The sequence below is a fragment of the Nitrospirota bacterium genome, from assembly GCA_040757335.1.
In the GTDB taxonomy this organism is placed as follows: domain Bacteria; phylum Nitrospirota; class Nitrospiria; order 2-01-FULL-66-17; family 2-01-FULL-66-17; genus JBFLXB01.
Genome location: JBFLXB010000028.1, coordinates 1 through 50950, shown reverse-complemented (window position 1 = coordinate 50950; position 50950 = coordinate 1). Strand labels below are relative to the sequence as shown.

Genomic DNA, 50950 nt, shown 5'->3' with positions numbered 1-50950 from the left:
TCTTACGCGACCAATATCGAATTGGCTGGGCCGTCGCGTCTCGGTCTATTGCGCGGCCCGATCAGATCCGCGGGCACCCGCGGTTTCCCCGCGGTGATTCGTTCCTATGCGTGGTGACGTCCCGGCGGTCGGTTCAGCAAGTGCACGAGCGCCGGCTCTAAATCAGGATAGGCGAAGCGGTACCCCGAGCCCTCGAGCCGTTTCGGGAGCACGCGGGCGCCGCCGAGCAGCAGGGCGTCGGCCATCTCTCCGAACAGCAACCGGGCCGCGAACGCGGGGAGCGGCAAGATCGTGGGCCGCCCCAGGACTCTGCCGAGGGTGCGGGTGAACTCCGCGTTGGTCACGGCGTGCGGGGAGACGACGTTGACGGGTCCCGACAGCGATTCGTGTTCGATGGCATGGAGCATCACGGACGGCACGTCGTCAAGTGCGATCCAACTCATCACCTGTTTTCCGCTTCCGACCTTGCCGCCGAGGCCTATCTTGAACGGCGGGAGCATCTTGGCCAACGCGCCCCCACGCGGGCTCAACACGATGCCGAACCGCGTGTGCACCACGCGGATGCCGGCCGCAAAGGCGGGCGCGGCAGCCTGTTCCCAATCGCGAACCAGGTCCGCCAGAAATCCGGTGCCGCGTGCACTGGTTTCGTCCACTCGGTGGTCGGGCTCATGGTTGCCGTAGTACCCGATTCCCGATGCCGTGATCAGCACGCGAGGCTTGTGCGCCAGGGCGGCCAACGTGTCGCAAAGCAGGCGAGTGCCGCGAATGCGGCTCTCGCGGATCGCCTGCTTGCGCGTCGGGGTCCACCGACCAGCCGCGATGGCTTCTCCGGCCAGGTGCACCACGGCGTGGTGGCCTTCGAGTCCGCCGGGGTCGATGATCCCTGATGCCGGACTCCAGAGCGTTGTGCGATGCTGCGGGTCCTGAATCCCCGCGTTGCGCACCACGCGCGTTACGACGTGACCGTCCCGAGCGAAGCGCGTCAGCAACGCCGAGCCGATCAATCCGCTGGAACCGGTAAGGGCGATGCGCATGCTGACCTCACGAGCCCCCAACGCCCCTTCACCTAATCACAAAACGTCAGGCCCCGGCAAGATGAAACAATGAGCGACGCCGAGTACCCCGCGACAGCACACATTCGCCGCATCGATCAAGCACTCCTGGACCGCGTCACTGCCGAGGCGGCGCGCCATCCGCGTCTGCGGATGAACCACAATTTTCACCAACACGAGGAGCCGGTCCAACGCTTGCTCAACGCTGTTGAGCCCGGCAGCTACGTGCGGCCCCACCGCCACGTGGATCCTCCCAAGTGGGAAATGTTCGTCTGCCTGCGAGGCCGAGGGGCCGCGGTGGTCTTTGATGACGACGGCCGGATCGTGGACATTCATCGGCTGGATCCCGGCCGCGGCACCTATGGCGTGGAGATTGCCGCCGGCGTGTGGCACTCGATTATCAGCCTAGCACCGGGTTCGGTGTTTTTAGAAGTGAAGGAGGGCCCGTACAAGCCCAAACACACCGGGGTCTTTGCCCCGTGGTCGCCGGCGCCAGATGATCCGGGCGTCGCCGAGTTCCTGGCTGCGCTGGAACGTGCCGCGTCGGTGCAGTAAGCGGCGGCGTGTCAGGCGGCCGATTTGAGTGGCGGCCCCGCCCTGTTGACGAGAAATCGAACCGCCTCCTCCGGGGGGACGGGATTCCCCACCAAGAACCCCTGGATTTCATCGCAGCCTACGTTGGCGAGCCACGCGCGTTGGGCGTCGGTTTCCACCCCTTCGGCGACGACGCGGAGCTTGAGGCGATGGGCCATCGCCACGATGGCGCTCGTGATTTCGGCGTCATCCACGTTGGCGGGGAGACCACAGATGAACGATTGGTCGATTTTGAGATGGTCGATCGGGAACCGTTTGAGGTAGCTCAGGGAGGAATATCCGGTCCCAAAATCGTCGATCGCGATCGTGACCCCGAGCGCCTTCAGTCCGCGAAGTGCCTCCGCGCTCGCGTCCGCGTTGCGCATCAGGACGCTTTCGGTCAGTTCGAGTCCCAGAAGGCGGGCGGGTAAACCGGCTTCCTTCAGGACGGTCCGCACGTGTCCCACAAAGTCGTCGGATTGGAATTGGCGGCCCGACACGTTGACTGCAACAGGCACGGGTTCGTAACCTGATGCCTGCCAACCCGCCACTTGCGCGCAGGCGGTCCGGAGGACCCACGAGCCGATGGGAATGATGAGCCCCGACTCCTCGGCGATGGAGATGAACCGGGACGGGGGCACGGTCCCCAGGTCGCTGTCTTGCCATCTGATCAGGGCTTCCATGCCCACAACCATTCCCGTGGTCATGTCCCACCGCGGTTGGAAATGCAGGCGCAACGCGCCGTCGTCGAGGGCCTTGCGTAGCCGGCTTTCGATGGTCAGGCGCTCCAGCAGGGCGGCGTTCATCGAGGCGTTGTAGAATCGATAGTCGTTTCGGCCCTGGTCTTTGACAGTATACATCGCGGTGTCGGCGTTCTTCACCAAGGTGTCAGCGTCCTCCCCGTCGCCGGGAGACACGCTGATCCCGATGCTGGCGGTGATCAGGACGGTCTCCGAATCCAGTGAGAATGGCGTGGTCAAGGATTGCAGGATTCGCCGCGCGACCAGAGCCGAATCCTCGGGCTGCGTGACCTCGGTCAACACCACCGTGAACTCGTCGCCGCCGAGTCTGGAGATCATCGCCACGGGACCCTCCGCATCGCGACCCTCCGCATCGCGACGTCCGACGTTGTCGCTGCGACGGACGACCGTGGCGAGACGTTTGGACAGTTCTTGGAGAAGCCGATCCCCTTTGGAATGACCGAAGGTGTCGTTGATGCGCTTGAATTGGTCCAGGTCCAGGAACAGGACTGCGACGTGTCGCTTGTGTTGTGCGGCCACACGCAGCGCCAGGTCCAGACGATCGTGCATCAATCGGCGATTCGGGAGGCCAGTCACCTGGTCATAATAGGCCATGGTGTGGACCTGTTCGACCATTCGGGCGCTCGAAAGCCCGACTGAGATCTGATCGGCGACCCGTCGGGCTCGAGCAGTGTCCTCGATGGTCCGAGCCGTACGGTCACGGTACCCCAAGATCAATAGTCCGGCCGGATTCTCGCCGACGCGCAGCGGCAGGACGACGACGAACGCGACAAGAGCGGGCAGGGCATGCGCCAACCAGGCGAGTTCGTGGGAGGTAGGGTCTTGCTCGGCAGGGCTGCTGCTTACCAACGAATGCAAGGCGTCGTGAGGCAGACTCGTTCTGACGACCTGGATTCGGTTCGACGTTCTATCGGGCCTGGTGAACAAGAGGCCTCGGTTGATAGCCGCCTGGTCGATCAACATGGCCGCGACGAAGTCGGCGTTGGAGAGTTCGTGAATGCGTCGGATCGCGGTTTCGACCACGCCTCTGGCATCCAGAGCGGTTAGGATCGCTTGCTGAACGTCGCCGAGCGTCTCGATCGTGTTGAACTGACTTGCCAGTTCTTCGGCCATCGCGTTGAATGCTCGTGCCAGTTCCTCAAACTCGTCTCGACTGGACACCTCCACGCGGCCCTTGAAGTTGCGCCTGACCAGTCGGCGCATCCCCTCTCGGAGCTCGTCGATGGGCTGGAGGGTGCTGCGGATGTGACGGCTGCTAAGCAACAGGACGATCAGGATGGCGACCAGTGCCGTCGATGTCAGCGTCCGTCGGAACGTCGACACCTGCCCGACAAGCCCGATGCGAGACTCGGCCGCCACGACAACCCACTTGGGGGCGGCAAATTCCGCTTGAAGAAAGAGCGACCAGAAACTTGCCAGGTAGCCTGATCCGGGACCAGGCCACAGAAAATCGCCGGAGGCCGACGCCACCAATCGCTCCGAGACGCTTGTCGGAAGGGGCAACAGACTTGGGTCGCTGCAATGGAGCGGGTGGAGTGCGGTCGTGAAGACACAGCCATCGGTCCCTGCCGGGAGGGCGTCGCGGTCGAGCACGGCGAACAGGTAGTCTGGGCGGACCGATGCGGCCGCAATGAGACGGCGATGTGTCGGGGAGCCGGCTGCGCGCAACAGCCACACGCGGTTCATCTCTGTCTGAACGAACAGGACGGTCCGTCCGGATTCAAGGTCCGCCGTCTGCGCCGCGGTTGGAACGGGGAAGGCGCTCGGTGTAACGGATGGCCCGCGGACCAGAACAGGCGACTCGTTCTCCGGGATGACCAGGACCGCATCGAACCACTGATGGGTGTACTGGTCAAAGCGGGTACTGAGTCGGCGTGCCAGGTTTGTTGCCGAGACCGGACCGTCCGCACTGGCGGATCGGAGTTCTGCGGCCGCCAGCATGAGACGTTCGATGATCGCGAACCCGAAGGATCGGGTGGTTTGGCGCAAGTGATCGGCCGTCTCGTCGTTGAGGGCATCGGTGACCTGTCCCAGGATCAGAGCGCCCATGATGAGGATCGGCGCCAGTGCGCAGATTGCGAAGAACAGGAAGATCCGTCGAGCGACGATACTCTTGAAGAAGGACCGATCGATCTTCACCGCCGGCTCTCGCGGGTCAATAGTCGGCTGCCAAGCCGATGTATTGACCGTCGTTGGCCCGGATGATGTCGTCCTGACTCATCTTGGCTTTCAGCGGCGGCTTGCTGTCTCCGTCCGGGCCCATGCTGTAGAGGTCGTAGGTCGAATTGAGCGGAACCAGGAACTGGTCTTTTCGTGCCTGTCCGATCACGATGGGGGGAGCACCTTCGATCTTGAGGTATTGGTACGGGTTCCCCTAGGGATCGCGTTCAGTCCATGAAATTGCGGCCAGGGAATCTGGGTATTGGTCTGCGTCCTCATGGAACTGGAGCAGCTTGGCCTGAAGATCGTGGATGTGGGCGATGGCCTTTGCCCGGCGTGCTCGGTCCACGTGATCCCGAGCCGCCGGAACAGCGATCGCGGCGAGCACAAACACCAGCCCCGCCACCAGGACGAGTTCGAGCAGCGTCAGGCCCGCCTGGTTGGCTCGGGCTGCGGTGATGAGTCTTGCCGGGACTCCTTCACGTGGAGGTCTTCCGGCCGGGGACCGAGCGGAGGGCGGGGTCACGTTCGTTTGCGAAACCAGTGGGTTTGAAGCTGATTCTTAAACACCAGGGTCTCGTCGAACGGCGCGCGATACAACGTGACGGAGTATTCGCTTCCGTCTTCGCCCTCGTAGTAGACGGTAAAACTGGACTGGCCGGACTCACTGGTCCATTCCACGGACGACACGGGGTAAACGGCCTGGCCCTCCTCTCCCAGTCCGAATGTTACGAAATGGGGGCGGAACTCAAGGAAACGGCCCGAATATCGATGGTCCGGTGTCGTCCACACGCCCAGCAGAGCGTCGGGGACCGTGTCGCTACTCGACCGGCTGCAACCGGGTGCGGTCGCGAGAGCGAAGATGAGTGCGAACAGGACAGAGACCGACCGGCGATGGATCGGACGGGCTACAATTTTCCGCAATCGTCCATGCCTGTTCCCACCGTGCACGACGTCACTCCGACAGGATGGTGGCAATCGATGTATCGAGACGTGACTGAGCGTAGCCGATGGTCAGGCTGTGTCAACTTTTTTAGGGGCTGTTCGGCAATCCGATGTGTCGCGGCGTTGCGATGCGCGCGGGGGGCGCCGTCAGGGTGACGTGCGTGACGGTTGCTTAGAGACAGAACGATATAAGGACCAGACCATCCAGATTCGCCCGACCCAAACACCCAGCCGGCCGCGGCCCATCCATGTGAGCAGCGTGGTTCCTGCGGCCACCGTGACCCAATGTGCGCGCACCTCGCGCGCGAGCGTGAGCCCGGTGTCCGCCAGGAAGACGGCTGTCCGCCACCGCTGACCCAGCCGGCCGAGGGTGTCTCGTTGCGCCTCCGCTCGCGCCACCAGCGCGTCCCGCCGTTGCCGGATGGTTGCCAGCCGCTCAGTCATGATCGCGTCAGGCGTTCTCGGTCCTTGGTGAACTCCGCCAGCGTCGTGGCGAACAGGCGGGGCCGAGTCTTGAGTCGTTGGCGCAATGTCGCGGCCGAGAAGATTCCGAGGCCCAGATAGAGCAGGGCAAAGCCGCCGACCGCGTACACCCGGTAGGTGTCCCAAAACAGGACCACGATGAACAATGTCAACAGAAGAAACCCAAAGCCCAGGAAGAACAGGGCGAAGAAGCCGAACACGACCAGTTCCCGCAGGCGCTCGCGCTCTTCTTCGAATTCGGTGGCGACGATCTCCACCCGCGTCTGGAGAACGTCGAGCACCGTGGCGACGAACCGCCGCAGCGAGTCCAACAGCCCCGCCGCGTGATCGCGGCTGGTTGCGCTCGCGCTGTCGCCCGCCTTATCCACGCCGGGAACTTAACACGCCGATCAAGAACCCGACCGCCGCGGCCACCCCCACCGCGGGCCAGGGATGTTCCCGGACCAGCTTGTCGGTGGCCTCGTACGCGGCTTTCGCGTGTTCGGTCAGGCCTTCCTCCATCTCCGCGAGCTGCTTCTGGGTGGCTGCCACGCGATGTTCGAGTGCGGCCCTCGCCGCGTCGATTTGTTCGCCGGTGACACCCGCGGTCGCTTTGAGCAATGCTTCCGTGTCCGCGATCACGGCCTTAAAGTCTTGAACCAGCTTGTCTTGCGCGGAGTCCCGTCCGTCAGTGGGAACGTCCATCGGATCCTCCTCAGCCGAAACCGCCGCATTGTACTATGCGGCTTACCGCACGGAAAAGGGGCTCAGCAACCGAGGTCTGGATCTCCGGACTTAGGGCCGGTCCTACTTGGACTTCAAGAAGCGGAAGAATTCGGAGTCCGGGCTGAGCACCAGGGTGGTGTCTTTGTCGAGGGCTTTAGTGTAGGCTTCCATGGATCGCATGAACTCGAAGAAGTCGGGGTCTTGTCGGTAGGCCTGCGAGTAGGTCTTGAAGGCCTGCGCGTCGCCGCCGCCCATGAGCGCCTGCGCGGTCTTATAGGCTTCGGCGAGCAGGATCTCCCGTTCTTTTTCGGCTTCGGATCGGATCTTCTGGGCCTCTTCCGCCCCTTCGGACCGGTACCGCTTGGCTTCCCGTTCTCGTTCGGCTTGCATGCGGGTGAACACGGCCTTCTCGTTCTGTTCCGGGAGGTCCGCGCGTTTGATCCGCACGTCTTCCACCTCGATGCCGTAGGGAAGCGCTTTTTCATTCGCGCGCGCGGTCACGGTCTCCATGAGCACCGAGCGCGTCTGGGACACGATTTCGGAGAGCGTGTGCCGGCCCAACTCGACGCGAAGTTCGGAGTAGATGATGTCGTCCAGACGCGCCAGCGCCCCTTGTTGGGTCTGAAACGCCTCGTACACTTTGAGCGGATCTTTGATTCGCCATTTGGCGTAGTTGTCGATCAGCAAGGTCTTCTTGTCGGTGGTGATCACATCCTGCGAGACCGCGTCGTAGTCCAACAGCCGTTTGTCGAAATACACGACGTTTTGTACCAACGGTACCTTGAGCTTCAGCCCCGGTTCGGTGATGGTGCGCACCGGCTTGCCCAGTTGGATGACGATCGCGGTCTGGGTGACGTCCACCACGAAGAATGGGGAGGCGCCGAGCAGGATCAACAGCACGATGGCCACGCTTGCCCACAGCGCGATCGCCTGTTTCTTCACGGCGTGGTGCCTCCCCTTGATCCCGATGGTTTCGGTTCACGCGTGAGGGGGAGGTACGGCAGCGTGCGGTCGCCGACCTTCCCGTCAATAATCACCTTGTTCATCCCCGGCAACACAGCCTCCATCGTTTCCAGATAGATCCGCTTTCGAATGATCGGCTTCGCCTGTTGATACTCCTTGAGGGTCTTGTTGAACCGATCAGCTTCGCCCTCGGCGCGCCGTACTCGCGACTGCGCATAGGCTTGGGCTTGGTTGATGGTTTGCGCGGCCTCGCCCTTGGCCTTGGGAATGATGTCGTTGCGGTAGCCTTGCGCTTCGTTGATGAGTTTTTCCTTGTCTTCTTTGGCGCTGGCCACGTCCTTGAAGGCCGCCACCACCTGCTCCGGCGGATCCACGTCCTGCAGTTGAATCGCCGCCACGTGCACTCCGGCGTGATAGTCATCGAGGATCTGCTGCAACAACGCTTGCGTGCTTTCCTGAATTTCGGCCTTGCCCGTGGTCAGGGCCTCGTCGATGTGGCTCTGCCCGATGACCTGGCGGATCGCCGCCTCGGTCGCCTTCATGATCGTCTCGCCCATGTCGGCCACGTTGAAGAGAAACTCCTGCGCGTCTTTGATGCGAAACTGGACGATCAGTTCCACGCTCAGGATGTTCTCGTCGCCGGTGAGCATGAGGGCTTCGCGGGGCACGGTGGTGGTCCCGCCTTGGATGTTCGAGCGAAATCCCACTTCGATGCGATGCAGCTTCGTGACTTTCGGAATGAGCACGGATTCGATGAGCGGGATTTTGAAGTGGGGACCGGGGGGCGTGATCCGCACCACGCGGCCGAAGCGCTTGACCACGCCCTGCTCGTCGGGCGCGACAATGTAGAAACCTTGCCAGGCCAGCAACAAGGCGATGAGCAGGCCGATGATCGGGGTCCAGCCGCGAAACCCGGTGAACCGCCGCAGGCGCTGCCGGAACTCGGCCCACTGCCGCTCCAAGTCAGCCTTGCCGCCGCCCAAGTCCCTAGGCTCCCAGACCATGGTCCGTCACATCTCCCGATGATCGCGACGTGCGGGCTCGAACCTACCACGAGGCCTTTTTGCGAAGCAAGCGAAATCGGAGGAATCCCCGCCCCCGCTCCCTGGCTGTTCCGGATTCGCTTGACACGGCGCGAGCAAGAGATCGTTGAGCTCGTCACGCTCGGCCGGAACACCAGAGAGATCGCGAGCCAGTTGGGCATCTCAGGGGAAACCGTGAAAGTCCGTCTTCAACACGTTTACCGAAAGTATGGCGTGAAAAATCGTGTTGAGCTGATCCTGTCACTCGCCCCGAAACCGTCGAAGCACTAAGCTCGCCAAAGAGTCCCCTCGCTGCCTTGTTTATGAGGCATATCCGTGGAAAGCGGGATTACCTCGAACAGGGCATTGCGTGGGTCACCGCGTGTTGATTTTCCGCGATCCCGGTCCTATCATGGGCTTCCTATTGCGGCAAGGAGAAACGTATGGCGCTGATGCACGAGATCGACTACGAAATCTTCGGCGACGACATGCAGTACGTCGAGATCGAATTGGACCCGGAAGAGGCGGCCGTGGCCGAAGCCGGCGGCATGATGTACATGAACGACGGCATCGAGATGGAAACCGTGTTCGGTGACGGCTCGGGCGGCAAGCCGGGGCTGTTCGGCGCGTTGGTGGGAGCTGGCAAGCGCCTGCTCACCGGCGAGTCGTTGTTCATGACCGTGTTCGTGAACAAGGCGCGCGACAAACGCCGGGTGGCGTTCGCGGCGCCGTATCCCGGAAAGATCGTCCCGATGAAACTCGACGAACTGGGCGGTACGCTCATCTGCCAGAAGGATTCGTTTCTGTGCGCGGCCAAAGGGGTCTCGGTGGGCATCGCGTTTCAGAAGCGGTTGGGCGTTGGGTTGTTCGGCGGTGAAGGGTTCATCATGCAAAAGCTGGAGGGCGACGGCGTGGCGTTCGTGAACGCGGGTGGGACCATTGCCGAGCGGACCCTGAAGCCCGGCGAGATGCTCCGCGTGGACACCGGGTGCATCGTCGCGTTGCAGAGCTCCGTGGACTTCGACATCGAGTACGTGGGTAAAATTAAGTCCGCCTTGTTCGGGGGGGAGGGCCTGTTCTTTGCGACGTTGCGCGGTCCCGGCCGGGCGTGGTTGCAGTCCCTGCCGCTGTCCCGGCTCGCAAACCGTATCTACGCGGCCGCACCGCAACGGGGAGGCGCGCGCGAGGAGGGATCGCTGCTCCGCGGGTTGGGTGGACTACTGGACGGCGACAACTAAGAGCCCGACCGTGGACCTGAACGGGCTCGATTGGTCAGGGATTTGGACACGCTTGTAACGCCCGCGCTCTCCGTGAACCTTACCGGTCGCGGGTTATGCTTCGGGACGGGGCTCGTGCCCCAAGGCGAGCGCGTCGAGTTCGACTTGGCGGAGGACCGGCTTCGCCTGTGGCCGGACACGCAGCGCGAGCATTCGGTGCCGTATGTCGCGATTCGGGTCGAGCCCGGCGGGTTCGAGCGCCGCCAATTTCAGTTGACGTGGTCCGACAACGGGCCGTGGGCGTTGGTCCTGGACGACGACGCGCTCGCGCGACGCGTCCGCAACGCCCCGCCTCCCGGCCTGCAGGTGGAAATCGAGCGACTCGACGCGCAGCTTCGCCGCGGGCGGGTCGCAAGCGGGGTGGGCTGGGCCCTCATCGGCACGATTGTTCTGGCGCCCCTCTTCTTCTTGGCGCTGCTGTGGTGGCAGGCCGACCGCATCGTGGGGGCGGCGGTCGATCGGATTCCCATTGCCTGGGAGGAACAGCTCGGAGAGTCGGCGTTCGCGCAGCTTACAGCCGGCGCTAGCCTACTGAGCGAAGGGGCCGCGGTGGATGCGGTCAACGCGATCGGCGGCCGCTTGACCGCGGAGATCGACTCTCCCTACCGGTTCCAATGGCACGTCATTGACGACCCCCAGATCAACGCGTTTGCGGTGCCTGCGGGCCACGTGGTGGTGTTCACCGGTCTGCTCAACGCCGCGGACACGCCCGAGGAGGTGGCCGGCGTCCTCGCGCACGAGGTGCAGCACGTGGTGCTTCGCCACAGCCTCCAGGGGTTGGTTCGCTCACTCGGGTGGAGCGCGACCATCAAAATTCTCTTCGGCAGCTCGGGGCCGCTGTCCGGCGTGGGCCAACTTGCCGACCGGTTGGGCAGTCTCACGTTCAGTCGGGAGCAGGAGACCGCGGCCGACCTGCAAGGTCTCAAGCTGCTCCGGCGCGCGAAGATCGACCCCCAGGGCATGGTCACGTTCTTCGAAAAACTGGCCCGTGAGGAATCGGGCATGACATTGCTGTCCACGCACCCGATGAGCGCGGATCGCGCGGAGCGGTTGCGCGCGGAGATCGCGCAAGCTGGGTCATGGCCCACCGAGCCGTTGCCGGTGGCCTGGTCCGAGTTAAGGGCCGCGCGTCCGGCAGGAGACTCGCCAGGAGACTCGCCAGGGGACTCGCCAGGAGACTTGCGATGACGAGCTGTCGCGCGTGCGCCGCGCCGATCGCCGGAGCCGAGGGAGATCTGTGCGGCTCGTGCGGCGCCAAAGCCCTGTCGTGCCGTGTGTGTGGACACGAGTTTCGGTACGCCGACATCGTGGCGGATTTGCCCATCGTGCAGTGTCCGACCTGCGAGGGCCGCGCGATCGACGTGAGCGACTGATGGCCGACTGCCATGACGTGCGCGACGCGGCGCCGCTGCTGGTGGAGTTTCGGGACCGATTGCCCAAGGGCACGGCGCTGGACATCGCGATGGGATACGGCCGCCATGCGCTCTATCTTGCGGAAGCGGGTTGGCAGGTCCACGGGATCGAACGCGATCCCGACGCCGTTGCGGCGTGCCGCCGCGAGGCGGCTGAGCGTCGTCTGTCGTTGCGCGTGGAGCAGGCCGATCTGGACACGTATCGAATCCCGCCGGCCGCGTACGACCTGGTGGTGGTGTTCTATTTCCTGGACCGCGCGCTGATTCCGCAGATCCGCGAGGCGATCAAACCCGGCGGCGCGATCGTGTACGAGACGTTCACCGTCGAAAACCAACAGCGCTTCGGCCGTCCGAAGCGAACGGGCTTCTGCCTGCAACCGGGCGAGCTGCCGCGACTGTTCGAGGGATTCACCGTGCTGGCGTCGCGCGAAGGTTTGGTCGGCGGCCAGTTCGTGGCCCAACTGGTCGCGGTCAAGCCGGGAGGGAAGCGTGGCTAGCAGCCGGTCCGCCATGCTGCCGGTCGAGGCGGCGCTCAAGACCGTCCTCGGCGCAGCGGGCACGTTGGGAACCGAACGTGTGCCGGTCCTCGCCGCCTTGGGACGGGTTCTTGCCGAGGACATAGTCGCCACGCGGGATATCCCTCCGTGGAACAACTCATCGGTCGACGGCTACGCCGTGCGCGCAACCGACGTCGCGTCCGCGACCCGCGATCGGCCGGTGGCGCTCACCGTGATCGAGGAGATCCCCGCGGGGCTGATGCCGAACAAGACCGTCACGCCGGGCACGGCGGCGAGGATCATGACGGGCGCACCCATGCCGGAGGGCGCCGACGCGGTGGTGATGGTGGAAGATACGTCGCTCGACGGCGAACGGGTGCTGATTCGAGCGGCGGCCGAAGCCGGCGAGTCGGTGCGCGTGCGTGGTCAAGACGTCCGCGCGGGCGCGGTGGTCATCCCCAAGGGCCGGCGGGTTCGGCCCGCTGAGGTCGGCATGTTGGCGTCGCTGGGCCACACCGCGGTGACCGTCGGCCGTCAGCCCCGGGTCGGCGTGCTCGCGACCGGCGACGAACTCATCGACCTCGGGGAGTCCGAGCGACCGGACCGCATTTACAACGTGAACAGCTACGCGGTCGCGGCCCAAATCGTCGAGGCCGGCGGCGTTCCGGTGGTGATGGGTATTGCGAGGGACACGGCGGCCTCGTTGCGGGCGGCGCTGGCAGGGCTGGACGGTCTCGACGGGCTGATCGTCTGCGGCGGCGTGTCGGTGGGCAAGTTCGACTTCGTGAAGGACGTCTTGACCGAACTCGGTATGGTCATGGAGTTCTGGCGCGTGGCCATGAAGCCGGGGAGCCCGATGGCCTTCGGCTCGGTCGCGGGGATGCCGGTCTTCGGCTTGCCGGGAAACCCGGTGTCGTCGATGGTGACGTTCGAGGTGTTCGTCCGGCCCGCGCTCCTCCGAATGGGGGGCGCGACCGCGCTGGACCGGCCGAGCGTGGTGGCCGAACTCGCGGCAGGCATCGACAAAGCGCCCGGGAAAACCCATTTTGTCCGAGCGCGGTTGTGGCGCAACGGGACGCGCCTGTGCGCGGCGCCCACCGGCTCGCAGGATTCCGGCGTGCTCACGTCGATGGTCAAGGCCGAGGGATTGATCGTGCTCGCACACGACGCGGCTCGCGTCGAGGCGGGGACGATGGTTGATGTGCGCCTCCTCCAAGGAGAGAGGCAGCCCACGTCGTAAGGAGAGGATCATGGCATTCGAAGCGTTCATTCTGGTAAACGTCACGGGCGACCACACCAAGAGCGCCTACAAAACCCTCGGGCGCATCGAAGGCATCAAAGGGGTCTACATGGTGACCGGGGTCTACGACATGGTCGTCCATGTGGCGGCGCAAGACCTCAACCATCTCGGGGAAGTCATCCTGCCCAACATTCGGGCGATCGACGGCGTGACGCAGACCATGACGTGTCTGGTGTTGTCTCCGCCCGCTCCCCACCTCTGACCGTGTCGGGTGCTCCCGTCGCCCGGGGTGTGCTGACCGCGCTCGTCGGCCTGCTGACGGCCTGGGCCTGCGCTCGGATCGCTCCGGAAACGGATGCGGTCGGTTTCGTGGACGTGACGGCTCGCGCAGGCGTGCGGGCCGGACACGTGAACGGGGCGGACGGACGGGCGTGGTATCCCGAGACGTTCGGGGCGGGCGTGTGCGTGATCGACTTCGACGCGGACGACCGCCCGGACCTCCTGTTCATGAGCGGCCGACGGTGGGAGGACTCCGCCCCGGGGCCCGGCGTCGCCGTCTATCGCAACCGGGGCGACGGCCGGTTCGAGGACGTGACCGCGGCGTCCCGGATCAACACGTCTTCATACGGGATGGGCTGCGCCGCGGCCGACTATGACAACGACGGGCGCGAAGACGTGCTGCTGACCGGCCACGGAGGCGTGTCGTTGTTTCACAACGAGGGCGGGGGGCGGTTCGCCGAGGTGACGGATGTCGCGGGCGTCGGCGACACGGGTTGGAGCACCTGCGCCGTGTGGTTCGACGCGGATGCGGACGGGCGACTGGACCTGTTCGTCTGCCGGTACGTGGCGTGGTCCCAGGAAACCGATCAGGTCTGCCGACTCGAGGGGCGAGTCAAGGTGTTTTGCGGCCCGGATCCGTACCCGCCCGATTCGCCCCGGTTCTTTCGCAACGTGGGCAACGGTCGATTCGAAGACGCGACGTCGCGTGTGGGCCTTGCCAAGCCCGGCAAGGCGCTCGGCGCCGCCATGCTGGATGCGGACGGAGACGGGTGGGTCGATCTCTTCGTCGCGAACGACCAAATGCCCAATTTTTTATATCGCAACCGGGGGGACGGGACGTTCGAAGACTGGAGCGCGAAACTCGCGCCTTGGCCCGGCCGATTCGGGATGGCGCGGGCCGGGATGGGGATCGACGTGGACGACGCGCGCGGACGTACGGTCATCGGCAACTTCATCGGCGAGGGGTTCGCGCTCTACCAACGCGACGAGGACGGTCGCTTCCACGATCGCGTGCGTGAGACGGGGCTGCTCGGCCCCAGTCTGCCGTTCCTCACGTTCGGGCTGGTCTTCGTGGATGTGGATCTGGACGGACGGCTCGATGTCGTGGCGGCCAACGGCCACGTGGACGCCGAATTGGCCCGCGCGCTCGACGGCGGCGTGCCGCAAGCGGAGCGACCGCTGGTGTTTCGCGGGAAGGACGACGGCACGTACGTCGAGGTCGGCGAGGCGGTCGGTCTCAGCGCGCCGTTCGTGGGCCGCGGCCTCGCGGCGGCTGACCTTGATCGGGACGGCGATCCGGATCTGGCGTTTACCGAGAACAACGGTCCGGCTCGTCTCTATCGCAACCAACTCGCGAAGGGGCATTGGCTCAGGATCAAACCGGTGGGCGTGTCGAGCAATCGTGACGGCCTGGGAGCCGTGATCAGAGTCACGGCAGGAGGGCGAACCCAGACTCGGATGGTCAGATCCGGGTCAAGCTACCTCTCGCAGAGTGAACGTGCGGTGCTGTTCGGCTTGGGCGACGCGTCAGCGGCGGACGAGGTCACGGTTCGTTGGCCGAGCGGGATCACGGATCGGTTGACCGCGGTTTCCGCTGATCAGCGGACGACGATTACCGAAGGAAGCCACCAATGACCGCGGTGAGCGAGCTCCGGGCTCCCATCAAATATCGTATCAACCTAGAGCGCGTGTAGGCTGCGCTTTCTCAATTCCGTCGCCATGAGACGCCCGGCGCCTACCAGACTGCGCTGTTGTGGACAGAGGCATCCGCTGTGTGCACAGGTTGAGACCGTGTTGGTGGCGTTCCGGGGTAGCGAGCGGATTGTGCTCTTCGGAGCGGCGAGGTGACCATCGGTTGGGGCGCTCTGGGTGTTGCGTCCATCTGGGCGGTCGGGTTTGTCGCGGCGCCGATCCTTCGCCATCTCAACGGACCGCAACGTGTGGGATTCGCGTACGGGCTGGGCCTCGTGTGGATCTCCACCATGATGGGGGCCGCCGGCCTGGCCGGCCTCCCGCTTACTCCGGCGGCGGGGATAGCCGTCATTCTCGGCCCGGCGGCCGGGTGGTGGCTGGCGCGTGCATGGCGGGGCCGGTTGCCGGGAGCCCCACGGACCGGTCTGGGCGAGATGGTTGTGGTCCGCGATCCATTGTGGTGGGGAGGGGCGACGGTTCTTGCTCTCCTGTGGCTGATCGTGACCGGACGGGCCGTTCTCAAACCGATTCAATTCTGGGATGCATGGGCCACCTACGCCTTCAAGGCCAAGGTGATCTTTTTGGAGGCCGCCATTCCATCCCCCGCTCTGTTTGGGTGGGGCGGAAGCCCGAACTATCCGGATTATCCCTTGGGTATCTCGTTACAGGAGGTCTGGGTTTCCTGGTTCGTCGGGTCGTGGGATGACGTCGCGGTCAAGCTCCTGTTTCCCGGCTATCTCCTCTCGCTCCTGTATCTCGCCTACGGCTCGCTCCGCGAACAATGGGAGGCGCGGCCCGCGATGCTCGGGACGCTGTTCGTGGCAGGACTCCCGCTCGTTCTTCAACATGGCCATGACGGCTACACCAATCTCCCGCTCGCCTACTTTGTGTTCGGGGGGGCGATCGCCCTGACGCGTTATGCTCGATCCGGCGATCGGCGAGATCTCGTCTTGGCGGCGCTGTTCGGGGCGGGGCTGGTGTGGACAAGGGTGGACGGAGTCGTGTTTGTGGCGTGCAACGCCCTCCTGCTGCTCGTGCTGGCTGCTCGCCGGTCGCCGGTTCTCATCACGAAGGGGTGGGTGGACGTGTCGATCTATCTGGCGCCTCCCCTCCTTGTCTGGGGCGCGTGGAGTCTGGTGAAACTCCATTTTGGAATTTCGTCCACGTTCCAACCGGACGGGTCGTCGGTGGTTCCGCTGTTCGACCGCTGGTTGAGAATCGCGGCGGTGTTTTTCCGATCGTTCTTTCTGGACGGGAACTGGCTGATCCTCTGGGCGCTGTTTGCACTCGCAGTGATCCATCGATGGCGTGAAGTTGTGAGCCCGCAGTCCCTGTTTCTCTTCTGGCCGGTGATCTTCTATCTGGGCGGCATTGCGTTCCTGTTCGCGACGACGGATCTCTTCCGTTTCCTGGAAGACGGTACCGTGGTGCACCGCCTCATTCTGCACGTGGCGCCGCTCGCCGCCCTGTGGGTGGTACAGGTGTTGGGCCGGTGGGTATCGGAGCGAACGAGTGCTGAGGGGAGTCGTCCCGAGATGGCGGTGGGGCGCGGTACGTGACGGTCGGCGTGGTGATGAAACCGATAGCGGCAGTCCTCCTCGCGGGTTTGCTGGTGTGGGGCGTTGTGGCGCTGGGCGCCGGGCCGTTGCCCGCGGAATTGTCCCCGTTGAAGCCGATGTGGGATTTCACAGGGGCAGCGTCTGCATGGAGGTCCAGCAACAGTCGCTTACTTCGCACCGAGGAGGGATTGACGGTCGCCCCGATGGCGAACGCGGCCGTGATCTCGATCGGTCAGATGGATCACGATCCTGCGGCGTTCGAGCGGATGCATCTGCGCGTCAAGGTGGGCGACGCAACCCAGGGTCGGGTCGGCCTCGTGTTGAGCGGGCACGACGGTTCCAGTCGGGTGCTGGTCCCTTTTGATGTGCCGGGTGGCGGGACCTTCAATGATGTCGAGGTTTCGCTGCCCATTCCGCCTCGTGCCGACCTCCGGGTGGTCGAGGTCGTACTCGTTCCGTCGCTCGCTGTCCAGCCGGCGGTCGTCGCCTCGATAGGTTTCGAGCCGAGTGGTCCGTGGTGGGTTACGGCGGTCAAGGAGCTCTGGTCGCGGTTGCCCGGTGAGACGACCGCCCTGTCGGGTTTTTCGATGCACACGCTTCCGCCTCCGGTGATCAACGGACGATCGGTCTGGATCGTCCTGATGCCGATAGTGTTGGTCGCCGGAGTCCTCGCGCAACTTGTGAGGGGGAACTCCGGAATTCGGAGCATCGTCCGCAGGTGTGCATGGGCCACCGCGGTGGCGGTGTGGGGCGTCGGGTTCCTGTTCCTCTTCTATCATCAGATCATCGCGCTGGGGGTGGACGTCCGGCGATTCGGCGACCGGAACCGGGCGGAGGCCTACCACCTGATCGACGGTGTTCCGTTGTGGGAGGACATGGGTGAGGTGACTCGCCTGCTGCCTTCGGGCTCGGCGGTTGAATTCAAGGCGCGCCATGGAGAAGATCCGGTCGTGTCCGTATTCTGGAAAGGGCGGGCCGCGTACTACCTCTATCCGGTTTTGGTCCGTGACACCGCTCCGGTGAGGGTTCTGTACTTCGGCGGTCCGCATCCTCCCTGTACCCAAGTCGCATCCGAAGACACGGTGCTCCAGGATGCCGCCCGGTACTGCCTATTCAGGGTCGGAACATGACTTGCTGGTGGTGATTTGCGGGCCTCGCTGCGGTATGATCTCCGTTAACCTGACACGGGGGGCCACATGCTGAGACGACCAGATCAAGGGCGGCATCGTCAAGAAGGACGGAGGGTCGGCTGGAGTCTGGCCATAGTCCTCTTCGGCGCCGCGGGCCTGCCGTGGCTGACGGCCTGGTCCGTGGCCCATGCCCAATTGTCCGAGCGGCCTGGCAGTTCGAGCGACACCTCGCTGGGCGCAAAAGACGTCACGGGAAAGTCGGTCAAGGATCGTCGCGTTCGCGTAGTGCATACGACCGATCCATCCCTCGAAGGCGGGTCACGTTACTTACAAGACGTGGACCCCTGGCTCGCGTTCCAGCGGGGGAGGAACCTGACGCAGCGGGAGTTTCGGGGTCGCGACGGTGCGTTCGGCCGAGCCGGCTCGTTCTTCGAACCGAAGCTGCTGGGCGATCGCGTGACCCCTCGTCTGGGCCGCGACCATGTGAACTCGTGCGGTCTGTGCCACGGGATACCGTTCCGGGAACCGGGTGCGGGCGGCAACATTCCCAAAGGAGCGGGGGCGGGGAGAAATACGCCGCACTTTTTCGGAGGCGGATTGGTCGAGATGATCGGCCTGCAAACCCGTCTCAAAGTGTTGCAGGCATGCGATCCGGCGCGTCGCGGATTCATCCGTATCAAAGATATCCCCGATGAACCGGTCCGGATCGCTCCGATCCCGGGCGCGCCGCCCGTGGAGTATGGGTGGTGCGGGGACCGTAACCAAGACGGTGCGCCGGACCTCAATAAGGTGTTCCGCGTGTGGTACGTGGACGAGGAGGGACGCCGGGTGCTCGCGGACGAGAACGGCGACGGTGTGATCAACCTGCGCGATCTCACCGTCGCGGGGTACAACCTCGAGATGATGCCGTTCGGTTGGGGAGAGACCGAGGGTGCGATGGCTCCCACGTTGCGCGTGTTTTTCAACGATCCCATCGACACGCACACCGGGATGCAAGCCTACGATCCCACGCTGCAAGTCGACGACGGCCTGCACCACGATGAACGAGCGGGCGACGGCCTCGCGGCCGTGTCCAACGCGGGGGCGCGCCAGTTCGCCATTCACGCGCCGGCCGACCGCGGCCTTCGCGTCAGCGACCGCGGCCTCAGCCTGGACGACCCCGACGGGGATGGGGCGATCAATGAGATTTCCGAGGGCGATGTCGACCTTGCCGAGTGGTACATGCTGAGTGCTTCGGCGCCGGGGGAGGGGCGGCAGACTCCGCAAACTCGGCGCGGTCGTGCGGTGTTCGAGACCCTAGGCTGCGCCGTCTGTCACGTGCCCGATTGGCGGATCGAAGCGGCGAGCGTCGATCATGCCGACCGGTATCAACGCTACGACGGTGATCGACGATTCTTTGATCTGGCCGTCGCGTACCGGGAACCCGTCGGACGCCTCGAGGGCAGGGTCACGCTCTTGGCCGACCACATTGCCGGGGGGTGGGTTCCACGTCGGGGCTCGGCAACGGTCCGCGGGATCTTTTCGGACTTCAAGCACCACGAGATGGGACCGGCGTTTGCCGAGACGTTGTTCAACGGAGCGAAGGTCACCCGATTTCGGACGGCTCCTTTGTGGGGCGTGGGTAGTTCAGCGCCATACGGACACGATGGCGCAAGTCTGACGCTGGACGATGTGATTCGGCGGCACGGCGGCGAGGCAGCCGAGTCGGCAACGCGATACCGCGGAGCCTCGCGTCAGGACCGTGATGCCCTGGTCGCGTTTCTCCGGACCCTGATCCTCTACCAAAGCGACCAACTGCCGACCGATCTCGACGGAGACGGAAGAGTCTCCGAACACTTCATGGTCGCGGGGCAAGACTCCGGGGTGGAGCGCTTCAACCCCGAGTGGCTGTTCCGTACGCCGTGTGCCATCGAAGGAGCGGTCCGTGCGCCGGACGGGTCGTCTCTCACGTCCTTTGCGTGCGTCAACGCGCCCGAGGCCTACGGAGAAACCTTGGCGTGGCTCCGCGACGTCGACGACGACGGGTTTCCCGACAGGATCGATGCCTGTCCCTCCGACACCGGGTACGCCACCGGTTGTCCTGAGGCGGCGCTGGTCGCCGACGCGCGTTCGGCGTCGGCCGCGCCAGGGAGCGTCGTGCCCTCGACCGTGGCGTTGGCCGTGGATCCGCGAGTCCCGCGGATCGTCTGGGCCGCTGGAACGGACGGGTGGGGCGTGAAGCGAAGCGTGAACGCCGGACGCACGTGGCAATCCATGACAACCGATCCGCGCGCGGCACACACCACGGCGGTGGCGGTGGATCCCAGTGATTCGAACGTGGTGTACCTCGGATCATCGTCAGGAGTATTCGTGAGCCGCGACGGGGGAGGCGCGTGGGAGTTGCGGGACCGGGGGATGAGTGATGTTCGAGTGTTTTCCCTGGCGGTCAACCCCCGGTCGCCGCACATGATCTACGCGGGCGGGTTCGGCGGCCGATTCTACCGCTCGACGGACCGCGGAGCGACGTGGGACGAGACCAGGATCGGTTCCGCCGTGTACCGGGTCACCTCGCTGGGGGTGGATGCGGGCGACTCGAGCGTCCCTGCGTTGGAGAACCGGCCGATCGCGCTCTACGCGGGAACAAGCGGCGCCGGGTTGTTTCGCAGCGACGACGGGGGCGCGACGTGGCGGGCGCTGGAAGATTTCCCGGAGCGCATCGTGTACGCCATCGGCCTTGACCCGCGGATTTCCAGCACGGTGTACGTCGGGACCCCTGCCGGCGCGTACCGAAGCCTGGACCGAGGCAAGAGCTGGGCCCTGATGGGGAGCGGGGCGCCCATCCCGGTGTTGTGCCTGGCAATCGACCCCGAACAGCCGGCGACGGTGCTCGCCGGGACGCCGGACGGTGTGATGACGACGGCGGACGGCGGACGGACGTGGCGTCGCGCCGACGGGGTCAAGGCCGCGGGCCCGATCGTGTCCGTCGTCCTTGATCCGTGGAATCCGAGATCCCTCTACGCGGCGACATTCGGGGGACGCGTGGTGGGGGGAGTCGCTCGGTAATCCAGGACGGGGTCAGTTCAGATGCGGATCACGCGGCATGGTGGCGTACACCGCGTGTTTGGGACCCAACGAACGCATCAATTCCGGCCAGACGACCTTGGGATCTGCGTCGAAGATCCACTTGGAATCGCCCGGGACGACGATCCACGACTCCGTCGCCAGCTCTCCGTCGAGCTGCCCGGGCGACCAGCCCGCGTACCCGGCGTATCCGCGAAACGCGGCGTCGGAGAACAGGCCCGACCCCGAGCCCTGCTCCGGCGGGGTCTCGGAAGGCTCGTCCCCGGACACGAGCGACCGCAACGTGGCCAGGTCCGTGCCGAGGTACACGTCGGAGAAGACGTGATGTGACGACGGAGGCTCCCAGCCCGCGCGGATGAGGATCAACAAGTGATCGGGCTGGACGGGACCTCCGGAGTAGATGACGTCATCGCGCTCCGCGCCGGAGAGCTGGTGCACGGCTTCGGTGAGCACGAGCTCGGTCGGGCGGTTGATCACCAGGCCCATGCTGCCGCGGTCGTTGTGCTCGCACAACAGGATCACCGACTGCCTGAAGTTGGGGTCGTACATTCCCGGGCCGGCGATCAGCAGCGTGCCTTTTTCAAGCGAAGCAGTCATTTGATTTGATCCTATATCCGCACCGGGCGAAAGTCCAGGGGCGGAGTCCCATCCTCAAGCCGCAGCGTTTCTTGACAAAGGCTACCCCCTCGGCTAGAGTCACTTTCGGCCGGTGACTATAGTAAATATATTCGGTATATGTGAGGTACGCGAAGCGCCCCGCCGTACCGGCCGGGGCGTCGAGAATCTCTGGCGGGACAAACCATTCCGGGATCGCTTGAGCGATACGGACGTGATTCGCAGCATTCGCAGAGACCGATGAAGCGTCCGAGTAGCGACGCCCGCCCTGTACCGGAGAACCCCATGACTTCCCGTTGGGTGACGTCGTACGAGGAAGGCATTCCTCAGACTCTTACGTATCCCGCGGGTCCGCTTCACGATCTTCTGTCGGCCTCCGCATCCCGATTCCCTTCTCATACCGCGTTGGTTTTTTACGGTCGTCGGTACACCTACCTCGATGTCGAACGAGCGACCAATCGGTTCGCCAACGCGTTGAGCCGTCTCGGGGTCCGCAAAGGCGACCGGGTCGCGGTCATGCTGCCGAACACGCCGCAGGCCGTGATCGCCTACTACGGGGCGCTCAAGATCGGGGCGGTCGTGGTCCAGGTGAACCCGCTGTATGTCGAACGCGAGATCGAGCAGCAGGTCCGAGACGCCGAGGCCCGCGTCCTGGTCGCGCTGGATCTGTTCTATCCCCGTATCGATCCGATTCGAGTGAGCTCGGGGTTGGAGACGGTGATCGTCACGTCGGTGAAAGACGCGTTGCCGTGGCATCTCGCGTTGCTGTATCCCCTCAAGGCCTGGCGCGAGGGAACGAGGGTGACGATTCCCAAGACGCCGCCGGTATATCGGTTCGAGGCCATGCTGGCGGCGTCCGGGGACGAGGCTCCGCGGACCGAGGTAGGACCCGAGGATCTCGCGCTCCTGCAGTACACCGGCGGAACGACCGGCGTTCCCAAAGGCGTCATGTTGACCCACCGCAACCTGGTCGCGAACACGATGCAGTGCCGGGCCTGGATGCCGTCGTTGCGCGACGGGCAAGAGGTGTTTCTGGGGGTGATCCCGTTCTTCCACGTCTATGGAATGACGGCCTGCATGAATTTGGCGATCGCGACCGGCGGGTCGATCGTGTTGCTCCCCCGCTTCGTCACCAAAGACGTCCTCCGCGCCATCGTGAAGTTTCGCGCGACGCTGTTCATGGGTGTCCAGGCGATGTACGTCGCGATCAACACCTTTCCGGATGTGGGACGCTACGATCTCTCGTCCATCCGGATCTGCATCAGCGGGGCGGGCCCGTTGCACGCGGAGGTGCAGGACCGGTTCGAGGCGCTGACGGGCGGGAAAGTGGTCGAGGGGTTCGGGCTGAGCGAGGCGTCGCCGGTGACCCACGTCACGCCCATTTTCGGGAAGCGCAAGAAGGGTACGATCGGTCTGCCGCTGCCGGACACCGACGCGAAGGTCGTCGACGTGGAGTCGGGAACCCGGGAGCTCCCGGTTGGCGAAGCCGGTGAGTTGATCGTGAGGGGCCCTCAGGTCATGAGGGGCTACTGGCGGAGGCCCGAGGAAAGCGCGGCGGTCGTGCACGACGGCTGGTTGCATACCGGCGACATCGCGACGGTCGACGACGAGGGGTACTTTGCGATCGTCGATCGCAAAAAGGATATGATCAAGAGCAAGGGAGAGAACGTGTACCCGCGCGAGGTGGAGGAGGTGTTGTACCGCCATCCCAAGGTCAAGGACGCGGTGGTGGTCGGCATCCCCGAAGAGTTCATGGGGGAGATGATCAAAGCCTACGTCGTGCTGAAGGACGGAGAATCCGCGACGGAAAACGAGATCATCGATTTCTGCGCGCGGGAGCTCGCGAGGTTCAAGGTGCCCAAAGCGGTCGAGTTTCGCCGGGAGTTGCCGAGGACGATGGTCGGCAAGGTGCTCCGGCGAGTGTTGTTGGAAGAGGAACTCAAGAAGCGGCATGCCCTGGTGGGCTAGGCAGCGGGAGTCCGTATGAAAGATGTCGTGATCGTCGATGGGGTTCGAACCCCGATCGGCAACTTCGGCGGAGCATTGAAGGACATCACCGCGCACGCCATGGGCGCCGCCGTGGTCAAGTCGTTGATGGAGCGGACCAAGATCGATCCCGGAGCGGTTGACGAGGTGATCTTCGGGTGCGTGGGCCAACACTCGGACGCGACCAACATGGCGCGGAATATCGCGCTGTATGCGGGGCTGCCGATTCGGGTTCCCGCCTACACCGTCCAGCGCAACTGCTCATCCGGCCTCCAGTCGCTGGTCAACGCGTTTCAGAACATCCAGGCCGGCGACGCGGACGTGCAGATCGTAGGGGGTACGGAGAGCATGAGCCAAGCGCCGTTCGTGTCGCGCGACATGCGCTGGGGCAAACGGCTCAAACACGGCGCGTTCATCGACAGCATCTGGGAGGGGTTGACCGACGGGTTCTGCGGGCAGATCATGGGCTATACCGCGGAGACGCTTGCGGAAGAGTTCAAGATCAGCCGCGAAGAGCAGGACAAGTTTGCGTTGCTTTCGCACAAACGGGCGTTCCGAGCGGTTCGGGAGGGGAAGTTCAAGGACGAGATCGCCACGGTCATGGTCCCCAAGAAAATGGCGGGCAAAGAGGTGACGCCGGAGCCGTTCGCACAGGACGAAGGGCCCAACGCCGCGTTGACCGAGCAGCAACTCGCGCTCTACCCCACGGTGTTCAAGGAGGGCGGCACCGTGACACCGGGCAATTCCTGTTCGCTCAACGACGGCGCGGCGGCGACCCTGGTCATGACGGCCGATCGGGCCCGCGCGCTCGGCTACGAACCCCTCGGCTTCATTCGGTCGTACGCCTTCATCGGCGTCGAGCCGCAGCGGATGGGCATCGGACCGGCCGAAGCGATCCCGCTCGCGCTCAAAAAGACCAAGTTGTCGTTGTCTGATATCCAGCTGTTTGAGATCAACGAGGCGTTCGCCGCGCAGTACCTCGCCGTGGAGAGGAAACTGGGGTTGAATCGCGATATCGTCAATGTCAACGGGGGTGCGATCGCCCTCGGTCACCCGGTGGGCATGACCGGTACGAGGCTCGCGATCACTCTGTTGAGGGAGATGAAACGACGCAACCTCGCCGTAGGCGTCGCCAGCATGTGTGTGGGGGGAGGCATCGGCGCAGCAATGGTGCTGGAGCGCCGGTAAGGGCGACCGGTTATCGTCGCCCGGGGCAGGCACCAACGCCTGCTCCCACGGGGAGGGAACATGTACATCTATAAAGCAGCGGTGATCGGGGCCGGGACGATGGGCGCCCAAATCGCTCAGGCCGTCTCCTATTCGGGTTTGCCCGTCATTCTCAAAGACGTCAAGCCGGATTCGATCGAGCGTGGTCTTGCCACCGTCCGCAAGATTTATCAGGGGCGCGTGGACAAGGGCAAGATGACCGCGCACGAGATGGAGCAGAAAATGGCCCTCGTGTCCGGGGCCGTGGACTATTCGGGGTTCGGCGACGTCGATCTGGTGATCGAAGCGGTGTTCGAAGATTTGAGCGTCAAGCGGCGCGTGTTCGCGGAGCTGGAAGCGGCGTGTCCCGAAAACGCGATCCTCGCCACGAACTCATCCTCGCTGTCGATCTCAGCGATCGCGGCCGGACGCAAGCGGCCCGAAAAGGTGGTGGGCATCCACTTTTTCAATCCCGCGCACGTCATGAAATTGGTGGAGGTCATTCCCGGGTTGGCCACCTCGTCTGAGACCGTGGACGATGCGGTCACCTTCGCCGAAAGCCTGCGGAAGATTCCGGTCCGGGTTCAGGAATGTGCGGGGTTCCTCGTCAACCGACTCTTGATGCCCTACCTCAACGAGGCGGCGGTCGCACTCCAAGAGATCGGCACGCCCGAGACCGCGGTCGACGAGGCGAAACGCGTCGACGCGGCTCTGGTCGCGCTGGGGTTACCCATGGGGCCGTTTGCCCTGACCGACATGATCGGACTCGACGTCGCGGCGAAAGTTGCGGATGTGCTGTACGATTCCTTCGGTCCGCGGATGCAGCCCGCCGCGATTCTGGGCGCGATGGTCAAGGCCGGACGCCTCGGGACAAAGTCCGGAGCAGGGTTCTTTACGTACGACGACCGCCCCGATGCCTCGCTGCCTCGGCTCATCGCGGAGGTCCAGAAGCAAACGGGAATCCGCGGCACGGCGTGTTCCCCGCACCGCGTGTTGTTGCCGCTCGTCAACGAGGCCGTGATTTGTCTCCAGGAGGGCGTGGCGACCGCGTCGGACATCGACATCGCGATGATGGCGGGCACGGGGTTCCCCCAGGACAAGGGCGGACCGCTGCACTATGCCGATCACTTGGGGCTCGATGTCGTGCTCGGAGAATTGGAACGCCTGGCTCGCGAACTCGGCCCGCGATTCTGGCCGGCGCCGATGCTCAAACGGATGGTGGCGGCCGGCTTCTTAGGGACCAAGGTGAAGCGGGGTTTCTTCACATACTAGGGTTCAGAGGAGTTCGCGATGGGACGGCAGTATCTGACCAGCACAACCGAGGACCGGGTGGCCACGGTGGTGTTCAACAATCCGCCGGCCAACGCCCTCAGCAGCCCGGTGATGAGCGAGTTGGAGAGTCTCTTCCATGAGCTCGCGGCCGACGCCGCGGTGAAGGCGATCGTGTTCACCGGCGCGGGCTCGTTCTTCATTTCCGGGGCGGACGTCAAGGAAGTGGCGGGCATCACCGATGCGGCGAAGGGACGTGAACTCACGGCGCGGGGGCAACGGATTTTCGACCGGATCGAACAGATGGACAAGCCGGTCATCGCAGCGATCAACGGCCTGTTCTGTCTCGGCGGAGGGTTGGAGTTCGCGATGGCGTGCCACCTACGCGTGGCGAGCGAGCGGGTCCGGCTCGGGCAGCCGGAAATCGACCTGGGGATCATCCCCGGCTTCGGCGGCACCCAACGGCTTCCTCGCCTGGTCGGACAGGCCAAGGCGATCGAACTGATTCTGACCGGCGACAAGGTGCCCGCTCCGGAGGCCAAGGCCATCGGACTCGTGAACAAGGTCGTGCCGGACGCAGAGGTCGTCAAGCAGGCGCAAGGACTCGCCAAAAAAATCGCGGGCAAAAGCGCAGTGGCGGTGAGGGCCGCTCTTCGCGCGATCAGGGAAGGCAACGAACGGTCCCTGGCCGACGGGCAGGCGTTGGAGTCAGAGCTGTTCGGAACCGTATGCGAGAGCGCGGACAAGCGTGAGGGAGTCTCTGCGTTTCTCGAGAAACGGCAGCCCCAATTCCTCGACCGATGAGCCGCCCCACGCGCACGAGCACCGCGCCCCGGGGCAAGGGTTCCAGGCCCAGTGCGACGCGTCGTGCGTCCATGGCCGATCGATCTCACCGGGCCGCGCCCGTGGGCCGATCGGGTCCCCCCGCTCCCGACCTGCTCGAAAGTCTCGCGATCGTCCAGCGATTGGCGAGGCGCCTTTCCGGGGTATTCGACCTCGCGTCGATCGGTGACCAGGTGGTCAGCGTGTTGACCCAGGAACTCGGTCTGCACTCCTGCTCGATCATGTTGCGGGCCGCGGATCGCCGGTGCCTCGTCAACCTTGCAGGGGCCGGCGCTGCAACGGTTCGCCCCGGCGAGGCTCCGCGTTCCTTCGACCTGGGTGAAGGCATTGCCGGGGCCGTGGCGCTGGGAGGGCAGGCGATTCGGGTGAACGATACCCGTCGGGATCCGCGCTTTCTCGACCGTTCCCCCTCGGTGCGGTCGCTCTTGTGTTTCCCCCTGTTTTCAGGCGATCAGGTGATCGGCGTGCTGAATTTGAGTCACCCCCACCCGAGGTTTTTCACGACGGAACACGAAGCCGTGTTCGTGCTTCTCGCGACCGTGGTGGGGCAGCTCCTCGCGTTCGCCCGCGTCCAGTCCCAGCTGGAGGACCTGAACCGGTCCCTCGAGACCAAGGTGGAAGCCAAGACCAAGGAAATAGAAGCCGCTCAGCGGAGAAGTTTTCAACAGGAGAAACTCGCGTCGCTCGGGACCCTCGTGGCCGGCGTCGCGCACGAACTCAACAACAAGCTGGTCCCGTTGGTGGCGTATTCCCACATGCTGAACGACCCGGGGCGACCCGAGGACGAGCGGCGTCTCATCGCCGCGATGGCGGCGGGAGCGGACGGCGCGAAGGCGATCGTACAAAGCCTGTTGCGGTTCTCCAGACCCGAGCCGATCAACCTCTCCGTGGTCAACTGCAACGCGGTGGTCGAGGGCGTGACCGCCCTCCTTCCGCTCCGGGCCAGTCGGCCCGAGATTGAAGTCCGAACCGCGCTCTCTCCGGAGCCGGCGCTGGTATGGGGCGACGCGCAACAACTCGAACAGGTGCTCGTGAATTTGATCAACAACGGATACGACGCGATCGAGACGCAGGGAGCGATCGAGATTGCGACGCGATCGCGTGGGCGCACGGTGGAGTTGGCGGTATCCGACAACGGGCAGGGGATACCCTCCCAGCACCTTTCGAAAATTTTCGACCCCTTCTTCACCACGAAAGAGGTGGGGCGAGGAACCGGGTTGGGGCTCTCGCTGTGTTACGGAATGGTTCGCGCTCACCGGGGCGAGATTGACGTCGAAACCCGTCCGGGTCGAACCGTCTTTACGATTCGCCTTCCCGCGGCGGAGCCTGACGCCGGCGCGCGCGTCGAACAAACGAGGACCCATGCCGGGTGACGAGCCAGACAAGCGACTCTATCGCCGCGTCGACGTGCTCATTCCCTTCGGGTTCCGCACGATCGGTCGAGGAGCGGTGGAGGCCTCGATCCGCACGGACCCTGAGCCCGGTCCGGTGAGCGACGATCCGGTGCGCGCCGCGCTCGAGCGGATCGAGCGCAAGGTTGACCGCCTGCTGGTCCGACTGGAATCCGAGGAGTTGGCTCCGGCGGTCCGACCCACCCCGATCAATTTGAGCGGAGCCGGCGTTCGATTTCCCAGCGACGAGCCGATCGAACAGGGCGAGTTCGTGGACGTCGTGATGGTGCTGCCGGGAGACTCGCAGGTCAGGATACGGGCGTTTGCCGAGGTCGTCCGCCAGCGGCTGGTGGCCCGCCCATCCGGCGCCGTGTATGAGATCGCGGCGTCGTTCCTCCATCTCGATCCGAAGGACCGCGAAGCGATCATTCGGTACACGTTCCAAGCCAACGGCCGGTAGTCCCGATCTCCGCGGCCCGCGTCATGGTCATCCGCGGTCCGGCCGTACCGGTTTCCCGTACCGTACCGCAATCAGCGTCAACCCGTGAGCCGGAGCCGTCACTCCCGCGTGGCGACGGTCGCGTGAGCGGAGGATTCGCGCCGTGTCGGCTGCGGGCCGACGGGCGACGCCGACCTCCACCAGCGTTCCAACGATGTTGCGCACCATGTACTTCAAGAAACGGTTGCTCTCGATCTCCACGACCACCACGTGCCCTTGCCTGCGGATCGAGCAGCGCGTCAGGCGGCATCGGGTATCGCGCGCCTCCCCGTGCGAAGGATCCGCCGCTTCAAACGCCCGAAAGTCGTGGGTGCCGATCAGCGACGCGGCGGCGCGACGCATGGCGGAAAGGTCCAGCCGATGGGGCACGTGCCACGATGTCCGCCGTTCCAGCGGCGACGGGGCGGGGCGGTTCCAAATGCGGTATTCGTAGCGCTTGCGGACCGCTGAGAACCTGGCGTGAAACGAGTCCGCAACGGCATCCGCGGCGATGATTTTCACGTCGGCGGGGAGCAGGGCGTTGAGCGCCCGACGCCACGCCTCCGGGGTCAGGGAAGCCCCGGTCTCAAAGTGCGCGATCTGGGCCGCGGCATGGACGCCGGCGTCGGTCCGACCGGAACCGACCACGGTGGCGTGTTCTCCGCAGATCCTGTGGATCGCCGATTCGATCGTGCCCTGAATCGTGGCGACCGACGGTTGACGCTGCCAGCCGTGATACGCGGTGCCGTCGTATTCGATGGTCAGACGAACAACGGGCATGGTTCACGGTGGGGTGTGGGAAAATCCGAAGTCAATTCGACTGCGCGAGCAAGGAAGACGCCGCGTACTTCGCGATTCCAGTGGCGAGGGCTTCGGCGATCACTTGGCGAAACTCCGAGCGGCGCAGTCGGGCGGCGTCGTCAGGATTGCTCAAAAACGCGAGTTCGGACAGAATGCTCGGCACGCCCGCGTTCAACAGCACATAGAAGGGCGCGCGCTTGATCCCGAGATCAACGAGTTCGTAGCGTCCCTCCACCCTCTGGATGACGGATCGCCTCAGGGTATCGGCCAGCTCGAGCGATTGCTCTTCCTGCCGAGTGCTCGACAGGTCTCCGAGCATCGACCGGATGATGGCGGTGACGTCCGGCTGGTCGTGGCCGGGTTCGTCGTTCTCTCTCGCCGCCGTCGCGTCGGCATCGGCGTCGCTGGCCCGGCCCAACACGTAGACTTCGAGCCCTTTGGTGTCCCTTCGGGGACTTGAGTTCACGTGGATGGAGATGAACAGGTCCGCTTCGCGCCGTTGCGCAAAGGTGGTCCGTTCCTCCAACGAGACGAAGTGGTCGTCGGTTCGGGTCAAGAACGGTTCGATCTGCTCGCGCCGTGCCAGCAATTTCTGGACGCGTTTGGCAACGTCGAGGACGACGTCCTTTTCTTGCAAGCCGTTGGCGCCGACGGTACCCGGGTCCTTCCCTCCGTGTCCGGGATCAATCACGACCCGTACCCGCGACAGATTCGGTGAGGGTGACGCGGACGGCGGGTCGGAACTCGTCGTCGACGCAGCGAATTGGGCGAGCAGCCGCTGGGCGGTTTGGTCATCGTCTCGACGGCCGGAGCGACGCGCCAGTTCTTGCGCCAACTCGGCCTGCCGCTTCAGGGCCGATCGCTTGGCTTGGGGATCGGAACTGGCGGCGACCAGGTCCGCGTACCGGTCGATGCATTTCTGCCAATTCTCCCGGTACTTTCGAAGCTCGCTCGACTGCTGGAGGCCTTGGTCGCACGCGGCGGCTCGTGCCGCGAGATCAGAGACCGGGGTGACGGAACGCGCCTCAGGGACGGCCGTAATCGCGTACAAGCAGAGAAGGCATCCGATACCGCGTCGCATGATCATGGGCCGCGACATTTGGCCGGAACAGTAGCCCAGGGCTCCTCCGATGTCAACGGCTCCCGGTTCCTTCTGCCTTGATTTCGGACCACTGTTCTCGTATAACCGTCGCGGCGTGGTGACGCGCGGCGTCACTCGCCGGGACCGGATGCGCGTGAAGACTTTTTTCGTGACGGGCGTGCGGCGTCGGTCTGCGACAGCTTTTGCGGCGTGCGCGCTGTTGGCTCTGATCCACCTCGCGGTCAGTGCTCCCATCGGGGCGCAGGGAGGGGGCGGAGCCTCCCCGCAGGAACGCGCCGCCTTTGCGCGGGGTCAGCACCAGTACGCATCGGGCGACGGCGCCGGTGCGGCTGCGACCTTCGAGAAGTTTCTTGCGGAATTTCCCAAAAGCGACCTGCGGGCGGAAGCGGCCACACTGCTGGGGCACATCCGTGTGGAGCAGAAAGCCTATCAGCCTGCGATCAGCCTGTTGTCCGACGTGTTGGCAACGGGCCTCGACGGCGGCTACGCCGATCGCGCGCGGTTGGATCTTGCGTCCGCCTACCTTGGGGTGGGGGACAAACCCAAGGCCGCCAAGCTGCTTGCCGTGCTGGCGGCCTCGGAAGCGGCCCCGGGCTTGCGCCTGCAGGCCTACGAGACGTTGATCACCCTCGCGATCGAGGACCGCGACTTGGCGCGCGGTGTGTCGTTGCTCATGGACGAGCGCGCGCTTCCCGCGGACGTGGCGGACCCGGCCCTAGCGGACGCGCGGATCCGGGAGTTGATCGCCCAGGCGCAGGTTCCCAGCGAGGTGGAATCCGTCGCCGACGCGTTCCCCGGACAGTTCCCGGCCGATATCGCGCTGGTCCGGGCCGCGCAGCTCTACGGCGCGACCGGGGAGGGGTTCGATCAAGAACGGATGCTGCAGGCATTTTTGACCGCCTTTCCCGGGCATGAGTTGGCCGCCGAGGCGGTCAAAACTCTGGAGACGAATCGCGCGCGGCTTCGATCGGCGAAAGCGGTCATCGTCCTGCCGTTGCCGTACCACGGTGCGTTGCAACCGTACGCAACCAGCCTACTGCGGGGGGCCCAACTGGCCGTGGAATCGGGTCGCGCCGAAGGAGCGGACCCCTCCGTCATGTTGGCGGCCAAAGACTACGGCGGAGACCTCGCTCGCCTGGGTAGCGTGCTGGATCAAACGTGCCGGGAGGCTCGGTGTGTGGGAATCGTGGGGCCCGTGCTCAGCCGGGAAGGGCCCGTCGTGGCCGCGCGAGCCGCGCAGTGGAGGGTGCCCGCGGTAAGCCCGACCGCGACCGGACCGATGCCCCCGAACCGCTATCTGTTTCGAACCGCGCTCACGGCACAGGCCGAGGGGCTCGCGGTGGCGCGGTACGCCACGCAACATCTGGGCCTGAAGCGGTTCGTGGTGCTTGCGCCCCAAGACCGATACTCGGTCGACATCGTGACGGCGTTTTCCGATGAGGTGACGCGTCAGGGCGGGCGCCTGATTTTTTCGGCAACCTATCAACCGGGAGCCGTGGATTTCGGGTCGGAGATCAAACGGCTGAAGGAGGTCGACCTCCGGCAGGAGGGGGTCATGGAGACCCTCCCGGCCGAAAACATTGCTCCCAATGTCCCCGCCCCGGACCCGGTATACCTCCCGGGTTTCGACGCCGCGTTCCTGCCGGGAGACGGCGAAACCGTGGGGCTGATCGCCTCGCAGCTGCGGTTCTACGACATCGCGGTCCCGTTGTTGGGATCCAGCGGTTGGAACAACCGCGCCGTGATCGCCAACGGCGGGAAGTTCGTGGAGGACGCGATTTTCGTCGACGCATTTTTCGCCAATTCGCAGGACGCCTCCGTGCAGCAGTTCGTCAAACAGTATCGCGCGAGGTACCATGAGGCCCCGGACGTGTTCGCCGCGCTCGCGTACGATGCGACGTTGCTCCTCGTTCGCGGATTGAAGGGCGGAGCCGCGACCGGCGAGCGATTGCGGGAGGAGCTGACCAAAACCACCGCCCGCTCGGGCGTCTCGGGGATCACGGGATTCGGCCCCGAAGGAGAGGTGCAGCGCGAATTCTCCTGGATCCAGATCAGAAACGGTCGGTTCGTTCCCGCCTTGTGATGGCGCAATTCGCCCCGATCATCCACGGTCTGTCGATCGTGGCCCTTCCGGTCCTCCTTGCGATCACGTTCCACGAAGCGGCGCACGGCTTTGTGGCGGACAGGAAGGGCGATCCCACGGCCAAATATCTGGGGCGGCTCACGCTCAACCCCTTGGTCCACATCGATCCCTTCGGTACGATTCTGTTGCCGCTGCTGCTGTACGTCGGTCCGCTGCTCATGACGGGTCAACCCGGCTTCGTGTTCGGCTATGCCAAGCCGGTCCCGGTGAACTTCATGAACCTCCGGCGCCCCAAGGCGGATATGGTCTGGGTGGCCGCCGCGGGTCCGCTCACCAACCTGGCCCTCGCCGTGGTGTCCGGTATGTTGCTGCACGGGCTTGGGGCGTTGTCCGACGTGCGGAGCGTCGACTTGAGCGGGGGAGGTGAGCCGGGCTTTCGGATCGCGGAGCCGATTGCCCAGATGTTGGCATACGGCGTGTTCATCAACGTGGCGCTGATGTTGTTCAACCTGCTGCCGATTCCCCCGCTTGACGGGGGGCGGGTCCTCGTCGGGCTGTTGCCCGCGGGCGGGTCGCAGTGGCTCGCCGGACTCGAGCCGTACGGGATGTTTATCGTGATTGCGCTGGTGTTCCTGGACCCGTTCCGAATCGTGTATCGTATTCTGGGACCGCTGTCCTCGGCTTTGATCAACCTCATTCTCTGAGCCTTGAGCAGCGGCGTTAAAGGAGGAACCATGGCCCCCCGGCAACGCATTCTAAGCGGCATGCAGCCCAGCGGCCGCTTGCACCTCGGCAACTACGTCGGCGCGCTGGCCAATTGGGTGGCGTTGCAGGATACCCACGAGTGTTTCTACATGGTGGCGGACTGGCACGCGGTGTCCACCAATTTCGCCGACACGCGTCGTATTCGTTCGTTCACGCGGGAGATGTTGTTCGACTGGCTCGCGGCCGGACTCGACCCCGCTCGATCCACGATCTTCGTGCAGTCGTCGGTTCCGGAGCACGCGATCCTGCACCTGTTGTTGTCGATGATCGTTCCCGTGCCGTGGCTCGAGCGCAACCCGACGTACAAGGAACAGCAGGAGCAGTTGGCTGAACGCGATCTCACCAGTTACGGGTTCATGGGGTATCCCGTCCTGCAGTCCGCGGACATCTTGCTGTACCGCGCCGACGCGGTCCCGGTGGGGCAAGACCAACTCCCGCACCTCGAGATCACCCGCGAGATTGCGCGGCGGTTTAACCATCTGTACGGCGACGTGTTCCCCGAGCCGCAACCGCTGCTGACTCAGACCCCCAAACTTCCGGGGACCGACGGCAGGAAGATGAGCAAGAGCTACAACAACGCCATCTATCTCTCGGACCCGGAGCCCACGGTCCGTGAAAAGCTTCGCACCATGGTCACTGATCCCGCCCGCAAGCGCCGGAGCGATCCCGGAAATCCGGACGTGTGCCCCGTCTTTGATCTGCACAAGGTGTTCTCATCAACCGCGGTCATTGACCGGGTGAACGTGGAATGCCGCACCGCGGCGATCGGGTGCATCGAGTGCAAGGGGCTCTTGGCCGACGCCGTAGTCGGACGCTTGCAGCCGATCTGGGAGCGACGGGCCGCGCTGGAGGAGGACCCTACCGCGGTCGAGCGCGCGATCAAGGCCGGTGCCGAGCGAGCGAGGGCGACCGCTTCCCAGACGCTTGACGCGGTGAACGCCGCGATGCACCTCGGCGGACCGATGTCCGACTAACGAGTCAGCCAGCCCGGCTCGTTGGCTCGAATGCAGGCCGCCCAGTGTCCGGGCTCGATTTCCGTCAACTGGGGATCGATCCGCAGGCACTCAGGTATCCGTTTGGGGCACCGCGAATAGAATCGGCATCCTTGCGGGAGGTCAATGGGGCTGGGCGGATCGCCTTCGAGCGGCACGCGGTGGTGGACCACATTCGGATCGGGGACAGGAATGGCAGCCATGAGCGCCTGGGTGTAGGGATGCAACGGGCGCTCGAACAGGGCGTCGGCGGTCGTCAATTCCACGATCCGCCCCAGGTACATGACCGCCACTCGGTCGCTGATGTGACGAACCATGACCAGGTCATGGGCGATGAACAGGAGGGACAAGCGGTACTCCTGTTGGAGGTCCTGCAGCAGATTGACGATCTGGGCCTGGATCGACACGTCGAGCGACGACACCGGTTCGTCCGCCACCACAAGTCGCGGGTTGAGGATCAGGGCGCGGGCGATGCCGATGCGCTGGCGTTGCCCGCCGCTGAACTCGTGGGGATACCGAGCGAGCGCGTCGGGCGTGAGGCCCACTTTCTCCACCATCACGCGGACCCGTTCGGCGCGTTCCGACCGGGACCCGACGCCGTGGATGACCAGCGGCTCCTCAAGGATCGTCCCGATCCGCATACGCGGGTTGAGCGAGGCGAAAGGGTCTTGAAACACGATCTGCAAGTCTCGCCGGAGCGTTTTGAGTTGGCGTGATCCCACGGCCAAGAGGTCCTGACCCAAGAATCGAATCGTTCCGGCGGAGGGTTCGATCAGCCGGAGAATCAGGCGCCCAGTGGTCGACTTTCCGCAGCCCGATTCCCCCACCAGGCCCAGCACCTCGCCGCGTTTGATCTGGATCGACACGCCGTCGACCGCGTGAACGCGTTGACCACGGTGTGCGCCGAACACGCCGGAACGAACCGGGAAGTACTTGGCGAGCCCATGAACGTCGAGCAACACGTCATCGGACGGGCGCGAGGGAAGCGCGGTTTGTTCGACGCCGGGAGTCATGAGCCGGATCCGGCGAGCCAGCACCGCGTGCGATGATCGGTACCCGTCGAATCGAGCGGAGGGTCCTGGGCGCATCGCTCGACCACGATCGGACACCGCGGGGCGAACGCACACCCGCCGGGGACCGCGCCGAGCGTGGGAACGGTGCCGGGGATCGCCGCAAGCCGTCTGGGGCGTCCGGTGCGAAGGTCGGCAGGGGGTAATGACGCCAGCAGCCCGCGCGTGTAGGGATGTTCCGGCGCGGTAAACAGCCGTGAGGTGGTGGTTTCCTCAACGATGCGCCCGGCGTACATGACGACGACGCGATGCGCGACCTGGGCGATGACCCCGAGGTTGTGAGAGATCAGCACCATCGCCATTCCCAGCCGCTCTCGAAGATCGGCCAGGAGGTCGAGAATCTGCGCCTGCACCGTGACGTCCAGCGCGGTGGTGGGTTCATCCGCGAACACCACGTCGGGATCGCACGAAATCGCCATCGCGATCATCACGCGCTGGCGCATCCCGCCGCTGAGTTGGTGCGGATACTCGGCCCATCGTTTGTCGGGAGACGGAATGCCGACGAGGCGCAGCAGGTCGATGGTACGGGTTTTTGCCGCCGAACGCGAGAGGCGCAGGTGGAGCCGGAGCATCTCGGCGATCTGCTCACCCACCGTGATGACGGGGTTCAACGCGGTCATGGGTTCTTGAAAGATCATCGCGATCCGCTTGCCGCGGATCGCCTGAAGAGCGACCGGAGGGAGCGCGAGCAGGTCGCGCTCATCGAGCAGAACCCGTCCTCCGGTAATGCGACCGGGTGGAGGCACCAGGCGTAACACCGCCAGCGCGGTCATGCTCTTTCCGCAGCCGGACTCGCCGACCACGCCCAACACTTCGCCTTTGGAGATCTCCAGGCTGACCCGGTCGACGGCGCGGGCGAAGCCCAGGGCGGTTGGAAACTCGACGGTCAGATCGACGATGCGGAGGAGGGGGGTGGACACCGAAGAGGATGGGAGCGGCGTGGGCGGAGGCCCCACGGGATCCTGTTATGAGATCATACCCGGATCCAAACAGTCCTTCTTCGCCAAGGCCAGATATACCGCGGTGTGGTCCCCGTTGAGCGACTCGGCGGGGATCGATTCCCACTCTTCGCGGGCCAGATCGGGAAATCCGCTCATGTAGTACGTCAGACCGAGGTGAATCGTGGCCGGCACGTACTCCGGAGAGAGTTCCTTGGCGCGGAGAAACACCCGGATGGCCTCGTCGTACGCCCCTTGCTCGCGGAGCACGACCCCAACCTTGGTGATGATGTCCGGGAACGTCGGGCACAAGCCGAGCGCCTTTCGGTACTCAGCGAGAGCCTCGTCGTGCAGCCCCAGGTTGGTGTACCGGTCGCCGAGCGCCGCGTGTTCGTTTGCCAGTCGCCCTCGAACGTAGAAGTCCGCCGTACGCGGGGTCTCTCTGACCAAGCGAGCGGCGTCGTCGTATGCCTGTTGAGCGTCGTCGTACCGGCTCAGGTCCGCGCACGTGACTGCGAGGTTGAGGCACGCTTCGGTGTACCGTGGGTTGGCTTGAACCGCTTTGTGGAACCACTCGGCGGCGGTTTCGATTTGTCCCTGGAACGCGGTGATCAGACCCAAGCGATTGTAGATATCCGCGTAACCGCTGCCGCCGCCGGCAATCAACTTGAGGTACAGGTCTTCCGCTTCGGGATATCGCCCCGCCTCGAACAGCTTAGACGCTTTCTCGTACGTGACGGCGAACTCGAGCGACACGCCAAACTCCTGATCCCGCTGCACTCTACACCAAACAAAAAATTCAAGTCAATCGGCGCGCAGCGGCGCGTTGCCGGGAGTGTGGCCGGTCGATCGAGCGATTGACAGCGCCGCCGGGCTTCGCTAAAGTGCGCTGCTCATCGCCGGTTCCGCGGGGTGATCAGCAGCGGTATGCGCGTTTACGAAGCCACATTCGCCTGCTCGTGCTCCCGACCCAGTGAGTTTCCCCGGTCGGAGTGGCCCGAAATCGCGTTCGCCGGCCGGTCAAACGTGGGAAAGTCGTCGCTCCTCAACCTGGTGTTGGGCCGGCGTGGCTTGGCGAAGGTGAGCGGGACACCCGGCAAGACGCAAACCATCAACTTCTTCCTCGTCAACCGAGCGTACTTCTTCGTCGATCTCCCCGGGTACGGCTACGCGCGGGTGCCCCGGAGCGTCCAGCGGAACTGGCGGTCCCTGATCGAAGCGTACCTCACCGGACGGCCCGAACTGCGCGCCGTCGCGTTACTGGTCGATCCCAGGCTCCCGCCGACTGAGCTGGATCGCACGATGCACGAGTGGCTGTCCTCCTATCACATTCCGGAAATCGTCATCGCAACCAAGGCCGATCAAGTGCCGCGCGGTCGTCGCCGGTCTGCGCAGGATCACATCGCCGCCGCATTGAGCCTGTCGCATGATCAGGCGCCGGTGTTCGTGTCCGCGCGAACCGGCGAAGGCCGGCTCGATCTGTGGTCGCGCATCGACGACGCGCTGGCCCTCCGCCCACGGCGACCCGTCGGTCGACCGTAACGCCCCCGGTCGTCTCCTTCTCCTGCTTCCCAACACCCGCGTCAGCGGGAGGTTCCTTGACAGCCCCAAGTCGGCTGATATCTTTAACCGCGCGCTGGGAAAGGGATCGTGGCTCTTCAAATGGAGGAGGCAGTTATGAAGGCACGAACAGTACGGTGGGTGGTGGCGGGTACCGCGCTCGTCGCGTCCGTGGCGGCGATGTCCCCGGTGATCGGAGCCGAATCGCAGGATGCGAAAGTCCAGAAGGCTCGCCGAACGTTGATCAGCATTTCGACGCTGGATCAGATGACCAGGCTTCCGGGCGAACTGGGCCCGCTCCCGCCGGTTCCGATTCCGGCGAGCAATCCTCAGACCCCCGCGAAGGTCGAGTTGGGCAAGATGCTCTTCTTCGACCCGCGGTTGTCGGCGAACGATCACTGGGCGTGCGCCACGTGCCATAGCCCCAGCTTCGGATACGGCGACGGTTTGCCGCGTTCGCTGGGATTCGGCGACGAAAAGGAGCTGGATCGGCATTCACCCACGGTGATCAACGTCGCCTACAACTCGGCCCAGTTCTGGGACGGGCGGGCGGCCACGATGGAGGACCAGGCGACCGGACCGATCGTGGCGTCCCGCGAAATGAACTCGAATCCGCAGCAGATGATCGAGGAGATCACGGACATCCCGTACTACAACGAAAAGTTCAAGGAAGTGTTCGGGGGGCCTCCGTCGATGAAGAACGTCGGGATGGCCATCGCGGCGTTCGAGCGGACCATCGTGACCGGAGAGTCGAAGTTCGATCGATATACCAAGGGCGACAAAAAGGCGCTCACCGAGCAGGAGAAACGCGGGCTCATCATGTTCATCAGCAAAGCCGCCTGCACGCAGTGCCACAGCGGCCCCAATTTGACCGACAGCAGCTTCCACAATCTCGGCGTGCCGCAGGAGGGCCCGGCCAAGGAAGACGTGGGACGCTTCGCGGTGACGAAGGATCCAAAAGACAAGGGGGCGTTCAAGGTGCCCACGCTGCGCAACATCTCCATGACGGCGCCGTACATGCACACCGGCATCTTCAACACGTTGGACGAGGTGGTGGAGTTCTACAATCAGGGCGGCGGGCCCCATCCCAACAAGAGCCCGAAGATCCTGAAACTCAACCTGACCGAGTCGGAAAAGAAGGACTTGGTGGCGTTTCTCAAGACTCTCACCGGCGAGCTGCCGGAGGTGATTCCCCCGCAGCTCCCCCCACGGTCGTAGTCGAAAGGAGGCGACGATGAACGTGTCTCGATTTGCAGCAGTGTTCGCCGCGCTGGCGCTGGCGTCGGTGGAGGCAGCCGAAGCAGGGACGGTCAGCGGCAAGGCCCGGGTTGCGGGCAAGGACAACGCGGCCAACATTGTGGTGTACCTGGAGGGGGTTTCAGGGAGCTTCAAGGCTCCGGAGAAGCGCCCAGAGATGAACCACCTGAACCTCCAGTTCCAGCCGTCGGTCATGGCGGTGTTGAAGGGAACCACGGTGGATTTCCCGAACAGCGACTCGGTATTCCACAGCGCGTTCTCGATCTCGCCGTCCAATCCGTTTGATCTGGGGCTGTACCAGAAGGGTCGCGAGAAGTTCGTGTTGTTCAAGAACCCGGGCGTGGTGGAGCTGTTCTGCCACATCCACAGCCATATGCACGGGTTCATCTTGGTGTTGGACAACCCCTATTTCGCCATGACGACCCCCGACGGAGAGTTCTCGATTCCCAACGTGCCGGATGGCAACTACACCATCAAGGCGTGGGCGAGCCCGACCGCAACGATGACCAAGACCGTCAGCTTGAGCGGCGATCGGGTCATCAACATGGACTTTACCCTGAGCGCGTCGCGCGACTAAGCGCCGCGTCACGACTGCACCGCGGAGGCGTCGATCGACCACTGATCGGCGCCTCCGCTTTTTCTTTGGGGGCATGGGGAGGCGTCCGTCGCCTTGACTTTGCGCGCCGCGCGAGGCAACATACCGTGGTTCGGCGTTCACCGGCGCGGCCCTGAACCGGGCGTTCAGGGCTCGTTTTGTTTCAGCCGTTCGATGGTGGAGATGCGATGCCTGCAGTGGTCGTGATCGGTACGCAGTGGGGAGACGAAGGGAAGGGGAAGATCGTGGATCTCCTCGCTCCGGACGCCGAAGTGATCGTGCGCTTCCAGGGTGGCCACAACGCGGGACACACCGTGGTGGTCGACACCAACCAGTTCATCCTGCACCTGGTGCCTTCAGGCATTCTCCATCCCGGAAAGGTGTGCGTGATCGGAAACGGGGTGGTCATCGATCCGGCAGCCCTGCTGGATGAGGTAGACGCCCTCACCGCCAAGGGCATCGACCTGAAGGGCCGTCTCGCCGTCAGCGACCGCGCGCACCTGATCATGCCGTACCACAAGGCGATCGACAAAGAGAGCGAGAAACACAAAGGCGCTCGCAAGATCGGGACCACCGGACGGGGCATCGGTCCGGCCTACGCCGACAAGATGGCCAGGGTCGGGTTGCGCGTCGCCGACCTGTTGGATCCCGACCTCTTCCGCCTGAAGCTGACCCGCAGTCTCACGGACATGAACTACCTGCTCGGTCAGCTATATGGCGTCAAAGGGTTTGAGGTGGACTCCGTGTATAAGGCTTACCTCGGCTATGCGGAGCGATTACGGCCGTACATCGCCGACACCGCCGAGTTGCTGCACCAGGCCATCGCGTCGGGCCGCCGTGTGTTGTTCGAGGGCGCGCAGGGGACGTTGCTGGACGTGGACCACGGCACGTACCCCTTCGTCACCTCCTCCAGCGCCACGGCCGGCGGCGCGATGATCGGGACCGGGATCGGGCCCGGCGGGATCGATCGCGTAGTGGGAGTGGCCAAGGCCTACTCGACCCGAGTCGGGGAGGGCCCGTTTCCCACCGAGCTCCACGATGATCAGGGCGGTGCGGAATTGCGGGCCAAGGGTCAGGAATTCGGCGCCACCACCGGAAGACCCCGGCGCTGCGGGTGGTTCGATGCGGTGGTCGTCCGCTACGCGGTCCGCTTGAACGGGTTGTCCGGTTTGGCGATCACCAAGTTGGACGTCCTGGACGACTGTTCCGACATCAAGGTCTGCACCGCGTATCGCTTGGGCGGGGCGACGGTGACCACGGTTCCCGCGGTGGCCGAGCACTTCGAACGGTGCGAGCCGATCTACGAGACATTGCCCGGGTGGAAGCAGCCCACGGTCGGCATTACGCGCTACGAGGAACTCCCCGTGAACGCGCGGAGATACTTGGAGCGACTGTCCGATCTGGTGGGGTGCCCGGTGGATCTGATTTCCACGGGCTCCAAGCGCGATCAGACGATCCTGCTGCGACGCGCGTTCAGCGCTTGACACTGCGCGCGGCCGTCTGCTACGATCCCGCGCCTTTTACTGGAAATAGACGAGTGAGCCGCTAGCTCAGTTGGTAGAGCACCGCCCTTTTAAGGCGGGTGTCCTGGGTTCGAGGCCCAGGCGGCTCACCAAATTCTTCGAAACATCTCCGTCCTCGGCCCTTGAGTTCAGGGCCTGCGGGCGGCTACGCAAGCGAGGTTGAAGCAAGGCAAGGTCAAAAGCCTCTCCAAGCCTCGGCGCTGCAAAACGCGCCTACGTTTGGCTAAGCAAGCTCGGAAGGGTCCCCATCGTCTAGCCCGGCCTAGGACATCGCCCTTTCACGGCGGCAACACGGGTTCAAATCCCGTTGGGGACACCACTCGTCAAAAAAAAACCTGGCTTCGCGTTCACCGAACACCCCATTCGGGGTGTAGCCTTTTCAGGCCTTGTCGGTCAAACTTGCTTCGACAATTGTGGCGGCTGAGGGGTCTCCGGGGAGGTCACGGCGTTGGCCACAGGACGGTGGAGACCACGGCGGAACGGGTGTGAGCGCCCATCTTCTGGTAGATATGTTTGAGATGCCCCTTGACGGTGAGGTCGCTGATAAAGAGCCGTTCACCGATTTCCTTGTTGGTGTCCCCTCGACAGAGGCATTTGATCACGTCGACCTCGCGGTCGGAGAGGTTGAAACGGTCTTTGATGAACTGCATGTCGACGACCGGGTCGGTCCCGGTCTTCGACATCACCTTCCAGCGCGTTTGCTGGCGGAGTGCGCGGCGCTTCAGCGCCAGGCGAACCGCGTCGACCAACTGGGGGAGGTCGTCTTTGGATTTTTCCAGGTAGTCGAAGGCGCCCTCCCGGCGGAGCGCCTGGACCGCGGTCTGGAATGACGCCCGAGCGGTGAGCATGATCACGACGAGTTCGGGATCGATGCGACGGGCCTCTTTGAGGACGTCGAGGCCCCCGACCTTGGGCAGGTGGATGTCGAGGATCAACACACCGAACCGAGAAGACGGTTCACGAAGCAGATCGAGCGCAGCTTGGCCGTCGGGCGCTACCACCAATGGATTAGTGACGGTCCCTCTTTTGAGTGATCGCTGGATGATCTGGGCGTCGGAGGGACTATCCTCCGCGAGCAGAATGGCGATCGAGGCCTCATTCATCGTCAGGGACTCCTGGGTTGGTGATGAGGTAGAGGCGCCCCGATTATAACGGGTCTGGTTTTCCTTGGTCAACGAACGGTCAAAGCGGCCGCGGAGTCGGGGTTTGGCGAAGAAAACAGGGGGTCGCAGGGGCACGGAAAGGCCTCGCACGCCTGCGACCGCCGGGGCGGACAACCGCCTCCGGCCAAAGAGCGCCGGGGATAGACGCGACGACCGCGAGAACCGTCGCACGGATACTCTCTTCCGCGGGTTGTTGGAGGCGGCCCCGGACGCGATTTTGTTGGTCAATCCGGAAGGGAACATTGTCCTGGCGAACGCTCAGACCGAGGTGCTCCTCGGGTATCGTCGCGATGAGCTGGTGGGGCATCCGGTGGAACTCTTGATTCCGGACCGCGTACGCGAGCGCCACGTCGCCTCGCGACGTCAGTACATCCAGGATCCAAAAACCCGTCCGATGGGCGCGGGGTTGGAACTCGCGGCCCGGAGGAAGGACGGCACGGAATTCCCAGTGGAGATCAGCCTCAGCCCAATGCGCACCGACGACGGCACCCTCATCATCAGCATTCTCCGGGACGTAACGGAGCGCAAGCGAGCGGAGGAACAACTGCGGGCGCAGGCCAGGCAACTCGAGGCCAAGGTGCGGGAGATGGACGACTTCACGCACGTCGTGTCCCACGACCTCAAGGAGCCGCTGCGGGGCATTGAAGCCTTTGCAGGATTCTTGTTGGAGGACTACGGCGACCGGTTCGACGACCAGGGCAAACGGTATCTGAACTTCCTCAAACAGTCCGCGGTTCGGATGAAGGATTTGATCCACGATCTGCTGACGCTTGCCGCGTTGTCGCGCAAAGCCCCGACCTCTGAACCGGTCGACCTGAACCGTGCGGTGGCGCAGGCCGAACGCGACCTGGCCTATGCGATTCAAAGTCGGGGGGCGGAGATTCGGTACCCCGCGTCGCTGCCTACTGTGGTCTGCGACGCCACGCAGTTGCGGGAACTGCTGAAGAACCTCATCTCCAACGCGATCAAATTCAATACGAGTCAGAAACCCGTCGTCACGATTTCGTCGGCAGAGGACGACCGGTTCGTGCGTGTTGCGGTGGCGGACAACGGCATCGGCATCGACCAGCGGTATCGGGATCGGATCTTCGAACTCTTCGAGCGGTTGCACGCTCAGGAGGAGTTCGAGGGCACTGGTGCGGGGCTGGCGATCTGCAAGAAGATCGTCGAGGGGTGCGGGGGCCGCATCTGGGTCGAGTCCGAGCCGGGTAAGGGCAGCACGTTCTTGTTCACGCTCCCGGCCGCACGGAAAGGCTCTTGATGAGCAACCACATTCGCCCGGTCACCATCCTCCTGGTCGAAGACAACCTCCAGGACATTGAGATTACCCGCAGAGCGTTCGCCAAGGGACGCGTCAGCAACGACCTGATGGTGGTGCGGGACGGTGAGGAAGCGCTGGACTACCTGTACCGGCGCGGCAAGTATCAGAACCCGGCCGCCTCCCCCCAGCCGGGGATGATCCTGCTCGATCTGAACCTCCCGAAGGTCAGTGGCTTGGACGTGCTGAAACGGATCAAGAGCGACGAGTCGCTGAAGAAGATTCCGGTCATCATCCTCACCGTGTCGCAACGGGAGCAGGATATCGTCGCGAGTTATGACCTTGGCGTGAACACCTATATCCAAAAGCCCGTGGAGTTCGAGAACTTCATGCGCGTCGTGAACACGGTGCACGACTACTGGATTCTCATCGCCACCCTACCGCCTTCCACGGCTTGACCGGTTCGGTCCCACAGCTGCCACTGCGAACGGTTGATCCCCGATGACCCGTCGGGTCATGGCGGCGCGTACTCGTCCTGTGGTACATAACACACGATGCCGCCTGATGCCATGCGCCTGACGTTTCTTGGTGCCACCGGAACGGTCACCGGGTCAAAATTCCTGGTGATCGCCTCCAAGCGCAGAATCCTCGTGGACTGCGGCCTTTTTCAAGGGTTCAAGCACCTGCGCCTCCGGAACTGGGCGCCGCTGCCCGTCGATCCGGCGTCGATCCACGCGGTCGTGTTGACGCACGCCCACGTTGATCACAGCGGCTACCTGCCCGTACTGGTCAAACAAGGGTTCGCGGGACCGGTATTGTGCAGCGAGGCCACGCGAGATCTGTGCGGCATCCTGCTTCCGGATTCCGGGTACCTCCAAGAGGAGGAAGCGCAATACGCCAACCGGCACGGGTACTCCAAACATGCGCCCGCCCTCCCGCTGTTCACGCGTCTGGACGCTCAACACGCGCTCACGCGCCTGGTACCGATCGGCTACGAGAAGGTCCACGACCTGGGAGACGGGCTCACGGTTCGGCTCGATCCGTCCGGGCACTTGTTGGGCGCGTCGTACGTGTCGTTGTCGCTGGCGGGGACGACCGTGACGTTTTCGGGCGATCTGGGGCGCCCGCACGATCCCATCATGCGGGCGCCGGCGACGATCGCAGCCCCGGACTATCTCGTGTTGGAGTCCACCTACGGGGATCGGCGTCACGATCCGACCGACCCGGAGGAGGCGCTTGCGGCGATCATCAACCGGACCGCGACGCGAGGCGGGGTGTTGATCATCCCCGCGTTCGCCGTGGGACGGGCGCAGGCAGTCCTGTTTTTCGTGTCTCGATTGAAGGCCTCCAAGCGGATTCCCGACATTCCAGTGTATCTCAACAGCCCGATGGCCGTCGATGCGACCGGCGTCTACGCCGCCCATCAGGGCGAACACCGGCTCACGCCCGATCAGTGGCGTGCGATCGGACGATCGGTCCACGTCGTCGGCGACATGCAGGAGTCCAAACGCCTGAACACCCGCGAGGGCCCGATGATCATCATCTCGGCGAGCGGCATGGCGACCGGCGGCCGCGTCGTCCACCACATCAAGGCGTTTGCCCCGGACCCGAAGAATACGATACTGTTCGCGGGCTACCAGGTTCCCGGTACGCGGGGCGCATCGCTGGTCGCGGGCGCGCGGTCGGTCAAGATCCACGGGGCGTATGTTCCGGTCAACGCGGAGGTCGCAGCGATGAACAACATCTCCGCCCACGCGGACGCCGATGAGATCATGGCTTGGCTCCGGACGTTCCGTACACCGCCTCGCAAGACGTTCATCGTACACGGCGAACCGGCGGCCGCGGACGCGCTTCGCCACCGCATCGAGGAAGAGTTGGGGTGGCCCTGCCGCGTTCCGGAATACCGCGAGGTGGTGCGCTTGGCATGAGCCCGATCCAACCACCGCTCAACGGTTTGCACCGCCTGCGGCTCAAGCGACTGGGCATCGACACCTATCAGGAACCCGTCATCTACATGCGGCAGGACTGCGACGTGTGCCGGTCCGAAGGGTTCGAGGCGCAGTCCCGGATCGAGGTCCGCCGCGACGGACGGCCCATCATCGCGACGCTGAACGTGGTCACCTCCGATCTCTTGGCCCGCGATGAAGCAGGGCTTTCGGAGGCGGCGTGGCGGCTTCTCGGGGCCGAAGCCGGCGATTACGTTACCGTCAGGCATCCGCCGCCGCTCGACTCGCTGGGATACGTGCGGTCCAAGGTGCACGGGAATCGGCTGGACCCGGAGGCGATCACGGCCATCGTTCGCGACATCGCGGCCGGTCGGTATGCCGACGTGGAATTGGCCGCGTTCCTCGCGGCCAGCGCGGGCGCCGGCCTCGACTTGGAGGAGAGCGTCGCCCTCACGCGGGCGATGATCGACGTCGGCAAACGCATCGACTGGGGCCAGCGGCCGATCGCGGACAAACACAGCGTCGGGGGCATTCCCGGCAACCGGACGTCTCTGATCATCGTGCCCATCGTGGCGGCGTGCGGCCTCATCATGCCCAAGACCTCCTCGCGGGCGATCACCTCACCCTCCGGCACCGCGGATACGATGGAGACGTTGGCGCCCGTCGCGCTCGACATCGCCGCGATGCGCAGAGTGGTGGGGAAAGAGGGCGGGTGCGTGGTGTGGGGGGGCGCCATGTTGCTCAGTCCAGCCGACGACGTGTTGATTCGGGTCTCGCGGCCCCTCGATCTTGACGGAGAAGGGCAACTGGTGGCCTCGATCCTCTCGAAGAAGGCGGCTGCAGGCTCGACGCACGTGGTGGTGGACCTTCCCGTGGGCCCCACCGCCAAGGTGCGGAGTGCGGAGGCGGCCTACACGCTGAGCGAGCGGTTGACCCTGGTGGGCCGGGCCGTGGGACTGGAGGTGTTGGTCGTGATCACGGACGGCTCACAGCCGGTCGGCCGCGGTCTGGGCCCCGCCCTGGAGGCGCGCGACGCAGTGGCCGTGCTGCGCGGAGAACCGGACGCGCCGAGGGCGCTTCGCGAGCGGTCGTTGGGTCTGGCGGGTCACGTGCTCGAATTGGCGGGCAAGGCCCCGCTCGGCGCCGGGTACGTGACGGCGCGGGCGGTGTTGGACGACGGCCGCGCGTGGCGGAAGTTCGCGGCGATCTGCGAGGCCCAGGGCGGGATGCGTGAGCCCCCGCTCGCCGGGCATACCTCCGTCGTCGCGGCGCGGCGCGCGGGGCGCGTGGCGGAGATCGACAACCGACGGCTGGCGCGGATCGCCAAGTTGTCGGGCGCGCCCCAGGCCTCGGCGGCGGGCATCGAGCTGCACGTGCGGCTGGGCACCAGGGTCGACGTCGGCCAGCCGCTGCTCACGGTCCACGCGGAGACGCCGGGGGAACTGGCGTACGCCATGGGGTACGTCCACGCGCAGACGGACGTGGTCCGCATCGAGGAAGCCTCGTGAAGCCGTTGCTCGTTGCCTTCGGCGCGGAGGACGCCGCGGCGCGGCTGGGGATCGCGATCGACGCGGAACCCGCTCGGATCACGGTGCGCCGGTTCCCGGACGGCGAGACTTACGTGAGGTTCGATTCGGCCGTGGAGGGACGCGACGTCGTCATCCTGGCCGATCTCTCGCGCCCGGACGACAAGATCATCCCGGTACTCTGGATCGCGGCCACCGCGCGCGACCTCGGGGCGATCCGCGTCGGCCTTGTGGCGCCGTATCTGCCGTACATGCGGCAAGACGCGCGGTTTCAGGCCGGCGAGGGGATCACGTCTCGATACTTCGCCGCACTGGCATCGAGCCACGTGGACTGGCTGGTGACTGTGGATCCCCACCTCCATCGCTACCGCGCGCTGGATGAACTCTACACCATTCCCACCCGCGTGGTCGGCGCGGCGCCGCTGTTGGCCGAATGGATCGGCACGCACATTCACGCCCCGCTCCTGGTCGGCCCGGATGCCGAGAGTCAACAGTGGGTGAGCGCGGTGGCGGGCAAGTTGGGCGCACCCTCCGTGGTGTTGGCCAAGACGCGCGTGAACGACCGGGAGGTGCGCGTCTCGATCGCGGACGTGGACGCGTGGCGAGACCGCACGCCGGTGTTGGTGGACGACGTGATTTCCACGGGCGGCACCATGGTCGAGACCGTTCGATCCCTGGTCAAGACCGGGATGCCCGGTCCGGTCTGCGTCGCCGTTCACGGGATTTTCGTGGGAACGGCCCACGATGAGTTGATCGCGGCGGGATGTCGTCGCGTCGTCACCTGCAACACGGTCCCGAACCCGACGAGCGAGATCGACGCGACCGCACTGTTGGCGGAAGGGGTTCGGGACGTGATGAGACCACCGTCGGCATGAAGGGAGGACGCGGCGGATGCGGCTGATCGGGAGCGGAGTCTCGGCGGTCCTGGCGGTGGTCGCGGTCCTGGCGATCGCGTCCGGATGCGAGCACGCTGAGAAGATCCGGCAGTTCACCTATCCGCCGGACTTCAAGTACATCGAGACCAGCGACGTCCACTCCAAAATGTGGACGCTGGCCCGTGACAGTCGTGCGTTGAAAACCCTCCTCGCGGGAAACGGCGCACTGAAGCCGGAGCAGCACGAGGAAGTGATCCACCTTCTGCGGGAGATGGAGACCGCGGCCGCGCAGTTGGACCCCCCGGGGCAACGGACCAATCACCCGCTGCTGGACCGCAACATCGAGGCCTTCCGGCGCGACATCGGACTGGCCCTCCGCGCGGCCGATCAGGATCCACCCAACTATTTCCTGGCCGGCAGCGTGGCTGGGTCGTGCAGTTATTGCCACGAGGGCCAACAGTAGTCGTACAGGCTGCTGAAAAAGTCCAGCTACTGCGTTGCTTCGCGATCTGTGAGGAGGCTCTCATTTCATAGTGCACCTACGGTGCAGTGCAGATTCTCGGTCGTCGGAAATCCTCACGTACGACCCAGTACGCTCCGGTTTCCTCCTCTCTGCGGCCTTGTAGCTGGAGCTTTTTGAGCAGCCTGCAAGGGAGTCCTTCCATGTCAACCATTGTCCCTACTCGGTATTGGCATCGCCTCGAGGACGGGCGGGTGCAGTGCGACCTCTGCCCGCGGTTCTGCAAGCTGCACGAGGCCGGCAAGGATTCTGTTTTGTTCGCAGCCGGCAGGGCGATCAGATCGTCCTCACGACCTACGGACGATCGAGCGGTTTTTGCGTGGATCCCATCGAGAAAAAACCGCTGAACCACTTTCTCCCAGGTACCCCCGTGCTCTCGTTCGGCACCGCGGGCTGTAACCTCGCCTGCAAGTTTTGCCAGAACTGGGACATCAGCAAGTCGCGCGAGACCGACACGTTGGCCGACGAGGCATCGCCCGAGACCATCGCCCGCGCTGCGCGTTCGCTGGGATGCCGCAGCGTGGCCATGACGTACAACGACCCGGTGATCTTCCACGAATACGCGATCGACGTGGCAAAAGCGTGTCGCGCTGAAGGCATCAAAGCGGTCGCCGTGACCGCGGGGTACGTGTGCGACGAGCCGCGGCGTGAGTTCTATCAACACATGGACGCGGCGAACGTGGATCTCAAGGGATTCACCGAGCGCTTCTACCACGAGGTCACGGCCTCGCACCTGCAACCCGTGCTCGACACGCTGGTCTACCTCAAGCGACACACCTCGGTGTGGTTTGAGATCACCACGCTGCTGATCCCGGGCGAGAATGACTCCGACGCGGAGATCGACGCGCTCACGCGCTGGGTGGTCGAGCACCTCGGCCCCGATGTGCCGCTTCACTTCACCGCGTTTCACCCAGACTACAAAATGCTGGATCGTCCGCCCACGCCGCCCGCCACGCTGACGCGGGCGCGCCGGATCGCGATCACGAACGGCCTCCGGTACGTATACACCGGCAATGTCTACGACCCCGAAGGGCAGAGCACCTATTGTCATGCGTGCGGCAAGACGCTGATCGGTCGTGATGGCTACGAGATCACCGCATGGGCGCTGACCGGAGACGGTCGATGTAGCGGCTGCGGGATGGCGTGCGCGGGCGTATTCGAAGCCGGACACGGGGACTGGGGATCGAAACGGCTGCCGGTGTGGCTGGCAGGTTTTCGTTGAGCGTCTGTCTACGTGGGGGCAAACACAGCATCACCATGTGCTGGAACAGCCTTCAGTCCCCCCTTTAACAAAGGGGGGGGAGGGGGGATTTCACTCATTCCCGCGAACGCGGGAATCCAGCGAGCCTTTCTGTCACTTGTTGCGCGACGGCTCCACGCTGAACCTCGCCGGCGACAAACGCTCGCCACGGCACACGGGGCACCGGCTGGGGCGGTTCAGACGCTCGCGCTTACGGAACACAAACCCACACGACAAGCAGGTAGGCGACTCCACGACCAACTTCGCGCCGTCCTCCTTGAGCGATCGCTCCAGGTGTTCGAGGTGACGGAGCACCTCGCGCTCGGAGAGGCGAAGTTCGCCTGAAAGCTCTCGCGCTGTCTTGGGTGCAGTGAGGAGCGCCTCGCGGATCAGGGAGGGGATCGTTGCGGACCGCTCAGGCGGGATGGGTTCGTGTTTACGGTGTCCGGCGTGGTGCATGTGGAGCCTGTTCGATAAGAGCGGCCTCCTCCGGCGAGAGTCGGAGAAACTCAGCCGGCGAGCCGACCCGCCAGCCCGCCCTTTCAAGCTTGCGTTGTTTCCTCTTGTCCACGCTCAGACCTCCTCTCCGAGGATCTTATCGTATTCCGGGAGCTCCGCGCTTTCTGACCGGGCCAGTTGAAAGGTCGATCCTGTTCGACAAGTTCCACGTCATGCGCCACCTGGGTGACGCGCTCGCTCGACCAGCGCAACCTACGCAACGAGCCCGAGACGCTGTGGGCCTACTTCGGAGCGCAGCCGTCTGATGCGCGCTTGGTGGTCGAAGCGACGGGCAACTGGATGTGGCTCTATGAGTTATTGACCGGTACCCGGATTTGGTGTTGGCGCATCCGCTCAAGACGAAGGCCATCGCGAGTGCGCGGACTAAGACCGACAAGCTCGATGCGACCGTATTGGCCTAGCTCCTACGAGCCGACCTGATCCCCCAGGCGTACATCCCGCCGCGTACCCAATAGCGGTACCGGGTTGGAGCCCGAGCCGTCCCCTGGCCACCCTAGCAGGGTGCTGAAAAAATGACTTGTCGAACCATCAATCCATCCCGGAAGAATCCCACGGGCCGTAGGCACCGGGGACTGGCCGTTGGGTTGGTCGGCGGACAGCGCCCGTGTCGCCTGCTCCG

General features: G+C 64.5%; 50 protein-coding genes, 2 tRNA genes and 1 pseudogene. 34 read left to right on the top strand and 19 right to left on the bottom strand.

The window, feature by feature from the left end:
* Positions 1–104: 104 nt before the first annotated feature.
* On the bottom strand, positions 105–1034 hold the full coding sequence (locus tag AB1451_13610) for a TIGR01777 family oxidoreductase (GenBank protein ID MEW6683933.1): 930 nt from the start codon (positions 1032–1034) through the stop codon (positions 105–107).
* A 69-nt stretch (positions 1035–1103) separates the two neighbouring features.
* Here AB1451_13610 and AB1451_13605 point away from each other — a divergent pair, with 69 nt between their 5' ends.
* Positions 1104–1607 carry a WbuC family cupin fold metalloprotein gene (locus tag AB1451_13605; protein MEW6683932.1) on the top strand — a complete coding sequence of 168 codons (504 nt, stop codon included), beginning with the start codon at positions 1104–1106 and terminating at the stop codon, positions 1605–1607.
* A gap of 11 nt (positions 1608–1618) precedes the next feature.
* Here the strand turns inward: AB1451_13605 and AB1451_13600 are convergent, their stop codons facing one another.
* The 9 genes from AB1451_13600 to hflK all read right to left on the bottom strand — a co-directional run bounded on the left by AB1451_13600 (position 1619) and on the right by hflK (position 8646).
* The gene (locus AB1451_13600) at positions 1619–4525 is read right to left on the bottom strand and encodes an EAL domain-containing protein (GenBank protein ID MEW6683931.1); all 2907 of its coding nucleotides are present in this window, start codon (positions 4523–4525) and stop codon (positions 1619–1621) included.
* A gap of 16 nt (positions 4526–4541) precedes the next feature.
* Entirely contained in the window at positions 4542–4715 is a 174-nt protein-coding gene (locus tag AB1451_13595; protein ID MEW6683930.1) for a hypothetical protein, read from the bottom strand.
* 45 nt (positions 4716–4760) lie between these two features.
* Positions 4761–5072: a hypothetical protein gene (locus tag AB1451_13590; protein MEW6683929.1), complete on the bottom strand. Its 312-nt coding sequence runs from the start codon at positions 5070–5072 to the stop codon at positions 4761–4763.
* Positions 5069–5470, bottom strand: coding sequence for a hypothetical protein (locus AB1451_13585; protein MEW6683928.1), 402 nt, complete (start codon positions 5468–5470; stop codon positions 5069–5071). The genes AB1451_13590 and AB1451_13585 overlap by 4 nt, the downstream gene beginning before the upstream one ends.
* Before the next feature lie 168 nt (positions 5471–5638).
* Positions 5639–5935, bottom strand: a complete 297-nt coding sequence (locus AB1451_13580) for a YqjK family protein (GenBank protein ID MEW6683927.1) — start codon at positions 5933–5935, stop codon at positions 5639–5641.
* Positions 5932–6342, bottom strand: coding sequence for a phage holin family protein (locus AB1451_13575; protein ID MEW6683926.1), 411 nt, complete (start codon positions 6340–6342; stop codon positions 5932–5934). The genes AB1451_13580 and AB1451_13575 overlap by 4 nt, the downstream gene beginning before the upstream one ends.
* Positions 6335–6658 carry a DUF883 family protein gene (locus AB1451_13570; protein ID MEW6683925.1) on the bottom strand — a complete coding sequence of 108 codons (324 nt, stop codon included), beginning with the start codon at positions 6656–6658 and terminating at the stop codon, positions 6335–6337. The genes AB1451_13575 and AB1451_13570 overlap by 8 nt, the downstream gene beginning before the upstream one ends.
* 102 nt (positions 6659–6760) lie before the next feature.
* Positions 6761–7621, bottom strand: coding sequence for a protease modulator HflC (hflC, locus tag AB1451_13565; GenBank protein MEW6683924.1), 861 nt, complete (start codon positions 7619–7621; stop codon positions 6761–6763).
* The gene (gene hflK, locus AB1451_13560; GenBank protein ID MEW6683923.1) at positions 7618–8646 is read right to left on the bottom strand and encodes an FtsH protease activity modulator HflK; all 1029 of its coding nucleotides are present in this window, start codon (positions 8644–8646) and stop codon (positions 7618–7620) included. Before hflK ends, hflC begins: the two co-directional genes overlap by 4 nt.
* Positions 8647–8664: 18 nt before the next feature.
* On the opposite strand from hflK, the gene AB1451_13555 reads away from it, so the two are divergent.
* The 11 genes from AB1451_13555 (at position 8665) to AB1451_13505 (ending at position 20792) form a co-directional block, all read left to right on the top strand.
* Positions 8665–8955, top strand: a complete 291-nt coding sequence (locus AB1451_13555; protein MEW6683922.1) for a helix-turn-helix transcriptional regulator — start codon at positions 8665–8667, stop codon at positions 8953–8955.
* 152 nt (positions 8956–9107) lie between these two features.
* The gene (locus AB1451_13550; GenBank protein ID MEW6683921.1) at positions 9108–9902 is read left to right on the top strand and encodes a TIGR00266 family protein; all 795 of its coding nucleotides are present in this window, start codon (positions 9108–9110) and stop codon (positions 9900–9902) included.
* Positions 9903–9944: 42 nt separating this feature from the next.
* On the top strand, positions 9945–11129 hold the full coding sequence (locus AB1451_13545) for a M48 family metallopeptidase (GenBank protein MEW6683920.1): 1185 nt from the start codon (positions 9945–9947) through the stop codon (positions 11127–11129).
* Positions 11126–11314 carry a hypothetical protein gene (locus tag AB1451_13540; protein ID MEW6683919.1) on the top strand — a complete coding sequence of 63 codons (189 nt, stop codon included), beginning with the start codon at positions 11126–11128 and terminating at the stop codon, positions 11312–11314. The genes AB1451_13545 and AB1451_13540 overlap by 4 nt, the downstream gene beginning before the upstream one ends.
* On the top strand, positions 11314–11850 hold the full coding sequence (locus AB1451_13535; protein ID MEW6683918.1) for a class I SAM-dependent methyltransferase: 537 nt from the start codon (positions 11314–11316) through the stop codon (positions 11848–11850). Before AB1451_13540 ends, AB1451_13535 begins: the two co-directional genes overlap by 1 nt.
* Positions 11843–13090 (top strand): gephyrin-like molybdotransferase Glp, encoded by a 1248-nt coding sequence (gene glp / locus AB1451_13530; GenBank protein ID MEW6683917.1) that lies wholly within the window; start codon positions 11843–11845, stop codon positions 13088–13090. Before AB1451_13535 ends, glp begins: the two co-directional genes overlap by 8 nt.
* A 10-nt stretch (positions 13091–13100) precedes the next feature.
* Positions 13101–13352, top strand: coding sequence for an Lrp/AsnC ligand binding domain-containing protein (locus AB1451_13525; protein MEW6683916.1), 252 nt, complete (start codon positions 13101–13103; stop codon positions 13350–13352).
* Positions 13353–13381: 29 nt separating this feature from the next.
* Positions 13382–15004: a CRTAC1 family protein gene (locus tag AB1451_13520; protein MEW6683915.1), complete on the top strand. Its 1623-nt coding sequence runs from the start codon at positions 13382–13384 to the stop codon at positions 15002–15004.
* A 209-nt stretch (positions 15005–15213) separates the two neighbouring features.
* Positions 15214–16620 (top strand): hypothetical protein, encoded by a 1407-nt coding sequence (locus AB1451_13515; protein MEW6683914.1) that lies wholly within the window; start codon positions 15214–15216, stop codon positions 16618–16620.
* 14 nt (positions 16621–16634) lie between these two features.
* Positions 16635–17750, top strand: coding sequence for a hypothetical protein (locus tag AB1451_13510; protein ID MEW6683913.1), 1116 nt, complete (start codon positions 16635–16637; stop codon positions 17748–17750).
* A 66-nt stretch (positions 17751–17816) separates the two neighbouring features.
* The gene (locus AB1451_13505; protein MEW6683912.1) at positions 17817–20792 is read left to right on the top strand and encodes a di-heme oxidoredictase family protein; all 2976 of its coding nucleotides are present in this window, start codon (positions 17817–17819) and stop codon (positions 20790–20792) included.
* A 12-nt stretch (positions 20793–20804) separates the two neighbouring features.
* On the opposite strand, the gene AB1451_13500 is transcribed toward AB1451_13505, so the two are convergent.
* Complete coding sequence (locus tag AB1451_13500) at positions 20805–21407, bottom strand: YqgE/AlgH family protein (protein ID MEW6683911.1); 603 nt, start codon at positions 21405–21407, stop codon at positions 20805–20807.
* 303 nt (positions 21408–21710) lie between these two features.
* On the opposite strand from AB1451_13500, the gene AB1451_13495 reads away from it, so the two are divergent.
* The 6 genes from AB1451_13495 (at position 21711) to AB1451_13470 (ending at position 28580) form a co-directional block, all read left to right on the top strand.
* Positions 21711–23393, top strand: coding sequence for a long-chain fatty acid--CoA ligase (locus AB1451_13495; GenBank protein MEW6683910.1), 1683 nt, complete (start codon positions 21711–21713; stop codon positions 23391–23393).
* Between the two features lie 15 nt (positions 23394–23408).
* Entirely contained in the window at positions 23409–24599 is a 1191-nt protein-coding gene (locus tag AB1451_13490) for a thiolase family protein (GenBank protein ID MEW6683909.1), read from the top strand.
* Between the two features lie 60 nt (positions 24600–24659).
* A complete protein-coding gene (locus AB1451_13485) occupies positions 24660–25889 on the top strand; it encodes a 3-hydroxyacyl-CoA dehydrogenase NAD-binding domain-containing protein (protein ID MEW6683908.1) in 1230 nt (409 codons plus the stop codon).
* 18 nt (positions 25890–25907) lie between these two features.
* Positions 25908–26690, top strand: coding sequence for an enoyl-CoA hydratase (locus AB1451_13480; GenBank protein MEW6683907.1), 783 nt, complete (start codon positions 25908–25910; stop codon positions 26688–26690).
* A gap of 71 nt (positions 26691–26761) precedes the next feature.
* The gene (locus AB1451_13475) at positions 26762–28102 is read left to right on the top strand and encodes an ATP-binding protein (protein MEW6683906.1); all 1341 of its coding nucleotides are present in this window, start codon (positions 26762–26764) and stop codon (positions 28100–28102) included.
* Positions 28092–28580 (top strand): PilZ domain-containing protein, encoded by a 489-nt coding sequence (locus tag AB1451_13470; protein MEW6683905.1) that lies wholly within the window; start codon positions 28092–28094, stop codon positions 28578–28580. Before AB1451_13475 ends, AB1451_13470 begins: the two co-directional genes overlap by 11 nt.
* Positions 28581–28607: 27 nt before the next feature.
* Here AB1451_13470 and truA read toward each other — a convergent pair whose 3' ends face one another.
* Both truA and AB1451_13460 read right to left on the bottom strand, forming a co-directional pair.
* Positions 28608–29378 carry a tRNA pseudouridine(38-40) synthase TruA gene (truA, locus tag AB1451_13465; protein MEW6683904.1) on the bottom strand — a complete coding sequence of 257 codons (771 nt, stop codon included), beginning with the start codon at positions 29376–29378 and terminating at the stop codon, positions 28608–28610.
* A gap of 31 nt (positions 29379–29409) precedes the next feature.
* Positions 29410–30486, bottom strand: a complete 1077-nt coding sequence (locus tag AB1451_13460) for an N-acetylmuramoyl-L-alanine amidase (protein MEW6683903.1) — start codon at positions 30484–30486, stop codon at positions 29410–29412.
* Between the two features lie 43 nt (positions 30487–30529).
* On the opposite strand from AB1451_13460, the gene AB1451_13455 reads away from it, so the two are divergent.
* Genes AB1451_13455 through trpS form a run of 3 tightly spaced genes read left to right on the top strand, consistent with a single transcriptional unit; the run spans position 30530 to position 34323 of the window.
* Positions 30530–32584: a penicillin-binding protein activator gene (locus AB1451_13455; protein ID MEW6683902.1), complete on the top strand. Its 2055-nt coding sequence runs from the start codon at positions 30530–30532 to the stop codon at positions 32582–32584.
* Positions 32584–33288 carry a site-2 protease family protein gene (locus AB1451_13450; protein ID MEW6683901.1) on the top strand — a complete coding sequence of 235 codons (705 nt, stop codon included), beginning with the start codon at positions 32584–32586 and terminating at the stop codon, positions 33286–33288. The genes AB1451_13455 and AB1451_13450 overlap by 1 nt, the downstream gene beginning before the upstream one ends.
* Before the next feature lie 30 nt (positions 33289–33318).
* The gene (gene trpS / locus AB1451_13445) at positions 33319–34323 is read left to right on the top strand and encodes a tryptophan--tRNA ligase (GenBank protein ID MEW6683900.1); all 1005 of its coding nucleotides are present in this window, start codon (positions 33319–33321) and stop codon (positions 34321–34323) included.
* Here the strand turns inward: trpS and AB1451_13440 are convergent.
* From AB1451_13440 to AB1451_13430, 3 genes are read right to left on the bottom strand one after another with little or no spacing between them, the layout of a single operon-like run.
* Positions 34320–35354 carry a dipeptide ABC transporter ATP-binding protein gene (locus AB1451_13440; protein MEW6683899.1) on the bottom strand — a complete coding sequence of 345 codons (1035 nt, stop codon included), beginning with the start codon at positions 35352–35354 and terminating at the stop codon, positions 34320–34322. The two genes, trpS and AB1451_13440, sit on opposite strands and share 4 nt — an antisense overlap.
* A complete protein-coding gene (locus tag AB1451_13435; protein ID MEW6683898.1) occupies positions 35351–36331 on the bottom strand; it encodes an ABC transporter ATP-binding protein in 981 nt (326 codons plus the stop codon). Before AB1451_13435 ends, AB1451_13440 begins: the two co-directional genes overlap by 4 nt.
* A gap of 45 nt (positions 36332–36376) precedes the next feature.
* Positions 36377–37105 carry a tetratricopeptide repeat protein gene (locus tag AB1451_13430; protein MEW6683897.1) on the bottom strand — a complete coding sequence of 243 codons (729 nt, stop codon included), beginning with the start codon at positions 37103–37105 and terminating at the stop codon, positions 36377–36379.
* A 171-nt stretch (positions 37106–37276) separates the two neighbouring features.
* Between AB1451_13430 and yihA the strand changes: the two genes are divergently transcribed.
* The 6 genes from yihA to AB1451_13400 all read left to right on the top strand — a co-directional run bounded on the left by yihA (position 37277) and on the right by AB1451_13400 (position 41603).
* On the top strand, positions 37277–37891 hold the full coding sequence (gene yihA / locus AB1451_13425) for a ribosome biogenesis GTP-binding protein YihA/YsxC (GenBank protein MEW6683896.1): 615 nt from the start codon (positions 37277–37279) through the stop codon (positions 37889–37891).
* Between the two features lie 135 nt (positions 37892–38026).
* Positions 38027–39127, top strand: coding sequence for a cytochrome-c peroxidase (locus AB1451_13420; GenBank protein ID MEW6683895.1), 1101 nt, complete (start codon positions 38027–38029; stop codon positions 39125–39127).
* 16 nt (positions 39128–39143) lie between these two features.
* Positions 39144–39743, top strand: coding sequence for a methylamine utilization protein (locus tag AB1451_13415; protein MEW6683894.1), 600 nt, complete (start codon positions 39144–39146; stop codon positions 39741–39743).
* A 206-nt stretch (positions 39744–39949) separates the two neighbouring features.
* A complete protein-coding gene (locus AB1451_13410; GenBank protein ID MEW6683893.1) occupies positions 39950–41245 on the top strand; it encodes an adenylosuccinate synthase in 1296 nt (431 codons plus the stop codon).
* A 55-nt stretch (positions 41246–41300) separates the two neighbouring features.
* Positions 41301–41376, top strand: a tRNA-Lys gene (locus AB1451_13405).
* Positions 41377–41525: 149 nt separating this feature from the next.
* Positions 41526–41603, top strand: a tRNA-Glu gene (locus AB1451_13400).
* Positions 41604–41724: 121 nt separating this feature from the next.
* Here AB1451_13400 and AB1451_13395 read toward each other — a convergent pair.
* A complete protein-coding gene (locus AB1451_13395; GenBank protein ID MEW6683892.1) occupies positions 41725–42387 on the bottom strand; it encodes a response regulator transcription factor in 663 nt (220 codons plus the stop codon).
* Between the two features lie 64 nt (positions 42388–42451).
* On the opposite strand from AB1451_13395, the gene AB1451_13390 reads away from it, so the two are divergent.
* The 7 genes and pseudogenes from AB1451_13390 to amrS all read left to right on the top strand — a co-directional run bounded on the left by AB1451_13390 (position 42452) and on the right by amrS (position 49794).
* On the top strand, positions 42452–43708 hold the full coding sequence (locus AB1451_13390; protein MEW6683891.1) for an ATP-binding protein: 1257 nt from the start codon (positions 42452–42454) through the stop codon (positions 43706–43708).
* Positions 43708–44163, top strand: coding sequence for a response regulator (locus AB1451_13385; protein ID MEW6683890.1), 456 nt, complete (start codon positions 43708–43710; stop codon positions 44161–44163). Before AB1451_13390 ends, AB1451_13385 begins: the two co-directional genes overlap by 1 nt.
* A 111-nt stretch (positions 44164–44274) precedes the next feature.
* Positions 44275–45633 carry an MBL fold metallo-hydrolase gene (locus tag AB1451_13380; protein MEW6683889.1) on the top strand — a complete coding sequence of 453 codons (1359 nt, stop codon included), beginning with the start codon at positions 44275–44277 and terminating at the stop codon, positions 45631–45633.
* Positions 45630–47159, top strand: coding sequence for a thymidine phosphorylase family protein (locus tag AB1451_13375; GenBank protein ID MEW6683888.1), 1530 nt, complete (start codon positions 45630–45632; stop codon positions 47157–47159). The genes AB1451_13380 and AB1451_13375 overlap by 4 nt, the downstream gene beginning before the upstream one ends.
* Positions 47156–48052, top strand: a complete 897-nt coding sequence (locus AB1451_13370) for a ribose-phosphate pyrophosphokinase (GenBank protein MEW6683887.1) — start codon at positions 47156–47158, stop codon at positions 48050–48052. The genes AB1451_13375 and AB1451_13370 overlap by 4 nt, the downstream gene beginning before the upstream one ends.
* A 16-nt stretch (positions 48053–48068) precedes the next feature.
* Entirely contained in the window at positions 48069–48515 is a 447-nt protein-coding gene (locus AB1451_13365; GenBank protein ID MEW6683886.1) for a hypothetical protein, read from the top strand.
* Between the two features lie 200 nt (positions 48516–48715).
* Positions 48716–49794, top strand: a pseudogene (gene amrS / locus AB1451_13360) (AmmeMemoRadiSam system radical SAM enzyme).
* Positions 49795–49926: 132 nt separating this feature from the next.
* On the opposite strand, the gene AB1451_13355 reads toward amrS, so the two are convergent.
* On the bottom strand, positions 49927–50271 hold the full coding sequence (locus tag AB1451_13355; protein MEW6683885.1) for a transcriptional regulator: 345 nt from the start codon (positions 50269–50271) through the stop codon (positions 49927–49929).
* Positions 50272–50735: 464 nt separating this feature from the next.
* Positions 50736–50950: hypothetical protein (locus AB1451_13350; protein MEW6683884.1), on the bottom strand; the 215-nt coding region annotated here is incomplete at its 5' end.

Coding starts and splice junctions, on each gene's coding strand:
- AB1451_13610 (MEW6683933.1), bottom strand. CDS start 1,034: ATGCGCATCGCCCTTACCGGTTCCAGCGGATTGATCGGCTCGGCGTTG.
- AB1451_13605 (MEW6683932.1), top strand. CDS start 1,104: ATGAGCGACGCCGAGTACCCCGCGACAGCACACATTCGCCGCATCGAT.
- AB1451_13580 (MEW6683927.1), bottom strand. CDS start 5,935: ATGACTGAGCGGCTGGCAACCATCCGGCAACGGCGGGACGCGCTGGTG.
- AB1451_13570 (MEW6683925.1), bottom strand. CDS start 6,658: ATGGACGTTCCCACTGACGGACGGGACTCCGCGCAAGACAAGCTGGTT.
- hflK (MEW6683923.1), bottom strand. CDS start 8,646: ATGGTCTGGGAGCCTAGGGACTTGGGCGGCGGCAAGGCTGACTTGGAG.
- AB1451_13555 (MEW6683922.1), top strand. CDS start 8,665: ATGATCGCGACGTGCGGGCTCGAACCTACCACGAGGCCTTTTTGCGAA.
- AB1451_13550 (MEW6683921.1), top strand. CDS start 9,108: ATGGCGCTGATGCACGAGATCGACTACGAAATCTTCGGCGACGACATG.
- AB1451_13540 (MEW6683919.1), top strand. CDS start 11,126: ATGACGAGCTGTCGCGCGTGCGCCGCGCCGATCGCCGGAGCCGAGGGA.
- AB1451_13535 (MEW6683918.1), top strand. CDS start 11,314: ATGGCCGACTGCCATGACGTGCGCGACGCGGCGCCGCTGCTGGTGGAG.
- AB1451_13525 (MEW6683916.1), top strand. CDS start 13,101: ATGGCATTCGAAGCGTTCATTCTGGTAAACGTCACGGGCGACCACACC.
- AB1451_13510 (MEW6683913.1), top strand. CDS start 16,635: ATGAAACCGATAGCGGCAGTCCTCCTCGCGGGTTTGCTGGTGTGGGGC.
- AB1451_13505 (MEW6683912.1), top strand. CDS start 17,817: ATGCTGAGACGACCAGATCAAGGGCGGCATCGTCAAGAAGGACGGAGG.
- AB1451_13500 (MEW6683911.1), bottom strand. CDS start 21,407: ATGACTGCTTCGCTTGAAAAAGGCACGCTGCTGATCGCCGGCCCGGGA.
- AB1451_13495 (MEW6683910.1), top strand. CDS start 21,711: ATGACTTCCCGTTGGGTGACGTCGTACGAGGAAGGCATTCCTCAGACT.
- AB1451_13490 (MEW6683909.1), top strand. CDS start 23,409: ATGAAAGATGTCGTGATCGTCGATGGGGTTCGAACCCCGATCGGCAAC.
- AB1451_13485 (MEW6683908.1), top strand. CDS start 24,660: ATGTACATCTATAAAGCAGCGGTGATCGGGGCCGGGACGATGGGCGCC.
- AB1451_13480 (MEW6683907.1), top strand. CDS start 25,908: ATGGGACGGCAGTATCTGACCAGCACAACCGAGGACCGGGTGGCCACG.
- AB1451_13475 (MEW6683906.1), top strand. CDS start 26,762: ATGGCCGATCGATCTCACCGGGCCGCGCCCGTGGGCCGATCGGGTCCC.
- AB1451_13470 (MEW6683905.1), top strand. CDS start 28,092: ATGCCGGGTGACGAGCCAGACAAGCGACTCTATCGCCGCGTCGACGTG.
- truA (MEW6683904.1), bottom strand. CDS start 29,378: ATGCCCGTTGTTCGTCTGACCATCGAATACGACGGCACCGCGTATCAC.
- AB1451_13460 (MEW6683903.1), bottom strand. CDS start 30,486: ATGATCATGCGACGCGGTATCGGATGCCTTCTCTGCTTGTACGCGATT.
- AB1451_13455 (MEW6683902.1), top strand. CDS start 30,530: ATGTCAACGGCTCCCGGTTCCTTCTGCCTTGATTTCGGACCACTGTTC.
- AB1451_13450 (MEW6683901.1), top strand. CDS start 32,584: ATGGCGCAATTCGCCCCGATCATCCACGGTCTGTCGATCGTGGCCCTT.
- trpS (MEW6683900.1), top strand. CDS start 33,319: ATGGCCCCCCGGCAACGCATTCTAAGCGGCATGCAGCCCAGCGGCCGC.
- AB1451_13440 (MEW6683899.1), bottom strand. CDS start 35,354: ATGACTCCCGGCGTCGAACAAACCGCGCTTCCCTCGCGCCCGTCCGAT.
- yihA (MEW6683896.1), top strand. CDS start 37,277: ATGCGCGTTTACGAAGCCACATTCGCCTGCTCGTGCTCCCGACCCAGT.
- AB1451_13420 (MEW6683895.1), top strand. CDS start 38,027: ATGAAGGCACGAACAGTACGGTGGGTGGTGGCGGGTACCGCGCTCGTC.
- AB1451_13415 (MEW6683894.1), top strand. CDS start 39,144: ATGAACGTGTCTCGATTTGCAGCAGTGTTCGCCGCGCTGGCGCTGGCG.
- AB1451_13410 (MEW6683893.1), top strand. CDS start 39,950: ATGCCTGCAGTGGTCGTGATCGGTACGCAGTGGGGAGACGAAGGGAAG.
- AB1451_13395 (MEW6683892.1), bottom strand. CDS start 42,387: ATGAATGAGGCCTCGATCGCCATTCTGCTCGCGGAGGATAGTCCCTCC.
- AB1451_13385 (MEW6683890.1), top strand. CDS start 43,708: ATGAGCAACCACATTCGCCCGGTCACCATCCTCCTGGTCGAAGACAAC.
- AB1451_13380 (MEW6683889.1), top strand. CDS start 44,275: ATGCGCCTGACGTTTCTTGGTGCCACCGGAACGGTCACCGGGTCAAAA.
- AB1451_13375 (MEW6683888.1), top strand. CDS start 45,630: ATGAGCCCGATCCAACCACCGCTCAACGGTTTGCACCGCCTGCGGCTC.
- AB1451_13365 (MEW6683886.1), top strand. CDS start 48,069: ATGCGGCTGATCGGGAGCGGAGTCTCGGCGGTCCTGGCGGTGGTCGCG.
- AB1451_13355 (MEW6683885.1), bottom strand. CDS start 50,271: ATGCACCACGCCGGACACCGTAAACACGAACCCATCCCGCCTGAGCGG.